57 protein-coding genes and 1 tRNA gene (2 of these 58 cut by a window edge) are annotated in these 55697 nt (G+C 62.4%); 20 read left to right on the forward strand and 38 right to left on the reverse strand.

Annotated features, from left to right (window positions below):
• The 4 genes from AC07SZ_RS27680 to AC07SZ_RS27695 all read right to left on the reverse strand — a co-directional run.
• Window positions 1–153 carry the beginning of a DUF2161 domain-containing phosphodiesterase gene (locus AC07SZ_RS27680; RefSeq protein WP_056577296.1) on the reverse strand. The gene continues 546 nt to the left of window position 1, outside the view, so the window shows 153 of its 699 coding nt (coding positions 1–153); it begins with the start codon at window positions 151–153; the stop codon falls past the left edge of the window.
• A 67-nt stretch (window positions 154–220) separates the two neighbouring features.
• On the reverse strand, window positions 221–1027 hold the full coding sequence (locus AC07SZ_RS27685) for an alpha/beta fold hydrolase (protein ID WP_494916836.1): 807 nt from the start codon (window positions 1025–1027) through the stop codon (window positions 221–223).
• 140 nt (window positions 1028–1167) lie between these two features.
• Window positions 1168–1965 (reverse strand): sterol desaturase family protein, encoded by a 798-nt coding sequence (locus AC07SZ_RS27690; RefSeq protein ID WP_494916744.1) that lies wholly within the window; start codon window positions 1963–1965, stop codon window positions 1168–1170.
• A gap of 592 nt (window positions 1966–2557) precedes the next feature.
• Window positions 2558–2647, reverse strand: a tRNA-Ser gene (locus AC07SZ_RS27695).
• A 376-nt stretch (window positions 2648–3023) separates the two neighbouring features.
• Here AC07SZ_RS27695 and AC07SZ_RS27700 point away from each other — a divergent pair.
• Window positions 3024–3266 (forward strand): hypothetical protein, encoded by a 243-nt coding sequence (locus AC07SZ_RS27700; RefSeq protein WP_056577303.1) that lies wholly within the window; start codon window positions 3024–3026, stop codon window positions 3264–3266.
• A 257-nt stretch (window positions 3267–3523) separates the two neighbouring features.
• Here the strand turns inward: AC07SZ_RS27700 and AC07SZ_RS27705 are convergent, their stop codons facing one another.
• Window positions 3524–3814, reverse strand: coding sequence for a hypothetical protein (locus AC07SZ_RS27705; protein ID WP_494916746.1), 291 nt, complete (start codon window positions 3812–3814; stop codon window positions 3524–3526).
• 427 nt (window positions 3815–4241) lie between these two features.
• Here AC07SZ_RS27705 and AC07SZ_RS27710 point away from each other — a divergent pair, with 427 nt between their 5' ends.
• The 7 genes from AC07SZ_RS27710 (at window position 4242) to AC07SZ_RS27740 (ending at window position 11910) form a co-directional block, all read left to right on the forward strand.
• Complete coding sequence (locus AC07SZ_RS27710; protein ID WP_494916748.1) at window positions 4242–5471, forward strand: septal ring lytic transglycosylase RlpA family protein; 1230 nt, start codon at window positions 4242–4244, stop codon at window positions 5469–5471.
• A gap of 98 nt (window positions 5472–5569) precedes the next feature.
• Entirely contained in the window at window positions 5570–6733 is a 1164-nt protein-coding gene (locus AC07SZ_RS27715; protein ID WP_056577312.1) for a D-alanyl-D-alanine carboxypeptidase family protein, read from the forward strand.
• Window positions 6734–6872: 139 nt separating this feature from the next.
• Window positions 6873–7547, forward strand: coding sequence for a dTMP kinase (gene tmk / locus AC07SZ_RS27720; protein ID WP_056577315.1), 675 nt, complete (start codon window positions 6873–6875; stop codon window positions 7545–7547).
• Window positions 7544–8599 carry a DNA polymerase III subunit delta' gene (locus tag AC07SZ_RS27725; RefSeq protein ID WP_056577317.1) on the forward strand — a complete coding sequence of 352 codons (1056 nt, stop codon included), beginning with the start codon at window positions 7544–7546 and terminating at the stop codon, window positions 8597–8599. Before tmk ends, AC07SZ_RS27725 begins: the two co-directional genes overlap by 4 nt.
• Window positions 8600–8737: 138 nt before the next feature.
• A complete protein-coding gene (metG, locus tag AC07SZ_RS27730) occupies window positions 8738–10291 on the forward strand; it encodes a methionine--tRNA ligase (RefSeq protein WP_056577320.1) in 1554 nt (517 codons plus the stop codon).
• Window positions 10291–11085, forward strand: a complete 795-nt coding sequence (locus AC07SZ_RS27735) for a TatD family hydrolase (RefSeq protein WP_494916751.1) — start codon at window positions 10291–10293, stop codon at window positions 11083–11085. The genes metG and AC07SZ_RS27735 overlap by 1 nt, the downstream gene beginning before the upstream one ends.
• Before the next feature lie 3 nt (window positions 11086–11088).
• Entirely contained in the window at window positions 11089–11910 is an 822-nt protein-coding gene (locus tag AC07SZ_RS27740; protein ID WP_494916752.1) for an MBL fold metallo-hydrolase, read from the forward strand.
• Between the two features lie 321 nt (window positions 11911–12231).
• Here the strand turns inward: AC07SZ_RS27740 and AC07SZ_RS27745 are convergent, their stop codons facing one another.
• Window positions 12232–15384, reverse strand: a complete 3153-nt coding sequence (locus AC07SZ_RS27745; protein WP_494916753.1) for an ATP-binding protein — start codon at window positions 15382–15384, stop codon at window positions 12232–12234.
• Between the two features lie 172 nt (window positions 15385–15556).
• Between AC07SZ_RS27745 and AC07SZ_RS27750 the strand changes: the two genes are divergently transcribed.
• From AC07SZ_RS27750 to AC07SZ_RS27760, 3 genes are read left to right on the forward strand one after another with little or no spacing between them, the layout of a single operon-like run.
• Complete coding sequence (locus tag AC07SZ_RS27750; RefSeq protein WP_056577332.1) at window positions 15557–15742, forward strand: hypothetical protein; 186 nt, start codon at window positions 15557–15559, stop codon at window positions 15740–15742.
• Window positions 15743–15789: 47 nt separating this feature from the next.
• Window positions 15790–16479: an iron-containing redox enzyme family protein gene (locus AC07SZ_RS27755; RefSeq protein WP_494916755.1), complete on the forward strand. Its 690-nt coding sequence runs from the start codon at window positions 15790–15792 to the stop codon at window positions 16477–16479.
• 24 nt (window positions 16480–16503) lie between these two features.
• Window positions 16504–17190 (forward strand): Crp/Fnr family transcriptional regulator, encoded by a 687-nt coding sequence (locus tag AC07SZ_RS27760; protein ID WP_056577338.1) that lies wholly within the window; start codon window positions 16504–16506, stop codon window positions 17188–17190.
• Between the two features lie 116 nt (window positions 17191–17306).
• Here AC07SZ_RS27760 and AC07SZ_RS27765 read toward each other — a convergent pair whose 3' ends face one another.
• Entirely contained in the window at window positions 17307–17588 is a 282-nt protein-coding gene (locus AC07SZ_RS27765; protein WP_056577341.1) for a hypothetical protein, read from the reverse strand.
• Window positions 17589–17988: 400 nt separating this feature from the next.
• On the opposite strand from AC07SZ_RS27765, the gene AC07SZ_RS27770 reads away from it, so the two are divergent.
• The gene (locus tag AC07SZ_RS27770) at window positions 17989–18894 is read left to right on the forward strand and encodes an agmatinase (protein WP_494916756.1); all 906 of its coding nucleotides are present in this window, start codon (window positions 17989–17991) and stop codon (window positions 18892–18894) included.
• A gap of 18 nt (window positions 18895–18912) precedes the next feature.
• Here the strand turns inward: AC07SZ_RS27770 and AC07SZ_RS27775 are convergent, their stop codons facing one another.
• The 5 genes from AC07SZ_RS27775 to AC07SZ_RS27795 form a co-directional block, all read right to left on the reverse strand.
• Window positions 18913–19797, reverse strand: a complete 885-nt coding sequence (locus tag AC07SZ_RS27775) for an aldose 1-epimerase family protein (protein ID WP_494916758.1) — start codon at window positions 19795–19797, stop codon at window positions 18913–18915.
• Window positions 19798–19989: 192 nt separating this feature from the next.
• Window positions 19990–20706 (reverse strand): Bax inhibitor-1/YccA family protein, encoded by a 717-nt coding sequence (locus AC07SZ_RS27780; protein ID WP_056577346.1) that lies wholly within the window; start codon window positions 20704–20706, stop codon window positions 19990–19992.
• A 21-nt stretch (window positions 20707–20727) separates the two neighbouring features.
• Complete coding sequence (locus AC07SZ_RS27785) at window positions 20728–21501, reverse strand: anti-sigma factor family protein (protein WP_056577349.1); 774 nt, start codon at window positions 21499–21501, stop codon at window positions 20728–20730.
• Entirely contained in the window at window positions 21498–22049 is a 552-nt protein-coding gene (locus AC07SZ_RS27790) for a sigma-70 family RNA polymerase sigma factor (protein ID WP_172373897.1), read from the reverse strand. Before AC07SZ_RS27790 ends, AC07SZ_RS27785 begins: the two co-directional genes overlap by 4 nt.
• Window positions 22050–22134: 85 nt before the next feature.
• The gene (locus AC07SZ_RS27795) at window positions 22135–22728 is read right to left on the reverse strand and encodes a histidine phosphatase family protein (RefSeq protein ID WP_494916761.1); all 594 of its coding nucleotides are present in this window, start codon (window positions 22726–22728) and stop codon (window positions 22135–22137) included.
• Window positions 22729–22908: 180 nt separating this feature from the next.
• On the opposite strand from AC07SZ_RS27795, the gene AC07SZ_RS27800 reads away from it, so the two are divergent.
• Window positions 22909–24093 carry an amino acid aminotransferase gene (locus AC07SZ_RS27800; protein ID WP_494916763.1) on the forward strand — a complete coding sequence of 395 codons (1185 nt, stop codon included), beginning with the start codon at window positions 22909–22911 and terminating at the stop codon, window positions 24091–24093.
• Between the two features lie 79 nt (window positions 24094–24172).
• Window positions 24173–24997 (forward strand): nucleoside triphosphate pyrophosphohydrolase, encoded by an 825-nt coding sequence (mazG, locus tag AC07SZ_RS27805; protein WP_056577361.1) that lies wholly within the window; start codon window positions 24173–24175, stop codon window positions 24995–24997.
• Between the two features lie 60 nt (window positions 24998–25057).
• Here mazG and hflX read toward each other — a convergent pair whose 3' ends face one another.
• From hflX to dusB, 8 genes are all read right to left on the reverse strand, one after another.
• A complete protein-coding gene (hflX, locus tag AC07SZ_RS27810; protein WP_056577365.1) occupies window positions 25058–26449 on the reverse strand; it encodes a GTPase HflX in 1392 nt (463 codons plus the stop codon).
• Window positions 26450–26695 (reverse strand): RNA chaperone Hfq, encoded by a 246-nt coding sequence (gene hfq / locus AC07SZ_RS27815; RefSeq protein ID WP_006202172.1) that lies wholly within the window; start codon window positions 26693–26695, stop codon window positions 26450–26452.
• Window positions 26696–26840: 145 nt separating this feature from the next.
• The gene (locus AC07SZ_RS27820; protein ID WP_494916766.1) at window positions 26841–27704 is read right to left on the reverse strand and encodes a D-amino-acid transaminase; all 864 of its coding nucleotides are present in this window, start codon (window positions 27702–27704) and stop codon (window positions 26841–26843) included.
• A 101-nt stretch (window positions 27705–27805) separates the two neighbouring features.
• On the reverse strand, window positions 27806–29167 hold the full coding sequence (gene ntrX, locus AC07SZ_RS27825; RefSeq protein ID WP_010909346.1) for a nitrogen assimilation response regulator NtrX: 1362 nt from the start codon (window positions 29165–29167) through the stop codon (window positions 27806–27808).
• Window positions 29157–31442, reverse strand: a complete 2286-nt coding sequence (locus AC07SZ_RS27830; RefSeq protein ID WP_056577371.1) for a sensor histidine kinase NtrY-like — start codon at window positions 31440–31442, stop codon at window positions 29157–29159. The genes ntrX and AC07SZ_RS27830 overlap by 11 nt, the downstream gene beginning before the upstream one ends.
• A gap of 129 nt (window positions 31443–31571) precedes the next feature.
• On the reverse strand, window positions 31572–33032 hold the full coding sequence (ntrC, locus tag AC07SZ_RS27835; protein WP_172373901.1) for a nitrogen regulation protein NR(I): 1461 nt from the start codon (window positions 33030–33032) through the stop codon (window positions 31572–31574).
• Window positions 33029–34171 (reverse strand): two-component system sensor histidine kinase NtrB, encoded by a 1143-nt coding sequence (locus AC07SZ_RS27840; RefSeq protein WP_494916769.1) that lies wholly within the window; start codon window positions 34169–34171, stop codon window positions 33029–33031. The genes ntrC and AC07SZ_RS27840 overlap by 4 nt, the downstream gene beginning before the upstream one ends.
• A complete protein-coding gene (gene dusB, locus AC07SZ_RS27845; protein ID WP_494916771.1) occupies window positions 34168–35196 on the reverse strand; it encodes a tRNA dihydrouridine synthase DusB in 1029 nt (342 codons plus the stop codon). Before dusB ends, AC07SZ_RS27840 begins: the two co-directional genes overlap by 4 nt.
• Before the next feature lie 243 nt (window positions 35197–35439).
• Here dusB and AC07SZ_RS27850 point away from each other — a divergent pair, with 243 nt between their 5' ends.
• Complete coding sequence (locus AC07SZ_RS27850; protein ID WP_494916773.1) at window positions 35440–36663, forward strand: bifunctional 2-C-methyl-D-erythritol 4-phosphate cytidylyltransferase/2-C-methyl-D-erythritol 2,4-cyclodiphosphate synthase; 1224 nt, start codon at window positions 35440–35442, stop codon at window positions 36661–36663.
• The gene (locus tag AC07SZ_RS27855) at window positions 36660–37169 is read left to right on the forward strand and encodes a CinA family protein (RefSeq protein ID WP_056577384.1); all 510 of its coding nucleotides are present in this window, start codon (window positions 36660–36662) and stop codon (window positions 37167–37169) included. The genes AC07SZ_RS27850 and AC07SZ_RS27855 overlap by 4 nt, the downstream gene beginning before the upstream one ends.
• Here the strand turns inward: AC07SZ_RS27855 and AC07SZ_RS27860 are convergent.
• From AC07SZ_RS27860 to eno, 10 genes are all read right to left on the reverse strand, one after another.
• Entirely contained in the window at window positions 37145–37603 is a 459-nt protein-coding gene (locus AC07SZ_RS27860) for a type II toxin-antitoxin system RatA family toxin (RefSeq protein WP_056577387.1), read from the reverse strand. The two genes, AC07SZ_RS27855 and AC07SZ_RS27860, sit on opposite strands and share 25 nt — an antisense overlap.
• Window positions 37604–37713: 110 nt before the next feature.
• Window positions 37714–38679: a lipoyl synthase gene (gene lipA, locus AC07SZ_RS27865; RefSeq protein WP_056577389.1), complete on the reverse strand. Its 966-nt coding sequence runs from the start codon at window positions 38677–38679 to the stop codon at window positions 37714–37716.
• Window positions 38680–38816: 137 nt separating this feature from the next.
• Window positions 38817–39074, reverse strand: coding sequence for a GlsB/YeaQ/YmgE family stress response membrane protein (locus AC07SZ_RS27870; RefSeq protein WP_027142753.1), 258 nt, complete (start codon window positions 39072–39074; stop codon window positions 38817–38819).
• A gap of 99 nt (window positions 39075–39173) precedes the next feature.
• Window positions 39174–40619, reverse strand: coding sequence for a dihydrolipoyl dehydrogenase (lpdA, locus tag AC07SZ_RS27875; RefSeq protein ID WP_494916776.1), 1446 nt, complete (start codon window positions 40617–40619; stop codon window positions 39174–39176).
• Between the two features lie 16 nt (window positions 40620–40635).
• Window positions 40636–41271 (reverse strand): SGNH/GDSL hydrolase family protein, encoded by a 636-nt coding sequence (locus AC07SZ_RS27880; RefSeq protein WP_494916778.1) that lies wholly within the window; start codon window positions 41269–41271, stop codon window positions 40636–40638.
• A gap of 233 nt (window positions 41272–41504) precedes the next feature.
• A complete protein-coding gene (locus AC07SZ_RS27885; RefSeq protein ID WP_494916780.1) occupies window positions 41505–42899 on the reverse strand; it encodes a pyruvate dehydrogenase complex dihydrolipoamide acetyltransferase in 1395 nt (464 codons plus the stop codon).
• An 18-nt stretch (window positions 42900–42917) separates the two neighbouring features.
• On the reverse strand, window positions 42918–44303 hold the full coding sequence (locus AC07SZ_RS27890; RefSeq protein WP_494916782.1) for a pyruvate dehydrogenase complex E1 component subunit beta: 1386 nt from the start codon (window positions 44301–44303) through the stop codon (window positions 42918–42920).
• Between the two features lie 14 nt (window positions 44304–44317).
• Window positions 44318–45355 (reverse strand): pyruvate dehydrogenase (acetyl-transferring) E1 component subunit alpha, encoded by a 1038-nt coding sequence (gene pdhA / locus AC07SZ_RS27895; protein WP_494916784.1) that lies wholly within the window; start codon window positions 45353–45355, stop codon window positions 44318–44320.
• Between the two features lie 193 nt (window positions 45356–45548).
• Window positions 45549–45872 carry an FtsB family cell division protein gene (locus AC07SZ_RS27900; protein ID WP_019858020.1) on the reverse strand — a complete coding sequence of 108 codons (324 nt, stop codon included), beginning with the start codon at window positions 45870–45872 and terminating at the stop codon, window positions 45549–45551.
• A 159-nt stretch (window positions 45873–46031) separates the two neighbouring features.
• Entirely contained in the window at window positions 46032–47306 is a 1275-nt protein-coding gene (gene eno / locus AC07SZ_RS27905; protein ID WP_056567941.1) for a phosphopyruvate hydratase, read from the reverse strand.
• A 199-nt stretch (window positions 47307–47505) separates the two neighbouring features.
• Here eno and AC07SZ_RS27910 point away from each other — a divergent pair, with 199 nt between their 5' ends.
• Window positions 47506–47631, forward strand: a complete 126-nt coding sequence (locus AC07SZ_RS27910) for a hypothetical protein (RefSeq protein WP_281410909.1) — start codon at window positions 47506–47508, stop codon at window positions 47629–47631.
• Window positions 47632–47688: 57 nt separating this feature from the next.
• On the opposite strand, the gene AC07SZ_RS27915 is transcribed toward AC07SZ_RS27910, so the two are convergent.
• The 6 genes from AC07SZ_RS27915 to AC07SZ_RS27940 all read right to left on the reverse strand — a co-directional run bounded on the left by AC07SZ_RS27915 (window position 47689) and on the right by AC07SZ_RS27940 (window position 51000).
• The gene (locus tag AC07SZ_RS27915) at window positions 47689–48054 is read right to left on the reverse strand and encodes a PRC-barrel domain-containing protein (protein ID WP_056568065.1); all 366 of its coding nucleotides are present in this window, start codon (window positions 48052–48054) and stop codon (window positions 47689–47691) included.
• Window positions 48055–48137: 83 nt separating this feature from the next.
• On the reverse strand, window positions 48138–48341 hold the full coding sequence (locus AC07SZ_RS27920) for a dodecin family protein (RefSeq protein ID WP_056567944.1): 204 nt from the start codon (window positions 48339–48341) through the stop codon (window positions 48138–48140).
• Window positions 48342–48428: 87 nt separating this feature from the next.
• On the reverse strand, window positions 48429–49289 hold the full coding sequence (gene kdsA, locus AC07SZ_RS27925; RefSeq protein ID WP_056567947.1) for a 3-deoxy-8-phosphooctulonate synthase: 861 nt from the start codon (window positions 49287–49289) through the stop codon (window positions 48429–48431).
• Window positions 49286–50173 (reverse strand): VOC family protein, encoded by an 888-nt coding sequence (locus AC07SZ_RS27930; RefSeq protein WP_494916788.1) that lies wholly within the window; start codon window positions 50171–50173, stop codon window positions 49286–49288. The genes kdsA and AC07SZ_RS27930 overlap by 4 nt, the downstream gene beginning before the upstream one ends.
• Before the next feature lie 232 nt (window positions 50174–50405).
• Window positions 50406–50696: a Dabb family protein gene (locus AC07SZ_RS27935; RefSeq protein ID WP_056567950.1), complete on the reverse strand. Its 291-nt coding sequence runs from the start codon at window positions 50694–50696 to the stop codon at window positions 50406–50408.
• 169 nt (window positions 50697–50865) lie between these two features.
• A complete protein-coding gene (locus tag AC07SZ_RS27940; protein WP_274534552.1) occupies window positions 50866–51000 on the reverse strand; it encodes a hypothetical protein in 135 nt (44 codons plus the stop codon).
• Between the two features lie 136 nt (window positions 51001–51136).
• Between AC07SZ_RS27940 and AC07SZ_RS27945 the strand changes: the two genes are divergently transcribed.
• From AC07SZ_RS27945 to AC07SZ_RS27955, 3 genes are all read left to right on the forward strand, one after another.
• Complete coding sequence (locus AC07SZ_RS27945) at window positions 51137–51277, forward strand: DUF1365 domain-containing protein (RefSeq protein WP_244493995.1); 141 nt, start codon at window positions 51137–51139, stop codon at window positions 51275–51277.
• Between the two features lie 59 nt (window positions 51278–51336).
• Window positions 51337–52593 (forward strand): SAM-dependent methyltransferase, encoded by a 1257-nt coding sequence (locus tag AC07SZ_RS27950; RefSeq protein WP_056567957.1) that lies wholly within the window; start codon window positions 51337–51339, stop codon window positions 52591–52593.
• Window positions 52594–52777: 184 nt separating this feature from the next.
• Window positions 52778–53083 (forward strand): hypothetical protein, encoded by a 306-nt coding sequence (locus tag AC07SZ_RS27955; RefSeq protein ID WP_494916791.1) that lies wholly within the window; start codon window positions 52778–52780, stop codon window positions 53081–53083.
• A gap of 144 nt (window positions 53084–53227) precedes the next feature.
• Here AC07SZ_RS27955 and AC07SZ_RS27960 read toward each other — a convergent pair whose 3' ends face one another.
• Together AC07SZ_RS27960 and AC07SZ_RS27965 are read right to left on the reverse strand one after the other, a co-directional pair.
• Entirely contained in the window at window positions 53228–55207 is a 1980-nt protein-coding gene (locus AC07SZ_RS27960) for a bifunctional 2',3'-cyclic-nucleotide 2'-phosphodiesterase/3'-nucleotidase (protein ID WP_056567963.1), read from the reverse strand.
• A 148-nt stretch (window positions 55208–55355) separates the two neighbouring features.
• Window positions 55356–55697: the final stretch of an NAD(P)/FAD-dependent oxidoreductase gene (locus tag AC07SZ_RS27965; RefSeq protein WP_494916793.1), read on the reverse strand. The gene runs 924 nt beyond the window's last position; 342 of the gene's 1266 nt are visible here — the last part of the coding sequence; its start codon lies off the right edge, out of view — the gene reads right to left on this strand; it ends in the stop codon at window positions 55356–55358.

Raw genomic sequence — 55697 nt, forward strand, 5'->3', positions numbered from 1 at the left:
GTTGAACTGCAGTTTCAGTTCGCAGATGACGACAATCGGCGGCTCGCCCTCGCGCAACGCGACGATGTCGCAGCCGCCAATCTCCCCCTTCACCAGGAAGTCGAGACTTTCGAGGAACCGCTTCACCGGCGCATAAAGGGAGGTTTCGTTCATGTCCCAAGGCTTAGCCGATTCGAGGCAAAAAGCCTTCCTGCTTCAGGGAGCGCAGTGCGCCGGATGCTCAGGAATGGATATTGCCCAGGAAAGCCAAGAGCACGCTGTTGAACTGCCCTGGGCGTTGCAGCGGTGCGAAATGGCTGACGTCAGGCAGGATGATCAATTCCGATGCCGGGACGTTTTGGGACAGATAGTTCGCGTGCTCCCGCTTGATGAATTCGTCATGTTCACTTTGAGCGATCGCCACGGGCACGCTCGTCCGTGCCAGGTCGGCGGCGGAATAATTGGGCTCGGTCTTCATCATCAGGCCGACGGCTTTGACGAATGCATCGAACTGGCCCGGCGTTGCCGATAGTTCGGCATAGTCCTTGGCGTGCCGGCCCAAACATCGATCGATGACCGGGCCGGGCTCGAATTCCCTGGTGCCGCTCGGGTCCATGTTGCAGCCGAAGAAGAACACACCAGTGATCCGATCGGCGGCCTTCATGCCAAGGATGAGCGCAACGCACGCGCCATCGCTCCAACCCACCACAGCCGCCTTTTCCAATTGCAGCGTGTCCATCACGGCCAGGACGTCGGACGCCATCAGCTCGTATTTGTACGGTCGCCCGTCACGGGTGCTGCGCCCGTGGCCACGGCTGTCGATCACCACGACCCGATAGCCGGCCTTGACCAGCTCGGGAACCTGAAATCCCCAATTTCCGCTGTGACCAAGGCCGCCATGCAACAAGATTACGGGAAGGCCGGCCCCAAACGTGGCGTACCAGATTTTCGCGCCCTCGTTTTCCACCCGGCCTTCGTGCCTGGCGGCCGGCAGGGGCGCGGCGCCATGCGCTTCGAATCTGCTGAGGTCGTCGTCTTGATAATCCATGCCGAGAGCGCTCCGAGGCCAACGCGCAGCACCTATAATTATTGCTGGTGCCCGCCAAAACCAACCCACGACGCAATCTCCTCTGCCGGGCGACACCGCCATTTCGAGCAGCAGATGGCGGTTCCCATTGATGTGAGCCGTCAGGTTTCCGTGCTCGGCACTGCCGGTTTCGATAGCTTGCCGCGAGGCATAAGCGGATAGCCGACCTGACCGAAGTAGCTGGACGGGATCGGATCATCGACACCGTATTTTTCCGGCACCTTGTTGCCGGTGGCATTGTAGGTGCCGAACACCATGTCGAGGAGGGGGAGTTGGCCGGCGAAGTTCTTGTCATAAGCCTCGCGCTGGTTGGCATGGTGCCAGCGATGGAATTGCGGGCTGGCGATCAGCCACTTCAAGGGACCAAACGGAATCCGCAGGTTCGAATGCACAAGCAGCGTGTGCCAAAAATATATGACCGAGAAGGCGGCGATCGAGGCATCGGAGAATCCGAGGAAAAAGATCGGCGTCAGCGATATCGCCTTTGTGGCAATCGCGTCGACCGGATGGGAGTGGAAAGCCCCGAGCCAGTCCAGTTCCTCAATGCCGTGATGTACCGCGTGGAACCTCCAAAGCGCAGGGATTTTGTGGAAGGCCCGGTGCGCCCAATAGACGCCGATGTCGGTGATCAAGATGATTTCGGCGACCTGCAACCAGACGGGCTGACCGCCGACGGCGCGCATCATCGATTGCGGGACCACGATTGCGGCGGCGTCAAGCGTGTAGGCCGCTATCAGGACGACGGCCACTTTTATGATGAAGCCGTTAAACAGCACATAGATCAGATCCACACCCAAGCCCTTGCGGAAGGTCTTCTGGGGCCGCTCGTGGAACAGATGTTCGAACGGAATGAATATCAACGCGGAGATCAACAGCGCCTTGATGCCAAAAATATCCATTCGCCCGCCTCTATGGCCCGGCCTTTGGCCAGCACCCGCTCGCACTTCAGCTTCTGGACAGAACCATATTTCTCCTTTCCAAAGGCTTGATGCCGACTTTCGTCTTTGCGGCCGGGCAGGTGACGGAGGCGCCCGCCGGCATGTCACACCTGTGTCGCACCCGGGCGATATCGGTGTAGCGCGCGGTGGCGAACGCAGCGCGTCGCGCGTCCTCCCAGGACTAACCCCTCCGGTTCCCTGCCGGCGGGGTTTTCTATTTCAAGTCTTGGCCGTCGTCCTTGCCATTGCGACCCCACGGTCAGCACAGGACCTCTATCATGAAATGGGTGCGATCGGCGACACCCTCATGAGGATCGGAGACTGGTGCCCTGGATTTGAATCTGCGTCATGTCACGCCAGGCAGTTGAGCTAGGCATTGAGGCTCTTCCTTCCGAAAATACCCGGTTTTCGGAAGGACGATACCCGGTTTTGTGCCCGGCTTTCAATGCGATCAACTGGTATTGAAATCGACCGAATTTGGACTCTGGAATTGGACGAATGGTAGCGTTTTCAGTGCCTTATGGTATCAATTTCAATCAAAAGGATGGGCATCTGGCGGAGGGAGTGGGATTCGAACCCACGGTGAACTTGCGCCCACGCCGGTTTTCAAGACCGGTGCCTTAAACCGCTCGGCCATCCCTCCAAGCAGCTGCAATCATTGCCCTTTGACAATTTGCGTGGGGTCATGGATTGCCCGTTGATACGCAGTTTGCAGCTGTTTTGCCTTTTCGCTCGCTGCTTATAGCGGCCTGAAGCGCAACGTCAACTTGCTCCGCTCCATCAGCCTGCATGCCTGGCATATCGTGGGAGCAAAGGTCTGGAGTCATCCCGATGTTCGGATGGCCCGCTCGTTCGCCTAGGGGACCGTAGGCTGAAAACATCTGTGTGCGTGGGGGCGTCGAAGGGCGTGGAAGCGTGGCAGCGGCGGGCCGAGGATTAAATATTCTCTTGCGCTAATATAAAAGTGACGTAACGTCACTCCCCAGCATCTTGGGGATGCGCAACCGTGGGGAAGTACGATGAGAGTGGTCATATTTTGCGCGGCACTCGTGATCGCTGCGACCGGTGTCGCCGTTGCCAAGGAGAAGAAGGTCGCGGTCAGCGATGCCGCGGCCCTGTGCTCCACGAAACATTCGAGCAAGAAGCCGAAGCCGGAGCTGGACTGCAACTTGACCGGAACAACTAAATTGCCTGATGGAACGACACCGGGAAGGCCGCGTCTGGGATACGACGCCAATCCGTGGGTCATGACTGGCTTTTAAAGCCGGGTTCAGGCGAACAGCAGAGTAGCGGCCCTTACCTTTGAGGGCCGTCCAGGATATCGCCGGGAGGGAAGTCGCGCTCATCCAGTGGAGCACTCCAGGACCGGGGCGGGCGGCTGGACGAAACGGTTCAAGCCGTACGTCCCTCACGCGCACCCTTACGAATCCGTAAGTCGCGCATATGGGCATTGTCTCGTAGGCTGCATGGTCGGAGCGGCGATGCCCATCGATGCTCCACGGGGTGTGCACAGACCACCCTACAGCCCGTTGCCTTTGCCTGCCCCCCAAGCTTGGCAACGGGCTGATCCCATCACCATCAGAGGCTCCCGATTCTTATCGTCGGCCATCATGCTGCGCCGGGCGATTGTGTAGGCGAACATTCGCCCGCCGTCCGCGTCGATCACGCGGATCCATTCCTTGCCCCATTTCTGGGAGGCACATCCCCGGCCAGTCATTGCCTCGGCAGCCGCGGCTGGATTGCTTGCTTCGACGGCCTTGGATCTCATTACCCGGTCGTAGCGCATTTCCGCGACATCGTAGACTGGCATCGTACGCACCCCAACAAACCCACACAAAGGCTAGAATAGGCGCATCAATCTGCACAGTCGTCATTTGACGACTGTGCAGAACGGCCGATGGCGGCGGTTTTGTCTGGTACCACCCTACAATCCGGGCCGTAGTTGCTCCCCGATGCGACGGCTAAGAAGTCCACACACGCAAGCCCGCTCATCACTGCCCCGTTCGCGCAGTTGGATTGGGGACGTTTTGAGCCCGGAAAGAAGCGGTTGCTCACGCAGCAAGTACTGCCACAATCTTGCCCGGTTCCGGCCACAATCGGTTAATACCGTGATAAGCAATTCCTGTGCACAAAGGATCGGGGTTCAGGGCGTCGTTGATATCGTCGAGTGAGTGCTTTGGCTCCTCTGTTGTTCGAACAACGGCGTCTTGATTGAGACTGTAGGGGATTTCAGGAAAATGCAGGCTACGACGCGCCCGCGTCTTCGTCGCGCTTCAACGCTTACGCTGCTTGCTGCGTCGGCTGCCTTGCTGGCAGCCTGCGCGTCGCAGCCCGAGCCGAAATCGATGGTGAATCCCAAGCCTCGTTCCAAGGAATATTTCGCCGAGACCGAATATGGCGTGAAGGCGAGCCCGCGCGCCAATTTCATGCGGCGCGGAGGCGGTCGCGACCAGCTCGGCAAGCCCTACCAGGTTCGTGGCAAGTGGTACTATCCCAAGGAAGATCGGCATTACGCCAAGGTCGGCCTGGCTTCGTGGTACGGCGACGCCTTCCATGGCCGGCTGACCGCCAATGGCGAAGTCTACGACATGACGCATCTGACGGCCGCGCATCCGACCATGCCGCTGCCAAGCTATGCCCGCGTCACCAATCTCAAGACCGGCAGCTCCGTCATCGTGCGCGTCAACGACCGTGGGCCGTATCACGAGGGCCGCATCATCGATGTCTCGGAGCGCGCGGCGCAAATGCTCGATTACGCCAATGTCGGCACCGCCGAGGTGAAGGTGGAGTATGTCGGCCGCGCGCCGCTTGATGGCAACGACGACCAGTATCTGATGGCATCCTACCATCCAGGCAACCGGATTCCGGATCCGTCGGATGGCCTGCCAACCGGCGTCATGGTGGCCATGAACGGACCGTCGCCAAGCCTGCCCGTGGGTGCGGCAGCCGTACCGTTTCCGGGTCAGTTGACGACTTCCGGCGGGGCGTTCGCCACGCAGCAGGCTCTGTCTGCGCAGGCGCCGGCCCTGGGCGACCTGGCGCTGCCCGATTTCGGACCGATCGTTCCCGAGCGCCCGGAGATCGGCCTGCCGCCGCAGTCGCCATTCGCGATTGCCTCGCTGTCCTACGCGGATGAACGCGTGCGGCGCGCGGATGTCTTTGCCGCACTCGACGACAACGGCATGTCGCCCGCAGACATTCTGCGGTCGTGGAACAAGTCCAATCCGCAAGTAACGCCGTCCAGCGCCGACTATGTCGCCGCCGGCACGTTTGACGATGCCGCCGAAGCCAAGCGCGTGGCAGCGGCACTTCAACCCTTCGGCAGAACGGAGATCCAGCGTTCCGATCTCGACGGCAATGATTGGTATGCGGTCAATCTCTATCCGAACGGCCATGGCGGCCTGGACGAGTTGCTGGAGGCGGCATGGTCGCATGGCGCGCCCGATGCACTGGCCGTGCGCAACTGATTCACGAGCCGGTTTTCCGCTGAACAGTTGATCCGTCCCGGAAAAAGCCCGATAGTTTCGCGGGCTTGCCGGAGGGACCGGCCAACGGGTCGAATTTCATGCAGTTTCGCTTGCTTCAGCCTTTTGCCGGGTTTTTTCTTCTCGGTCTCCTGATTTCCCTTGCCCCGGCCCACGCGCAGCTGTTCGAGACCAAGGCCACACAGGCCTTCATGATCGATGCCGATACCGGCACGGTGCTGTTCTCCAAAAACGCCGACACGCCCATCCCACCGGCCTCGATGGCCAAGCTGATGACCATGGAAGTGGTTTTCAACGCCATCAAATCCGGGCGGCTCAAGCTCGACGACACGTTCGTGGTGAGCGAAAACGCCTGGCGCAAGGGCGGCGCGCCGTCGGGAACATCGACGATGTTTGCCAAGCTCAAATCGGCGATCCGGCTCGAGGACCTGATCCAGGGCGTGACCGTGCAGGCCGCCAATGACGGCTGCATCGTCATCGCCGAAGGCATGGCCGGGTCAGAGGATAATTTTGCCGCGCAGATGACCGAGCGTGCCCGCCAGATCGGTCTCAAGACATCGACCTTCGTCAATTCGACCGGCCTGCCGGCCGACGGCCAGCAGACGACCGTGCGCGAACTGGCGCAGCTGGCCCTGCATTTGTGGCGCGATTACCCGGATTTCTATCGCTACTATGGCCTGAAGGATTTCACCTGGAACAAGATCTCGCAGAGGAACCGCAATCCGCTGCTGGCCATGGATATCGGTGCCGATGGCCTGGCGGTCGGTGCGAGCGAGGCGTCCGGCTTCGGCATCGTCGCTTCGGCCAGCCACAATGGCGCCCGGGTGGTCGCGGCGATGAGCGGGTTCGCCAATGACAAGGAACGCGCCGAGGAGGCGCGAAAGCTGCTCGACTGGGGCGCGCGCTCCTTCGAGAAGACCGAGATCTTCGCCAAGGACGAGGTGGTTGGCGAGGCCCAGGTTTTTGGCGGCGCGAAATCCGGCGTGACGTTGAAGGCAAAAGGGCCGATCGCCATCTTCCTGCCGATCACCAACCGCGACAAGCTGACGGCCAGGATCGTCTATAATGGCCCGGTCGCCGCACCGGTGGAGGAGGGCCAGCCGGTGGGTGCGCTGCGCGTCTGGATCGGCGACACGCTGAGCCAGGAGACACCGCTTTTCGCCGCCGAATCGATCGGCGTCGGCACGCTGCCACAGCGCGCGCTCGATGCCGTCAAGGAACTGGCGATCGGCTGGCTGCGCTGATGCATGTCGCTCAAAAGTGGCCACGGTTTTGAGACAAAGACATGCATGAAAGCAAAAATCTGACGGCATGGACGTTTCGCCGAACGCGGACTATCTAGAGCGCAACAATCCACTCCAACATGGACAAAGGCCGTTTCGATTGGCGCGCGGATTTTTCATCACCTTCGAAGGCGGCGAGGGCGCAGGCAAGTCGACGCAGATCGAGCGGCTGGCAAGGAAGATGCGCGCCAAGAAGTACGATGTCCTCGTCACCCGCGAACCGGGCGGTTCGCCAGGCGCGGAAGCGGTCAGGCATGTGCTGCTTTCGGGCGCCGCGGAGCCATTCGGGCCGAAGATGGAAGCACTGCTCTTCGCAGCCGCCCGTTCCGACCATGTCGAACAGGTCATCAGGCCCGCGGTCGAGCATGGCTCCATCGTTCTTTGCGACCGCTTCCTGGATTCTTCGCGCGTCTACCAGGGCGTCACCGGCGGAATCGACCCGGCATTCATGGCTACGCTCGAACAGGTCGCCATCAACGGCATGATGCCCGACATCACGCTGGTCTTCGATATCGATCCGGCCGAGGGCCTCCGGCGCGCGACCCTGCGGCGCGGCAGCGACGCCGGCGCCGACCGCTTCGAAAAGGAGACGCTGGCCATCCATCAGGCCCGGCGCGAAGCCTTCCTGGCGATCGCCGCGGCCGAGCCGGAGCGCTGCATCGTCGTCGACGCATCCGCCGATCCCGATACGGTGGAGCATGTCGTCACCGCCGCCGTGTTCGCGGCACTGGAGGCGAGGGCGCCCGCGCGCAACAGGCAGGCCGCACCGGTATGATCTTCGAACGCATCGCGCCGGAACAGCATGATACGCTGGACGGCGTGCCCGAGCCGGCCGAAACGCCTCGCCTGGTCGGGCACGGACAGGCCGCCGAGATGCTTGCCGCCGCCTATCGATCCGGAAAGCTGCCACATGCGCTGATCTTCGCGGGGCCGGTCGGCATCGGCAAGGCGACGCTGGCCTTCCATCTTGCGCATCACCTGTTGAAGCACCCAGACTTCGCACAGGCGCCGGAAAGCCTTGCCGTTCCCGATCCGGCCTCGTCGCTGTTTCGCCAGATCGCGACCGGAGCGCATCCGGGCGTACTGCATCTGACCCGGCCGCTGAACGACAAGACCAAGAGCTTCAAGACCGTCGTCACGGTCGACGAAATCCGCCGGGTCAGCCGCTTCCTGTCGATGACCTCGCATGACGGCAGCTACCGGGTGGTAATCGTCGATCCAGCCGACGACATGAATGCCAACGCCGCCAATGCCTTGCTCAAAAATCTTGAGGAGCCGCCGGCCCGAACGCTGTTCATTCTCATCGTTCATGCGCCGGGCAGCCTGCTGCCGACGATCCGCTCGCGCTGCCAAGTGGTGCGCCTGACACCGCTCGGCGCCGACGAGTTGCTGGCGGTGCTGGAGACCGCGGAGCCGCCGCCACCGGACGATCCGGCCGCCCGGGCAGCGCTGGTCGAACGGGCAGGGGGCAGTGTGCGCAATGCAATCCTGCTGACGCAATATGGCGGGCTGGAAATCGCCCAGACACTCGATGCGCTGGTGGCGGCCGGAAGGACCGATATCGGCGGAGCCTACAGGTTAGCGGAAGCCGTCGCCGGCCGCGACCAGGCGATTCAGTTCGATATCTTCAACCGCCGCGCGCTCGACCTGTTGTCGGATGCCGCAAGCCAGGCAGCGCTGTCAGGCGACCTCGCACGGGCGAAAACGCTGTCGGACACTTGGCATGAGGCGCTGGACGCGATATCTGAGACCGACACCTACAATCTCGACAAGAAGCAGCACGCCTTGACCATGATCGACCGCCTGAATTCTGCGATGCGAATGTGACGGCCTTTTGGTGCATGCCGTTGGCCCAAAACCGGGGCCACTTTTGGGCGGCATGCATCGGCACCGGGATGGCAATCGCCATTCCGATGCGATATCCACCGCCACGGCTTCCATTCAGACATTCATGACGGTTCATTCATGTCACGCGACACATTCTACATCACGACCGCGATTTCCTATCCGAACGGCAAGCCGCATATCGGCCATGCCTACGAACTGATCGCCACCGACGCGCTGGCGCGCTTCCAGCGGCTCGACGGCAAGCAGGTCTTCTTCCTCACCGGGACTGACGAGCACGGCATCAAGATGCTGCAGACGGCGAAGCGCGAAGGCATTTCGGCGCGCGAACTGGCCGATCGCAACGCGGCCGATTTCAAGCGCATGGCGATCGCGCTCAACGCCTCTAATGACGATTTCATCCGCACCACGGAAGAACGGCACTACGCGTCCTCGCAGGCGATCTGGAAGGCGATGGATGCCAATGGCGATATCTACAAGGGCGGCTATGCCGGCTGGTACTCGGTGCGCGACGAAGCCTATTACGGCGAGGAGGAGACGGAGGTCCGTCCCGACAATGTCCGGTACGGGCCGCAAGGAACGCCGGTCGAATGGGTCGAGGAAGAGAGTTACTTCTTCCGTCTTTCGGCCTACCAGGACAAGCTCATTGCCCTTTACGAAACTCAGCCCGATTTCATCGGCCCGGCGGAGCGACGTAACGAGGTGATGAGCTTCGTCAAGTCGGGGCTGAAGGACCTGTCGATCTCGCGCACCACCTTTGACTGGGGCGTGCCGGTTCCGGGCGACGAGAAGCACGTCATGTATGTCTGGGTCGACGCCCTGACAAACTACATCACCGGCGTCGGTTATCCCGATGAAAATGATGGGAAATGGCGTTTCTGGCCGGCCGACGCCCACATCATCGGCAAGGACATTGTGCGCTTCCATGCGGTTTACTGGCCGGCCTTTCTGATGTCGGCCGGCATCCCGCTGCCGAAGCGCGTCTTCGGCCATGGCTTCCTGTTCAACCGCGGCGAGAAGATGTCGAAATCAGTCGGCAACGTCATCGACCCGTTCACCATGGTCGAGCATTACGGTCTCGACCAGGTGCGCTATTTCTTCCTGCGCGAAGTGCCGTTCGGCCAGGACGGCAGCTACAGCCATGAAGCGATCGTCAACCGCACCAACGCCGACCTCGCCAACGGCCTCGGCAATCTGGCGCAGCGCTCGCTGTCGATGATCGCCAAGAACTGTGGCGGCGTGGTGCCGAAGCGCGGAGACCTGACCGATGCCGATAGCACGATCCTGGATCAGGCGGTGGCCGCTCTGGCCACCGCGCGCAAGGCCATGGCCGAGCAAGGCATCCATCTGGCGCTGGCGGCGATCTTCGCCGTGGTGTCGGAAGCTGATCGCTATTTCGCCGGGCAGGAGCCATGGGCCCTGAAGAAGACCAATCCGGAACGTATGGAAACGGTGCTGTGGACGACAGCCGAAGTGGTGCGGCGCGTGGCGGTGATGTGCCAGCCCTACATTCCAGGTTCGGCGACGAAGCTGCTCGACCTGCTGGCGGTGCCGGCGGACCAGCGTAACTTCGAGCATGTCCACGCCGACTATGCGCTTGTGCCCAGCACGGCACTACCCATGCCGGAAGGCGTATTTCCGCGTTACGTCGAACAGCCAGGCGCGAACGCCTGATGCTCGTTGACAGCCATTGCCACCTGGACTTTCCAGATTTCGCCGAGGAGCGGGCGGCCATTGTCGCCCGCGCCAAAGCGGCCGGTATCGGCCGCATGGTGACGATCTCGACGCGCGTAAAGCGGTTTCAGCAAATCCTTGAAATCGCTGAAACTTTTGATGAGGTTTACTGCTCGGTCGGCACCCATCCGCATAATGCCGCCGAAGAACTCGATGTCACCGCATCGGACCTTGTTCGTCTTGCCGATCACCCGAAGGTGGTGGCGATCGGCGAGGCGGGGCTCGATTACTTCTACGACAAGGCGCCGCGCGATGCGCAGGCGCAGGGCTTTCGCAATCACATCGCGGCGGCTCGCGAGACCGGGCTGCCGCTGGTCATCCATTCGCGCGATGCCGATGACGACATGGCGGCCATTCTCGAGGACGAAACAGGGAAGGGCGTCTTCCCCTTCATCCTGCACTGTTTTTCCTCCGGACGCCGGCTGGCCGAGGTGGGCGTCTCGCTCGGCGGCTATGTGTCGTTCTCGGGCATCCTGACCTTCAAGAACTCTGCCGAATTGCGCGCCGTCGCCGCCGACGTGCCGCATGACCGGCTGCTCGTCGAAACCGACGCGCCATACCTGGCGCCGATCCCATTCCGCGGCAAGCGTAATGAGCCGGCCTATGTCGCGCACACCGCCAAGGTGCTGGCGGAGACGATTGGTGTCAGCGAAGCTGAAATCGCCGATCTGACGACGAACAATTTCTTCCGGCTGTTCGGCAAGATGCCGCGACCTGCCGATCTGAGCGCCTGATCGATGACTGACCGGCTGCGCCTGACCATCCTTGGCTGCGGCTCGTCGCCAGGTACGCCGCGCATCACCGGCGACTGGGGCAATTGCGACCCGGACAACCCGAAGAACCGGCGCATGCGTACGGCCGTTCTGGTTGAACGGATCGCATCGAATGGCAACCGCACGACCGTCGTCATCGACACTGGGCCCGACTTCCGCCAGCAGATGCTGATGGCCTCTGTCAGGCGCATTAGCGCGGCCGTCTACACGCATCCGCACGCCGATCACATCCACGGCATCGACGACCTGCGCGGCTTCGTCCTCGATCAGCGCCAGCGGATCGATATTCACGCCGACGAGCCGACAATGCTGCGGCTGCGCCAGGCGTTCGGCTACTGCTTCGAGACACCACCCGGCAGTTCCTATCCGCCGATCGTCAATGCCCATATCATCGACCACGCAAAGCCTGTGGTGATCGAAGGAGAGGGGGGTGCCCTCACCCTTGAACCATTGCCGCAGGTCCATGGCGACATCATCTCGCTCGGGTTTCGCATTGGAGCCCTGGCCTATTGCCCTGACATCAGCGACTTTCCCGACGCCACCGCCGAGCGGCTGTGCGGCCTGGAGATGCTGGTCATCGACGCGTTGCAGTACAAAACCCACCCCAGCCATCTGTCACTCGGCCAGGCGCTCGGCTGGATCGAGAAGCTGGCGCCGAGGAATGCCGTGCTGACCCACATGCACGTGCCGCTCGACTATGCCACCGTAATGGCCGAGACGCCGGCCAACGTAGCGCCTGCCTATGACGGCATGATGATCGAAATCCCTTATGAATCAGCACGATAGATCGGTTCTCTCGCGAACCGCAAGTCATGAAATCGTTCAAGCTGGGTAGAAGCCGGAAAGCCTGGACCTTTCGGGCATGGAGGTTCCGTGGCCGCGCTGATTTCCTGCGGCAAACCGACCTGGCGCCATCAGCGTCGTATCCAGCCGGATTCCGGCCTGCGGTCCTCATTGTCGCGCTGCTCACGTCCGTAAGTTCCATAATCTATCTTATGCGACTTTTGTACGCGCACGCTTCGCCCCTGAGCGGCCTCGGACAGCGTGTAAGTTTCAGCCGAATATGGAGTCTGTTGCGGCGGAGACGAAGCGAGAAAATTGCGGCCGCTATGGTGCGGGCTTCCTTTGTCGCCCCCGAGCCTGTCGTACACCGACGACGAAGCCCTTCTGTGCGCACAGGCGAACTGCTGCCGCAAGCGCCGCATCGGCTTCTTCCGGGAGACCGGCGATGTGGAGAACCTCTCCAAGACCGTCGAGAACAAACGACTGGAGGAACAGAAAGTCCGTCGGCTCGGCGATCGCGACAGCCTTCCGTGCCATGCGGAGAGCTCCCTCCACATCGCCCAGACGGACCGAGATCTTTGACCGAACACATCGCAGCAGGCCTTGCGAATACGTGTCGTCACTGCCGGCGATCCCCTCGCCCAACCGAACGAACGCTTCGGCCTCCTCGTACCGGCCTTGGACATAGATGGCTTGGGCGAGGATGCCGGCAATCGTAGGCAGCCATGCGAACTCGCCCGTGCGTTGAAGTGTCTTTACACCCCAGCGAAGCTCCCGCTCGGCGGCTGCCGCGTCGCCCGCCCAGAGCTCGGCCAAGGCACTCATTTCTGTAAGAGGTCCCGCGCTCCACACGGTCAGTGCGACTTCCTCGACCGTTGACCTGGCCTGCGCTATCAACTGCCGCGCCTCGCCAAATCGGCCGCGCATCGCCTCGAGATTCCCCCAGCTGAAGAGCGCCGCCGACATCGCCTTGCGATCACCCTGCGCCCTGGCGAGCACGTCCTTGCACCGGCCGATCGCCGCCTTGACCGGCATACGGCCAGCCCACACGACAAGCGGCACCCATGAGAGCGACTCTAGCCATTCTCTGTCGTTGCCCGCTGCAAACGCATGCGCCGCCGCGCTCTCCCACGCCTCTTCAGAGGCGCCGAAATTACACTTTGTCAGGTGAAACAGGCCAAGCAAGGACCAACCCTTGGCCAAGCCGTGCTCGTCGTTCTCCTGCTCGAACATCGATATGGCCTGCCGTGCCTCTCGGTACGCCTCGTCCGCCCACCCCTCCGGCTCCGACAGGAAGCGCACCCACAGATCGAGAATGAGCGCATGCGCTTGCAGTCGACGATCGGCGGAGGCGGTCGCTGCCTCACGCATCTGGGCGATCGCGCCACGCGTGCGCTCGAGGTCGCCGGTCTCCAGCAGTGCAAATGCGAGCTCTGGCAAGAGTGCCAGTCGCCCAGGATCGTCGCGAGGGCCGAGCGAGATGGCGCGCGACAGCATGTTGACCGCGGCGGGCATGTCGCCCCGCGCGAAGGCGCGCTGCCCGGCAGAAGCCAGCGGCACGCTCGCACGTCGCGCCAGCGACTCGACGCGCTCGTTCGATAGACCGAGCTCCGCGAGAGACTTGTAGGCCCGCTCGAGGTGGTAGCCGACGATCTCTTCGTACTCCCGGGCCCGCTCACGCATCCTTGCCTCCAGCCATGAGGCGAAGCGCTCATGCATGTGTGCTCGCACGCCCTTCGGGATGCCATTGTAGGCCGCGTCCCCGACGAGGCTGTGAGTGAAGCGAAAAGCATCCTCCTCCTCCAGGTCCGAACGATCCGGGCGGATCAGCTGCTTTCTCGCCAGCGACTGAAGCTGGCCGCCCACGCGGGGCCGCTGCTCTTCCGGCGACATCTCCTCGACGGCCCCCCACCAGAAAATGCGCCCGATCACGGATGCTCGCTCGATCACAGAGCGCTCCTCACCGCCGAGCCGATCCAGGCGTGCGTTGATAAGGGCGTTGATCGTGGGTGGAATCGTGAGCCTCGACAGGTGGTCAGCCGCCGTCCACGTGCCGTCGACGGCTATAAGCAAACCGTCGTCGATCAGCATCCGCAGCGTCTCCTCCACGAAGAGAGGGTTTCCCTCGGCGGCATCGGCGATCCGCGCGCGGGCCTCGTTCGCGAGCTCCGCGCCTCTGAGCAAGTTCCGGATCAAGCCATCTGTATGAGCGTCGCTCAGCGAGCGCAGGGTGATGACGGACGCGTTCGCCTTCGACGTCATCCAGCCGGCGCGGACCTCGAGCAGCTCAGGGCGAGCCAGGCAGAGGAACAAGGCCGGGACGCCGTCCAGCGAATCGACGAGATACTCGAGGAGATCGAGGAACGTCGGCTCGGCCCAGTGGATGTCGTCGAACACGACGACCAATGGCTGATGCGTTGCCAGCTTGCCGAACAGCTTGCGCACGGCCCAGAACGTCTCTTGAACGCCGGGTGTCGCGCGGGTGAGGCCCATGAGTGCGGACAGGCGTTCGACGACCAGCGCGGCATCGGGGCCTTCCAGCAACATGCCAATCTTTGCGCGAGCATCGTCGGGCGAGTGACTGTCCGTTATGCCCGCCGCGGCCTTGAGCACCTCGATGATGGGCCAAAACGTAATCCCCTCGCCGTATGGCAGGCATCGCCCCGCCAAGACCGTCGTTATCCTTTCAAGTCGGGGAAGAAATTCACGCGTCAGCCGGGACTTGCCGATTCCCGCCGGGCCCATCACCGTTACGATCTCGCATGATCGAGACTTGACCGTCCTTTCGAACATCTCTCCGATTGCGGCGACTTCCTTGTCGCGACCGATCAGAGGGGATTCAAGACCACGGGCAGCGGGGGCCGCGGGTGCGACATCCATGAGGTTCCACGCGGCGACGAGCTCTGACTTCCCCTTCACGCGAAGCGGCTCTATCGGCGACGTCATCGCGACATCGCGGACCAGCCGATACGTCGCGTCCCCAATCAGGACCTGCCCTGGCTCGGCAGCCTGTTCGAGCCGGGCAGCAATGTTGACCGCGTCTCCGACCGCGAAAGTTTCGCCCTGGCCCGGATCCCCGGCGAGCACCTCACCAGTGGTTATACCTATCCGGATCACGATCCTGGTGCCCCAACGCGCCTCGAACTCATCGTTCAGCCGATGAAGCGCATGAAGCATTGCAACCGCGGCTCGAACCGCACGCACCGCGTCGTCCTCATGGAGGAGCGGGATGCCGAACACCGCCATGATCGCATCCCCGATGAACTTCTCGGTTGTCCCCCCGTGGCCACGAATTACTGCGGCCATCTCCCGAAAGTACTGGGTCATGAGATTACGAAGCGACTCGGGATCGAGCTCATCTCCCAACGCTGTCGAGCCGACAATATCAGCAAAGAGGACCGTGACCACCTTGCGCGTATCGGCGGCACCGGAAGCTCGTTGGGTCAGCGGCGATTCACAGGACGCACAGAACTGCAATTCGGCTGCATTGGCAGATCCGCATGTCGAACAGATCGAGCTCCCAGGAGCATATCTCATTGTGCTCATGGACTGTACGGCCAGGCCTTGCGGAGGGCAAGTCCGCCCTCTTGACAGGCCCATATTAGTCTAAGATAGTTTAGGGTGGCCTAAGATAACTGGAGGGTGGGCTATGGCAGTAGAATTGCCAGCACACGTCAAAAAGTATCTCGACGACATGGAGGTCTCGGCGGATGCCCTCCCAGAGGACGCGTGGGAGACGTTTGCCAGTCTCTCAGGGGGCGAGATAGCCCTTCTGAGGAAGCTGGGGAAGGACCTGGAGAAAGCAGATACCGGCATCGTCATCAAGGTTCACTAGCCAAGCTTCTTAATCACCGGGCTACTTCTTAACCACCGGGATACCGCATGAACGGGATCGAGGTTGGGGCCGTTGCCACGCCGAGCGTTCGTCTCCGGCGGAAGATCGATCTTGTGGTCCAACCATACGCAAAGTCATGTCGCACCCTTGTGACGCACCCGAGGCTTGCTGACTTCTGGCCGCAGTTCCTGCTCACCCAGCACCAAATCATCCGTGCAACGGTGCCCTTGACGGAAGCAGCAGCGGAGCGAGCCGAGAAAATGGTGGCTGTTGACCCTATCGCGCCCGGTCTGGCCCGATATCTGGAGGAGCACATCAAGGAGGAGTTGGGGCATGATGACTTGCTGCTCGACGACCTTGAACTGCTGGGTGTGAAGCGGGCGGCGGCGCTGAGCCGCATACCATCTCCCTCGGTCGCGAGCCTGGTGGGAGCGCAGTATTACTGGATCCATCACCATCACCCTGTCGCGTTCCTTGGTTTCGTCGCGTTGATGGAGGGACACCCGCCGACACCGACGTTGATCCAGACGCTGATCTCCGCGACGGGGTTTCCGCATGCGGCTTTCCAGACGCTCGCCGAGCACGGCGAGCTTGATCCCGGACACCGCGACCGGCTCTACCGCACGATCGACGCCCTGCCCCTGACAGCCGAGCACGAAACCCTCATGGGCATCTCCGCAATGCATGGCGCCACGCTTCTTCCACCCACGATCGAGGAGATCCTCGAACAGGGGTAGCGAGGCGGTAATCGGGAAATCAACATGGCCTCCGGCAGCGCGAACGATGGAAATGATCTGCCGCGCCTTGCACGGATTGACCCACGCCTGTTCGATCTTCTCTTCAGCGGCTGCAAAGTCGAACGCTACGCGGCCGGCCAGCATCTCTTCGTTCAGGAAGATCCATCCGATCGCATTTACGGGGTGATGAGCGGGACGGTGGAGATCTCGATCTATTCGCAGGGAGGCCAGAGGCTGGTGGCCAATATCGAGCTTGCGCACAGCTTGGTCGGAGAGGTTGGCGCGCTCGACGGGCGCCCGCGCACCGCAACTGCCATCTGCCTCACCGCTTGCGATCTGGCCTCGCTCGGTCGGACGCAACTCTTCGATCGCATTGAAAGAAACCCATCGCTGGCTCGTGCCATGATTGAGCTGTTGTGCGCACGGCTGCGTTGGATCAGCAGCGAACTTGGGGATCATGCCTTCTTCGGCATTGAGGCGAGGCTGGCAAAGCGATTGGTCTTCCTGGCTGGCGTAATGGCGGATGGGGCAGGCTGGATACCGATTTCCCAGTCCGAACTGGCGGAATTCCTCGGCGCCACGCGCGAGTCCGTCAACAAGACGCTCAACAATTGGCGCGCCCGCTCGATCATCGCAATCAAGCGTGGTGGCCTGCGAGTAACCAATTTTGGCGCTCTTCGTCATCTGGCCGAGACACAGAACGACAACTGAAGCCGCCAGTTCACAAGGGTTGTAATGAGTGCCGCCAAATCGGATCCTGACAGTCCGTGGAAATGCCGCCTGAGGCGGGAGAGCGGTGGCGCTGACCACCGCTCTCCACTTGTATCTCAGTTGCGGCAATTGGGGCCGACAGGGTCATACTGGTGCGGGCTGACCCCCATGCAACTGGAGTTCGAAACGCCACCAGCCAACCCGATCGATCCGGTCGATCCTGTCTGGAACCCATACACCGCCTCTTCCGAAGCCAATGGATGTTGGCCCTTGACCTCTCCCGGGGCCTCGAAGTCGCCATTGTCGGCACGAAGGCTGTGGACGAAGGTCGAGTCGATCGCGAATGAAGGCGCCGTGAGCATAAGCAACGCTGATGCAGCTGTAATGATCTTGTACATTTTGATCTCCTTTGTTTGGTTCCACCACAATTATTTTTACTAGAACGAAAACTCATCCTATTTGCAAAAGACCATATCTCTCGTTTGATCTAATCTTTTTGTTCTGAGTTCTATTTGCAAAGGCGGATAAATTTCTGTTCTGGCATATCCTGTACGCCGCGCACGAATTTGTATGTGAAGGAGTTCACAACAGGCCGACAATATGACGTAGGTCGCCTTTCGAGAGGCGTCTGGAGCAGATCCGTCGCGAGATCGACGACACGACAATCGACCGCAATCGCAAAATCTCATGGGGGTGATCGAAGGCGTCGAGCCTCCCGATCCACAAAGACGGCCTACTTTGCCGCAACCGCTGTTCCGCGATACCCTCACAGTCCGTGCCATCAGGACCATCAAGAAAATGTCGCCATCATTCCTCGGCCTTGCCGATCGTCTCGCCGATGGCCGCACGCCCCGTGCGGTGGTCTTCGGAGCTGGTCATGGCAGCACCTATCCCGGCAAGGACAGCAGCGGCCATGCCTTGGCCGCCGACGCCATACGCGTGGCCAGCCAGGGTGATGCTCCGCTCATCGAGCACTGGGATTTCGATCTCGGCGGTCCGTTGTTCGACGGCAAGCCGGTCTGCTGCGTCGACGCCGGCGACATCTCGACCATCCTGCACGACAATGCCGAAAACAGGGTCCGGATCGAAGCCAAGACGCGTGAGGTCCTGGCCTTGCCGGCCGTTCCAATCCTGCTTGGCGGTGACGATTCCGTCGTCACGCCGTTCCTTGCCGGTTTTGCCGATCACGGACCGGTCTGGATCCTGCAGATCGATGCCCATATCGACTGGCGCGACGAGGTGCATGGCGAACGCTACGGTTATTCGAGCCCGATGCGGCGGGCGAGCGAGATGGCGCATGTCGCGGGCATGGTGCAGGTCGGCCTGCGCAGCGTCGGCAGTGCGCGCCTCGCTGAAATCGAAGCGGCGCGACACTATGGCAGCCGTTTCGTGACCGCCCGCGAAATTCATGCTCAAGGCGTGGAAGCAGCGCTCAGGCATATTCCGGAAGGCGCGAGAGTCGTCGTCACCTTCGACTGCGATAGCCTTGATCCCGGCATCATGCCGGGCGTGGCGGCGCGTACGCCGGGCGGCCTCACCTACACGCAGGCGATCGACCTGATCGCGGACCTCGGCAAGCGGGCCAGGATCGCGGGATTCGACCTTGTCGAACTCTATCCGCCCGCCGATGTCGACGGAATGTCGGCCCTGACCGCCGCGCGCCTTCTCGTCAATGTGATCGGCGCAATCGTCCGGCAGGTTTGAGAACCGGCTTTCCTCTGATCACCGCCGCCCCTGCTCCAGGCTGATCCGGTAGCCCAGAGAACGCTTCGCTCCCGGCTCGATCAGCATCACGCCAGGTTTCTCGCTGAACTCGCCGTCGAAATCGGCCGGGCTTGCAATGCCGTGCCAAGGTTCGATGCACAGGAACGGCGCGCCGCCCGGCTTGGACCAGATTCCCAGTTCCTCTGCACCCTGCCATGACATTTCGATCGCAGGACCATGGTCGGCGGCGTAGCGCACCCTGGTGCTGGCGGGGCTGTCCAGAATGACGGCGTCGTCATCGAACAGGCGTTCGGACAGCGGAAGCGTCTTGCCTTCGATGGGTGTCGGCCGCGCTACCGGGAGCAAAAGGCCATCCTTCAGCCGACGGATCGGCGCTGGCTCGGCCTCCGCAAAGGTCAGCCGATAGGCCTCCTTGGGCAAATCCGGCAGCAATGGCCAGTTGAATGCCGGATGCGCGCCGATCGAAGCCGGCAATGGCTCGTCGCCGGTGTTGGTGATCTCGAAGGTCACGCCAAGCTGCTGGCGGTCGAGCGTGTAGGTCACGGCGAGGCGGAAGGCGAAAGGGTAGCGCGCGCGCGTGTCGGCGTCGTCGGTGAGGACCAGCGTGCAGGACCGAGGCCCCCTCTCCTCCCAGGTGAACGGCTTGTCGCGGGCGAAGCCGTGCTGCGTCATCGGATAGGTGCGGCCGCGATGGCGCAGTTGGTCGCCCTTCAGGCGCCCGACGATCGGGAACAGCACCGGCGAATGGCGCCGCCACTCTGGTCCGGCCTGCCACAGGAACTCAAACCCTTGCGCATCCCGCAGCGAAACCAGTTCGGCGCCCTGCCCGACTATGACAGCCGAGATGCCGTCGCCACGAAGCGTTTGGCTGTCCTGTGCCATATGTCCTCGCGGGCCGGCGTTGAAGCTGGCGGCAGACTAGCAAAAGCTCCCGGGGACTCAAGGCGGGTCTTGCCGGAGCGGATTGGGCCGGAGCGGATTGGGCCGGAATGAATTGTGGCCGGAGGATCTCTCCTCCGGCCACCTCTCCGCATCAAGGGCGAGAACCCCACCCTTGCCCACAGCGGACAGTCGTTACTCCCGTTCGCCGGTGAAATTCAGCAGCAGCTGGAAGATGTTGATGAAGTTCAGGTAGAGCGAGAAGGCGCCGAAGACGGCGAGCTTCTGGCGCGATTCCGCGTCGAAATTCTCGGCATACTGCTCCTTGATCGTCTGCGTGTCCCAGGCGGTCAGGCCGATGAAGACGGCGATGCCGATCACCGAGATGGCAAACTGCAGCGCGGTCGAGCCAAGGAAGATGTTGACGATGCTGGCGATCACCACGCCGATAAGGCCCATGATCAGGAACGACGAGAACTGCGTCAGGTCGCGCCTGGTCGTGTAGCCATAGAGGCTGGTGGCGCCGAACATGGTGGCGGCGATGAAGAAGGTGCGCGCGATACTGGTTCCAGTGAAGACCAAGAACACGGAGGCGAGCGACAGGCCCATCACCGCGCAGAAGGCCCAGAACATCATCTGGGCGCTGGCCGCCGACATGGTCTGCATCTTGAACGAAAACAGCATGACGAAGGCGAGCGGCGCCAGCATCACCACCCACTTCAGCGGGCTGGAGAAGATCGGCACGTAGAGTGCCGGCGTCGACGACACCAGGAAGGCGACAAGGCCGGTGACCACAAGGCCAAGGCCCATATAATTGTAGACGCGCAGCATGTGCTGGCGCAGGCCCTCGTCAAAGACAGCACCGGTTTGGGCGCCGGTGCCAACGCGATATCCCAGATTGGGCGTGTTCATCTGCAGTCTCCTTTGGATCGGTCAGTAAAGTGTTCTGGCGAGCGTCTCGGCGGCGCGGTCGAGGTCATGAACTCCACTCTTCGCGACCACCGCGTAGGCAACCTCGCCGATCTGAAAATAGGCCGAGGAAATATCGCCCGAGGGCGCGACGGTCGGCTTGACCACGTCGAAGGTTCCCGGCCGGATGGCAAACAGCGACACCAGGCCCATATCCTTGGTGTCGACAGCCATCTCGACGCTCGGGCCGAAGCGCGACGGATAGATCTGCACGTCGCGCACCTTCCAGTCCTTTGGCAGCGACGGCATGACGATCGCCGTGGCGGCGCGGATCTCTCCGGCGTTGTAATTGGGCGCTTCCGGCTGCGAGGGCATGGCTTCGCGCACCAGCGTCGTCCTGTGCGCCCGCACCGCCTCGTCGACATAAGCGGGCGGCTGCGGCGAAGCGACGACCTTGGTCACGGACATCGGGCCAATGATACCGTTCGCCAGCCAGCCGGCGGCAACGAAGGCGGCAACGGCGGCAGCGCGCTGCAACACGCCGAAGATGCGGCCGCGGGCAAGCCCCCTCTCCAGACGCCGCGCCGCGTCAGCGGTCGCCGGCCGCGCCATGCCCTTGGAGCCGGCGAGCGCCACGCGCAGTTCGTCGCGGGTCCGCAGATCCGACATCACGCGTGCGGCAGCCTCCGGACGCGTGGACAGGAAGGCTTCCACCTCGATGCGGCGGGCGACGTCCAGCTGCTCGTCGACATAGGCGTCGAGGTCGGTGTCCGTAACGGGGTCGACAAGAGCGGTCATTGCTCACCTCCCACGATCCTGAGATGATTCTTGCCGCGCCCCGGGGCGGCATCTTCCATCTGGCGCAAGGCGGCGCGCGCCCTGCCGATGCGCGACATCAGTGTGCCCAGCGGCACGCCCGTGGCATTGGCCGCCTGCTGATAGGAAAGCCCTTCGATGGCGACCAGATGCAGCGCCGAACGCTGCTCTTCCGGCAGGTTGAAAAAGGCTTCCCGCACCTGCGCCAGGCGTACCGAATGCTCCTGCGGCGCTGGCGTGGCGGCGTCGGCGAGGTATCCTGCCTGTTCGATGCGCGCCGCTTCCGAGCGGCGCGAGCGCATGCGGTCGACAAAGGCGTTGTGGACGATCGAGAGCAGCCACGCCCGCAGGTTTCCGCCGGAGCGGAAAGTGCCGCGTCGCTCATAGGCGCGCACCAGCGCATCATGCACAAGATCCTCGGCATCCACACTGTCGCGCGTCAGCGACTGCGCGTAGCGCCGCAGTGATCCGAGCTGTCCTATGATGTCAAAGCGTGGCATCGACCGTTTCATGCCCTGTTTACGGAGCATGTGGGGATTTTAATCCCGACCTGGCCATTTTTCTTCGATGGGCTCTTCGGAGGTCCGCATTTGCGCCCCTTCGCCCGCCCGGCTCTCAGGGGCGAAGTGGTTTTGCCGGTTTGGGCATGGTCACGCCGCAGGCGCGCAACACCCATCTGCGGCCGTCGCTGCGAAAATCGGTGATGCTCAGCGGCTCGATGTCGATCTTCCAGCTGGCGGCAAGCGGGGCACCAAGAACATGCAGGATCGCTGTGCGAATGACGCTGGCATGGGTCAGCGCGATCGTATGGCCACGCTCGGCGATTAGCCGGTTCATCAAGTCGGAGGCCCGATGGGCAACGTCGGCCAGCGACTCGCCGCCGTGCGGCGCTGCATTTGGGTCTGCGAGCCAAGCAGCGATATCCTCTGGCTGCTCCGCCTGCACCTCCTCAAATCTCTTGCCGGCCCAGCTTCCATGATCCTGGTCCGCCAAAAGCGGTTCGGCCGATACCTCCAACCCCAGCGCCTCGGCGGTCTGCCGAGCGCGAAGCGCGGGCGCCGTCCACACGCGGTCGGCACGGCGCAAGGTCCCGCGCATGGCCTTCGCCAGCGTCAGCGATCGCGGCTCCAGCGGCTCGTCCGATGGGAACGCCCCCAGGCGTGTCGCGGCCGTGGCGCCGTTGCAGATCATCGTCAGCCTTACGAGCATGAAACCAGTCATCCCTAAGCCGCTTTCGAAGCGGCGCATACGCAGCGATTAGAATAGCGGCTATCGTTTCGATCGAAAGGCCACACTCTTGGGTGCCTCCCTCTGTTTCGCATAACTAAAACCGCTGGTGCATCACGCTCGATTTGCGTATCACTCCGCCGCGCCAACGGAACCATAGTGATGTTTGAAGACCTGCAGCCAGCTCCCGCCGACAAGATCCTGGCCCTGATCGGCCTTTATCGCGCCGACCCACGCCCCAACAAGGTCGACCTCGGCGTTGGCGTCTACAAGGATCGCGACGGCAAGACGTCGGTGATGCGCGCCGTGCGCGAGGCCGAAAAGCGGCTGCTGAACAGCCAGGACACCAAGACCTATCTTGGGTTGGCCGGTGATGTCGGCTTCAACGCGGTGATGGCGAAGCTCGCCTTCGGCCAAGGCGCGGACATGACGCGCATCCGGGCGGCACAGGCGCCTGGTGGCTCCGGCGCCCTGCGCCTGGTGGCGGAGTTGCTGAAGCGGACGCGTTCGGATGCCACCGTCTGGCTGTCGGACCCGACCTGGCCGAACCACATGCCGGTGATGCGTGCCGCCGGCCTGCAGATCCGTGAATACCCCTATTTCGATGCGGCCTCGGGCGCGGTTCGTTTCGACGACATGCTGGCGGCGTTGCGCACGGCCAAGAGCGGCGACGTGGTGCTGCTGCATGGCTGCTGCCACAACCCGACCGGCGCCAACCTCGATGCGTCGCAGTGGGAGGCCGTCACCGCTCTCGTCGTCGAGCGCGGTCTGCTGCCGTTCGTCGACATCGCCTATCAGGGCTTTGGCGACGGCCTCGAGGCCGATGCCCTCGGCTTGCGCCTGCTGGCGGCGAAAGTGCCGGAAATGGTCGTCGCCTCCAGCTGCTCGAAGAATTTCGCCGTCTACCGCGACCGTGTCGGCGCGGCGATGGTCTTGGCCAGGGATGGCGCGCAGGCCGATGTGGCGATGAGCCAGATGCTGTCGGCGGCGCGCGCCATGTATTCGATGCCGCCGGACCATGGTGCGGCGGCCGTGCGTATCGTCCTGGAAGACGCCACCTTGCGTGCCGACTGGGAAGCCGAGCTGGAAGAGATGCGCCTGCGCATGCTTCGGCTTCGCGTGCAGTTCGCCGAGGCATTGCGCCGGCAATCCAACTCCGACCGCTTCGACTTCGTTGCCAGCCATCGCGGCATGTTCTCGCGACTTGGCCTCACGGAGGAGCAGGTCGAGCGGCTGCGCACCGAACATGGCGTCTACATGGTCGGCGACAGCCGCATCAATGTCGCGGGTTTACCCGAGGACGGCATGGATGACCTAGCCAAGGCCATCGTCTCCGTACTCGACTGAAGCGGCTCAGCTGTGGACAAGGCGCTCTCGCCGGCTGACAACATTGGCCGCGCGTCGGGCCGCAGGATAGCATCGCGGCATGACGCCATCGAAAGACATTTCGCGCCTGATCGAGATCATGGCGGCGCTGCGCGCGCCGAAGACAGGCTGTCCATGGGACATCGAGCAGGATTTCTCGACTATCGCCCCCTACACGATCGAGGAAGCCTATGAGGTGGCGGATGCCATCGCCCGTGGTGATCTCGATGACCTGCGCGACGAGCTCGGCGATCTCCTGCTGCAGGTCGTTTATCATGCGCAAATGGCCGAGGAAGCCGGTGAATTCGCCTTCCCGGATGTGGTCCAGGCGATCACGACGAAAATGATCCGTCGCCACCCGCATGTCTTCGGCGACGAGAAGGCCCGCAGCGCCGGCATGGCCAAGGGCATGTGGGAAAAGATCAAGGCACAGGAGAAGGCGGAGAAGCGACAAGCACGCCTCGCGCGCGGCCTCGACCCGGAGGACAATGGCAAGGGGTTCCTGGACAGCGTTCCGGTCGCCCTGCCCGCTTTGACGCGGGCGTTGAAACTCCAGGAGAAAGCTGCCCGTGTCGGCTTCGACTGGAGCGAGGCGGCACCCATCCTAGACAAGATCGAGGAAGAGATCGGCGAGTTGCGCGAGGCGCTGGCCAAGGGCGAGGTGGCCGCGATCCAGGACGAGTTCGGCGACATGCTGTTCGCCGTCGTCAATCTCGGACGGCATCTCAAGCTCGATTCGGAAGCGGCGCTGAGCGGCACGAATGAAAAATTCCGCTCACGCTTCCATTATGTCGAGCAGGCCCTGGAAAAGTCGGGCAATACGCTTGAAAGGGCCACCCTGGCCGAGATGGAAGCGCTCTGGCAGGAAGCGAAGCGCGCGAAGTAGGCCTGTCAACCGGCAACCCCGGACGGAAAGCGCTGCATGCTTTCCTGGAATTTCTCTGGGCTACCCGTTGTTTTTACGACGCAATCGGCTCTCGATCTCTTCGCGCGCGCTTTGGGTGGCCTTGAGCGAGATGGTGGCGCTCCCGTCGTCATTGTCGGTACGCGAAACGACATCGCCATTGCGGTAAAGCCAATCGACAAGACCGAACTGCGCCGGCTCGATCGTCACCGTCAGGTCTTCGAGCTCTCCCGCCATTCGCGTCTCGATGAGCGCCTTCAGCGCGTCGATGCCCTCGCCGGTCACCGCTGACACGGCGATTGGCGGCCCCTTGCCGCCGCCGGCGGCATCGGCGAGCAGCCGGCTCCTGTTGCCTTCGTCCAGCAGATCGACCTTGTTCCAGACCTCGATCACACGCTTGGTATCACTGGCGTCGACGCCGAGGTCGGCCAGGATGCGCTCTACATCCTCTGCCTGTGCGGCCGTGTCGGGATCGGAGATATCGCGCAGATGGATGACGAGATCGGCCTCGACCACCTCTTCCAGCGTCGCGCGAAAAGCCGCGATCAGATGCGTCGGCAGGTCCGAGATGAAACCGACCGTGTCCGACAGGATAATCGGCGTGCCATGCGGCAGGCGAACGCGGCGCAGCGTCGGGTCGAGCGTGGCGAACAGCATGTCCTGCGCCAGTACATCCGCTCCGGTCAGCCTGTTGAACAGTGTCGACTTGCCGGCATTGGTGTAGCCGACGATCGCCACCACCGGGAAAGGCACCTTCTTGCGCTTGGCGCGGTGCAGGTCGCGGGTACGACGAACCGTTTCCAGCTCGTGCTTCAGCTTGATGATCTTTTCCTGCAACTGCCGCCGGTCTGATTCGATCTGGGTTTCGCCGGGGCCGCCGAGGAAGCCGGCACCGCCGCGCTGACGTTCAAGGTGGGTCCAGCTGCGGACAAGGCGGCCTTTCTGGTAGTTGAGATGGGCAAGTTCGACCTGCAGCGTGCCTTCCTTGGTGCGGGCGCGCTCGCCGAAGATCTCGAGGATCAACCCGGTGCGGTCGAGCACCTTGGCATGCAGCTCTTTCTCAAGATTGCGCTGCTGCACCGGGGTCAGGGGATGGTCGACGATGACCAGCTCCGCGTCCTTCTCCTTGACGATCTCGGCGAACTCTTCGACCTTGCCGCTGCCGAGCAAGGTCGCGGGGCGTGGGTCGTTGACGGTCACGACAGCCGTATGGACGGGGTCGAGATTGATGGCCCGGGCAAGGCCGACCGCCTCGTCGTGGCGGGCTTCAGCCGACCGCGTCAACCGAGGACGGTTGGTATCGTCGTCGCCGCGCGGCTGGCGGGTAAGCACAGGTACAATGACGACAGCCCGGGTCGGCCCCTTGGCTTCCGTCCCGGGATGATGCGCTGGTTTTCCGCGAACCGTAGCGTCCGCGTCTTTCTCACGTGCCAATCAGGCGCCCTGGCTTTCCTCGCCATCGAACATCTGAACCGGCTGGCTCGGCATGATCGTGGAAATAGCGTGCTTGTAGACGAGCTGGGAGTGACCGTCGCGGCGCAGCAGCACACAAAAATTGTCGAACGAAGTGACCACGCCGGTCAGCTTCACGCCGTTGATGAGGAAGATGGTGAGCGGGTTCTTGCTCTTGCGAACTGAATTCAGGAACAGGTCCTGAAGGTTTTGCGATCGTTCCGCCATTGTTCTTGTCTTTCGCCGATCCCCTTCGGTTTGCTAGCCAATGCGCCAAATTGTCGGGCACATGTCAAGCGCGCAAACACCGTCTTGTCGTCAGTAACGACAAGCAGAACGAGATATATTGATGTTCATTCCACCTGTGCGGTTATCAGGCTGGACTTTTTTCCGCAACGTCAAAAAAGGCTTGCCGCAACGAAAGTGTTATTGAGCCGGGATGTCCATTGGCGACCGGATCGCCGTCGATCGATACGACCGGCATGGCAATCGTGGTCGCGGAACTGATGAAAGCCTCGCGCGCCGTCTTGGCCTCGGCAACGGAAAAACCGCGCTCCTCGATCTTCAGGCCGAGCTTTGCCGCCACCTCAAGCATGGTCGTGCGGGTGATGCCGCGCAGGATGCCATGATCGGCCGGCCTGGTGACCAGGACGCCGTCCCTGGTCACGATCCAGGCATTCGACGACCCGCCTTCCTTGACGTTGCCGTCGGTGTCGACGAACCATGCCTCCTGGGCCCCCGCTTCCTTGGCCTTCTGCTTGGCCAATACGTTGGGCAGCAGTCCGACGCTCTTGATGTCAACCCGGTCCCAGCGGTTCTCGGGCACGGTGATGACCGCGATACCTGTTTCGGCTCGCTTTGTGCCGGCGGCGGGGTCGGCCTTCTTGGCTGTCACGACCAGGGACGGCTTGGTGTCCGCCGACGGGAAGACAAAGTCACGGCTTGCGACACCGCGCGTCACCTGGACATAGACCAGACCGTTGGCGACATGGTTGCGGTTGACCACTTCGCGCAGGATGAGCGGCAGCACGTTGCGCGCGACCGGCCAGGCGATCGAGAGTTCGGTCAGCGAGCGGTTCAGCCGAGCGAGGTGGCGCGGCATGTCGACGATGAAGCCGCGCGCCACTTCGCAGACCTCATAGACACCGTCGGCGAATTGATAGCCGCGATCCTCGATATGCACGGAAGCATCCGCGTGAGCGACGTAGCGCCCGTTGACATAGGCAATGCGCGGCATTGGCGACCCCTGGAGAACTCTCGGGCTTTCTTATGCGATTCCGCCTTGACCGTAACCGGCAAATGCTTGGCCCAGGCGTGGCTGAACAGACATCGCGCCTGTCAGACGCCCAGCGACTTCAGCTTGCGGTGCAGGGCCGAGCGTTCCATGCCGATGAACTCGGCCGTCTTCGAGATGTTGCCGCCAAAGCGGTTGATCTGGGCGATGAGATAGTCCTTCTCGAACTGTTCACGCGCCTCGCGCAGCGGCAGCGCCATGATGTGCTGGTCGGACTGATTCGGCGTGCGCGGCATGACATCGCCGATCTCGGACGGCAGAAGATCCGCGGTGATCGGCGCATCGACGTCGTCGCCCCGCGCCAGGATCATCAGGCGCTCGACATTGTTGCGCAGCTGGCGCACGTTCCCCGGCCAGTTGTGCGCCTGCAGCACGGCCAGCGCGTCGTCGCCGATGCGACGCGGCTTGATACCGGCCTGGCGGGCGATCTGCTTCATGAAATTGTCGACGAGATAGGGAATATCCTCGCGCCGCTCGGCCAGTCCCGGCACCATCACGGGAACCACCGCCAGGCGATGATAGAGATCCTCGCGGAAACGGCCGTCGGCGATCATGGCTTCCAGGTTCTGCGAGGTCGAGGAGATAATGCGGACGTCGACCTTGACCCGTTTGGTGCCCCCAACCCGCTCGAACTGCTGCTCGACCAGAACGCGCAGGATCTTGTTCTGCGTCTCGCGCGGCATGTCGGCCACTTCATCGATGTAGAGGATGCCGCGATGGGCCTCCTCCAGCGCGCCGACCTTACGCTCGACACCGTTCGATTCGGTGCCGAACAGTTCGATCTCCATGCGCTCCGGCGTTATGTTGGCGGCGCTCAGCGTCACGAACGGCGCGCCCTTGCGCGCCGACAGCGTGTGGATGGCGCGCGCCGCCAGTTCCTTGCCCGAGCCGGACGGACCGATGATCATGACACGGCTGTTGGTCGGCGCGACGCGCTCGATGGTCTGGCGCAGCTGGCTCATCGCCGACGACATGCCGATCAGGTCGAAGGTCTCGCCGCTGCGCTGCTTGAGGTCGGAGACCTCGCGCCGCAGTTTCGAGGTTTCCAGCGCCCGCTCGGCAATGAGGATCAGCCTGTCGGCCTTGAAAGGCTTCTCGATGAAATCGTAGGCGCCGCGACGGATGGCGGAGACCGCCGTTTCGATGTTTCCGTGGCCGGAGATCATCACCACCGGCAAGGTGGGGTGCATGGTCTTGATCTCGTCCAGCAGCGCCAACCCGTCCAGACGCGAGCCCTGCAGCCAGATGTCGAGGAAAATCAACCTCGGCGCACGATCGGCTATGGCAGCCAGCGCGCTGTCGGCGTCGAACGCCGTGCGGGTTTCGTGACCTTCGTCGCTCAGGATGCCTGCGACGAGCTCGCGGATGTCTTCCTCGTCATCGACGATGAGAATATCAGACGCCATTACCGACCTTTTCAGTTTCTCTTTCGTGTTCCGTTTTGGCCTCACCGCGCGGCGGCGTGGCGGCCGCGGGCGGCAGAATGATGCTGATCATCGCGCCGCGCCCGCCATGGAAGTCCGCAGGTGCATCATGAAGTTCCAGCCTGCCGCCATGGTCCTCCACGATCTTCTTGACGATAGCGAGACCAAGCCCGGTGCCCTTCTCTCGTGTGGTCATATAGGGCTCGAGCAGCCGTTGGCGATTCTCCCGCGGCAGGCCTTTGCCATTGTCGATGACGTCGATTCGAATCGCGCCATTCTGACGTCCGGCTTGAATCCGGATTATGCCGTGCGAACCATCCTTCTGTTCCAGTCCATCGATCGCTTCGGCGGCGTTCTTGATCACATTGCCGAAAGCCTGCGCCAGAAGGCGGCTGTCGAACGTACCCTTGAGCGGTTCGTTGCCAAATATCCGCTCGAAGGTGATGTCGGCGCGGCTGACTTCGACCAGGAACGAAGCCTCGCGCAGCGATTCGCGCAGATCGATGGCCTTCATCTCCGGCTTGGGCATGCGCGCGAAGGCGGAGAATTCGTCGACCATGCGGCCAATATCCTCGACCTGCCGTATGATGGTGTCGGTGCATTGGTCGAAAACCTCGCGGTCCTCGGTGATGACCTTGCCGTAACGGCGCTTGATGCGTTCGGCCGAAAGCTGGATCGGCGTCAGCGGGTTCTTGATCTCGTGGGCGATGCGGCGCGCCACGTCGGCCCAGGCGGAAGAACGCTGTGCCTGGACCAGATCGGTAATATCGTCGACCGTCACGACGTAGGATTTCTCCTCCGAGCCGTCGTCACCGGCCTCGATGGTGATCTGCACGTTGAAGGTGCGCTCGGTGCCGGCGCGGAAGAACGTCACCTGCTCGCGGTAGACAGGCTTGCCCGACTGGCGGCCGATCTCGAAGACGCGGCCGACATGCGGCAGGATGGCGGAAAGGTTCTGCCCGAGCGCGGCATTGGCGGAAATGGCCAGCATCGATTCGGCCGAACGGTTGACGATGGTGATGATGCCATAGGGATCGACGCCGATGACGCCGGCGGTGACACCGGCAAGCACGGCTTCGGAAAAGCGCCGCCGCTCGTCGATCAGGTCCTTTGCCGACAGGATCTCGTTGCGTTGCGATTTGAGCTCGAGCAGCATCTTGTTGAAGGTGTCGCCGAGCGAGGCGACATCGCCATCGGAAGGCCTGACGGGGACAGCGACGTCGAGATTGCCTGTGGCTACCTCGTCGGCGGCACCGATGAGCTGGCGAATCGGCCGCACAAGACGGTCGGCGACGGCAATGCCGGTCCAGATCGCCGACAGGATGATGATCAGGGTCAGCGACAGATAGGGCAACGCGAAGGCCACTTGCGAGGTGCGCCTGTTGTCTTCGAGATTGCGGTACTCGTCCGTGTTGGACCTGACGATCTGCCGCGCCTTGATCACCTCGGGATCGACCAATCGGATGGTGTAGAGATAGAGGCCCTCGATCTCACGCAGCTTGACGATGGCGCCCATGATGTTGCGGGTGCGCGGTTCTATCAGCACCGGTCTGCCGTCGGTGGCGCTGCTGACTGAGCCTTCAGGCGGTTCCGGCATGGCGAAATCGGCATCGGTCTGGGCGCTCATGACGAATGAGCCGTCGGGCTTGATCAGCGCCGCGTGGGCCAGCGACCGGCCTACCGCCTCCTTGTTGAGGAGGTCGAGAAAGCCTGTCCGGTCAAGGCCGTAGAGCGTGCGCGACGCATCGAGATCATAGGCCATCGACAGCGTGGTGCCTTGCAGATTGCGGGCGTTTTCCTGGACATAGGCATCGGCGATCGACAGCGAGGAATTGACGATCGTCTTTGTGCGAATCTCGAACCAGCGGTCGAGGCCGATATCGAGCGTGATCGAGGCGATGATCGCCACCATGATGGCGGGAATGGCGGCAACCAGCGCGAACATCGCAACGATGCGCACATGCAGCCGCGAGGCCGCCTTGCCGTGCCGGCGCGCCATCACGATGCGATGCACCTCGCGTCCGACCAGGGCACTGAGGAAGAGCACGAAAGCGGCGTTGAGCGCGATCAGCGCCCAGGTCGTCCTGGCGTCAGGCGCGATCGGCGTCGCGCCGACCAGGATGGTGAAGGAGATGGCCGCCATGACCAGCGCGCCGACAACCGCCACCACGCCGGGCAGCGCCAGCAAGCGGCGCCTATCGCGCGCGCCGGGTTCGCTGAAGAGCGGTTGGTTGAGTACAGGTGCCTGCGGAGCCATGTCGCCGTCTTGGAGCCAATGATTGCGTCCGATCTATGCAACGCATTGTGGCGATTATGCAACAAGTGTGACAATGGCGGAAATCTTTCGCCTCGCGGTCCCCTGAAAAGAGCGGGATCGGATCAGCGCTCAGGCTGGCCGCGACGATTTATAGACATTGACGCCGAGTTCGCGAATCTTCTTGCGCAGCGTGTTACGGTTCAGGCCCAGCAGCTCCGCCGCCTTGATCTGGTTGCCGCGAGTCGCCGTCATCGAGGCCAGGACCAGCGGATATTCGACTTCGGACAGGATGCGCTGATAGAGCCCGGCAGGCGGCAATTCGCCGGCAAACGAGGCGAAATAGCGCTGCAGGAAATGCTCAACCGCCTGGCCGATGGAGAGGTCGTCGGGGATGAGGTTTCCACCGCCGGGGACCACGGGCCGTTCCCCGGTCTTGAGCTCCGCCTCGATGATCTCGGCGGAAATCTCGTCCTGCGAATAGAGGGCGGCCAGCCGGCGAACGAGGTTTTCCAGTTCGCGCACGTTGCCTGGCCATGGGTAACGCTTCATCAGTTCAATGCCGCCGGAGGAGATGCGCTTGGTCTGCAGCCCCTCCATCTCGCCAAGCTTGAAGAAGTGGCGCACGAGGTCTGGCACGTCCTCCGACCGCTCGCGCAATGCCGGCAGTCTCAGCGGCACGACGTTGAGGCGGTAGAACAGATCCTCGCGGAACAGTCCCTGGTTGATCAGGGTGCGCAGATCCTTGTTGGTGGCCGCGACAATGCGCACGTCGGTCTTGATCGGCGTACGGCCGCCGACCGTTGTGTATTCGCCCTGCTGGAGGACGCGCAGCAGGCGCGTCTGCGCCTCCATCGGCATGTCGCCGATCTCGTCGAGGAACAGCGTGCCGCCCTCGGCTTGCTCGAAACGGCCGGTGGAGCGGTTCTGGGCGCCGGTGAAAGCGCCCTTCTCGTGCCCGAACAGCTCCGATTCGATCAGGTCGCGCGGGATCGCCGCCATGTTGATGGCAACGAACGGGCCGCCGCGACGGCGGCCATACTCATGCAGCGCACGCGCCACCAGTTCCTTGCCGGTGCCGGACTCACCCGAGATCATCACCGTCAGGTCGGTCTGCATCATGCGCGCCAGCATGCGGTAGATGTCCTGCATGGCCGCCGAACGGCCGACCAGCGGCATCGTTTCAGGCTGCTCATCCGGCCGCGCATCGATCTTCGGCCGTCTTGGCTCCGACAGCGCCCGGTTGACGATGTTGAGGAGCTCGGTCAGGTCGAACGGCTTTGGCAGATATTCGTAGGCGCCGGTTTCGGATGCGCGAATCGCCGTCATGAACGTGTTCTGGGCGCTCATGACGATGACGGGCAGCTCCGGCCGCGCCTTCTTGATGCGCGGCAGCATGTCGAACGCGTTTTCGTCCGGCATCACCACGTCGGTGATGACGAGGTCGCCCTCACCCGCCGCCACCCAGCGCCACAAGGTCGAGGCGTTGGAGGTCACGCGCACCTCATGGCCGACGCGAGAGAGGGCCTGATTGAGCACGGTGCGGATCGCCGCATCGTCATCGGCGACGAGAATATTGCCGCGGGCGGTCATTTGCGGTCTCCTTCGCCGTCTTCATCGGCACCGAATGGCGTTTCCTTCCAGGCCGGCATCAGGATGCGGAAGGTGGTTCCGCGCGGGGTCGAGTCGCATTCGATGATGCCGCCATGCTCGCCGACGATCTTGGCGACGAGCGCCAGCCCCAGCCCCGAGCCGTTCGGCTTGGTGGTGATGAAGGGATCGAACAGGATCGGCAGGATGTCCTCCGATACGCCGGAGCCATTGTCGCGCACGCAGAATTCCAGCGGCAGCGATACGCGGTCCTGCGTGCCCGGAACCGAAACGCGGATGCCCGGCCGGAAGGCGGTGGACAGCACGATCTCCCCATGCGGGTCGCTGCCGATCGCCTCAGCGGCGTTCTTGACCAGGTTCAGGAACACCTGGATCAGCTGGTCGCGGTTGGCGAATACCGGAGGCAATGATGGATCATAGTCCTCCAATATCCTGATTTTCTTTGCAAAACCGTTCTTGGCGATCGCCTTGACGTGGTCGAGCACGACATGGATGTTGACGGGGTAACGGTCGATCGGCCGCTCGTCGGAAAACACCTCCATGCGATCGACCAGCGACACGATACGGTCCGTCTCGTCGGTGATCAGCCGGGTCAGCGCGCGATCTTCATCGGAGGCGGACAGTTCGAGTAACTGGGCGGCACCGCGGATGCCGGAGAGCGGGTTTTTGATCTCATGGGCAAGCATCGCCGCCAGGCCGGTCACCGAGCGCGCCGCACCACGATGCGTCATCTGCCGGTCGATCTTGTCGGCCATCGAGCGTTCCTGGAACATGACCACGACGGAGCCCGGGAATTCCGGCACCGGCGCGACATAGAGATCGACGACCTTCTCGATGCCGAGGCGTGGCGACGACACATCGACGCGATACTCGTTGACCGGAGCCCGGCGCTCGCGCACCTGATCGACAAGGGTCAGCAGCGGACTGCCGAAGGGGATCAGCTTGGACAGCGTGTTGCGCGACAGCATGGTCGCGCTGGAGCGAAAGAAGTCCTCGGCATCGGCGTTGGCGAAGGTGATAAACCCCTCCTCGCTGATCATGATCACCGGACGCCGGATGGTGTTGAGAACGATCTGGGCGGCATCCGCCATTTCAGCGACCTGGCCTGCGGTGGCGTTCATGCGGCGCTCCTCAGGATCAAGGGTTGCGGATCGCGCGAGAAGACATTTCGCAGCAAGGCAATGACGCGGGCCGGCTCGAACGTGGTCAGGATGGCTTTCCGGTCGTCGTCGGCAACGCCAACGGCATGGCGATCGAGATACCAGCCCAGATGCTTGCGCGCCTGCCGCAAGCCGCTCTCGACACCATAAAGCGTCAGCATGTCCTCGTAGTGGGCGACGATATAGTCGGCCAATGCCGCGGGGTCCTGCGGTACGTTGACCGCCGTTTCACCTGCCGCCGCGGCTGCGATGCCACCGGCGGTCCAGGGCGCGCCGTAATGCGCGCGGCCGACCATCACAGCATCGGCGCCGGATTGCTCGAGAATGGTGGCCGCTTCGGCCGGGGAGCAGACGTCACCGTTGGCAACCACGGGAATCGACACCGCTTCCTTGACGCGGGCGATGGCACGCCAGTCGGCCTTGCCCTGATAGAACTGGCAGCGCGTGCGACCGTGCACCGTCACCATGCTGACGCCCGCCTCCTCGGCACGGCGCGCAAGGACGGGCGCATTGAGCGCACCTTCGTCCCAGCCCAGCCGCATCTTGACGGTCACCGGCACCTTGACCGCGCCGACCACGGCCTCGATCAGCGACAGCGCATGATCAAGGTCGAGCATCAATGCCGAACCGGCATAGCCGCCGGTAACCTTCTTGGCCGGGCAGCCCATGTTGATGTCGATGATGTCGGCGCCCTCGCCGGCGGCGATCCGCGCGCCTTCGGCCATATGGACCGCCTCGCGGCCCGCAAGCTGCACCATATGGACGGGCAGGCCGGAATGTCGTATGCGCAGGTCGAAGCCGGCCCTGCCCTTGGCAAGTTCGCCACTTGCCACCATTTCGGACACGACAAGGCCGGCGCCATGGCCATGGGCGCGCTGCCGGAAAGGCTCGTCTGTAATGCCCGACATCGGCGCGAGGAACACGCGATTGCGGATTTCCACGCCGCCGACGTCGAGAGGCGCGGCCAATTTGGTCAGGTTAACCATGCACAAAAACCAAGCACATCCATTCGTTGCACATTCTCTAGCCAGAACCGCCGCAATGTGCAACGCGGAATGACGCCACATTAAGGCGCAATTGGGAAAATGCCGGCCTTCGGTTTTGTCGCTACCCCAGGCGCCCTGCGTCCTTGAGGATGCGTCGGGGGACACTTTGGAATTCATATTTGACGCACGATCTTTTCGGAAAACCAATTACACTTTTGGGGATCGTGCGCTAAGCCAATCGCCATGACTGACGGAAGTGAGAACTCGGGCGCGACAGGTGGGGTTGCGGTGGTGATCGTCGCCGCCGGCCGCGGCGCTCGTGCCGGGCAGGCCAACGGACCCAAGCAGTACCAGAACATCGGCGACCGCGCCGTCATTGCGCATACGCTGGAGATGTTTCTTGCCCATCCACGAACCGGTCAGATCGTCGTCGCCATCCACGCCGACGATCACGAACTGTTCCGGCAAGCGGCGGGCGCCCAGGCCCAGCGTGTCATCGCCGTCATTGGCGGGCCGACCAGGCAGGAGTCCGTTCGGCTCGGGCTGCTGGCGCTGAAGGGCCACGCGCCGGACCATGTCCTGATTCACGATGCGGTCCGCCCTTTCGTCGACGCGGACTTGATCGACCGCACCATCGCCGCCATCGGCGAATACGAGGGGGCGTTGCCTGCCCTGCCCGTCGCCGACACGCTGAAGCGCGAGTCGACATCCGGCGTCGTCGCGGAAACCGTTTCCCGCAGCGGGCTGCACGCGGCGCAAACACCGCAAGGTTTTCCCTACGGGCCGATCCTTGCCGCGCACGACAAGGCCCATCAGCTGGGCAAGCTCGATTTCACCGATGACGCGGCCATCGCCGAATGGGCGCATATTCCGGTCAAGCTCGTTCCGGGCTCGCCGGACAATGTCAAACTCACCTGGGCACGGGACATCGCCATGGCGCACCAGCGACTTTCCAGCGAACGAACGCACTTCCCCGACATCCGCACCGGCAACGGCTATGATGTCCATGCCTTCGAGCCTGGCGATCACGTGACCCTGTGCGGCGTCGCCATTCCGCACGACAAGAAATTGTCCGGCCATTCCGACGCCGATGTCGGCCTGCACGCCTTGACCGATGCGCTGCTGGCGACCTGCGGCGCCGGCGACATCGGCACGCATTTTCCGCCGTCCGATCCTCAGTGGAAGGGTGCCGCGTCCCGGATATTCGTCGAACATGCGGCGAAAGTGGTGCGCGAGCGCGGCGGACGCATCGCCAATGCCGATATCACGCTGATCTGCGAAGCGCCGCGCGTTGGCCCGCACCGCGAGACGATGACATCGGCCCTTTCGCGGATGCTGGGGATTTCCGCCGACCGCATCTCGATCAAGGCGACGACCAACGAAAAACTCGGCTTCGTCGGCCGCGAGGAAGGCATTGCGGCGATTGCCACCGCCAGCGTGGTCTTTCCCGGCGAGGTGCCGGAATGAACAACGGTGAGCTGGCAATTGCCCTGTTCGAGGCCTGCCGCGAGCGCGGCATCATGGTGGCGACGGCGGAAAGCTGCACCGGCGGCATGATCATTGCCGCGCTGACCGACATTGCAGGCTCCTCCGCCGTGGTCGATCGCGGCTTCATCACCTATTCCAACGAAGCCAAGATGGACATGCTTGGCGTTTCCGCCGCCACGCTCGACGCGCATGGCGCGGTTTCCCGCGAGACAGCGATCGAGATGGCGGCCGGTGCGCTTTCCCGCTCGCGCGCAGGGTTGACCCTGGCGGTTACCGGGATCGCCGGGCCCGGCGGCGGTTCGGCGGAAAAACCCGTCGGCCTGGTCTGGTTTAGCGTCGGCCTTGCTGGCCAAACGGTGACCGCCGAACGCCAGCTGTTCGCCGACAAGGGCCGTGCTTTCATCCGCCGCGAAACGGTCAGGCACGCCTTGGAGTTGGGTCTGCGAGCGCTTGGCCAGCATCAGGCCGACGGCGCAACCCCATAGACGGCGTCGGCGCGCTTTTCGAAAGCCTCGGCGAACATGCGAAAGGCGCGGTCGAACATGGTGCCCATCACCGCGCCCAGGATGCGGCTCTTGAACTCATAGTCGATGAAGAAGCGGACGGCACAGCCGGCTCCATCGGGCTCGAAGCGCCAGACATTGCTCAGATATTTGAACGGGCCGTCGATGTACTTCACGTCGATGGCGTTCTCGTCGGGCTTCAGCAGCACCTGCGTCGTGAAGGTTTCGCGGATGGCCTTGTAGCCGATGCTCATGTCGGCGACGAGAACGGTACGCCCATCACGCTCCTTGCGCGAGCGCACCGTCAGCGCTTCGCAAAGCGGCAGGAATTGCGGATAGGCCTCGACATCGGCAACCAGCGCGAACATCTGCTGCGGCGTATGGGTAACGCGGCGGGTGGCTTCGAATTTCGGCATGAACGGCTCTAGAGCGGGTCGCGTCGAAACGGATTCATGCGACACGCTTCAGAATCTTCGTTTTTATGCATGTCGTTCTCCCAAACCGAGGTCACTTTGGGCGACATGCATCAGAGCGATTTCTGGAGCTGCGCTTCCCGCGCCGCGCGCAGCCGGGCGAAATCGTCGCCGGCGTGGTGCGATGAACGCGTCAGCGGGCTCGATGCCACCAGCAGAAAACCCTTGGTCCGGCCGATCGTCTCAAAGGATTTGAATTCCTCCGGGGTGACGAAGCGGATTACCGGGTGGTGCTTTTTCGACGGCTGCAGATATTGGCCGATGGTCATGAAGTCGACATTGGCCGAACGCAGATCGTCCATCAGCTGCAGGATTTCATTCCGCTCCTCGCCCAGCCCGACCATGATGCCGGACTTGGTGAAGATCGACGGATCGAGTTCCTTGACCCGCTGCAACAGCCTGATCGAGTGGAAATAGCGCGCGCCCGGCCGGACCTTCAGATAGTTGGACGGCACGGTTTCAAGATTGTGGTTGAAAACGTCGGGCCTGGCCGCCACGACGATCTCGAGCGCACCGTCCTTGCGCAGGAAATCGGGCGTCAGGATTTCGATCGTGGTCGACGGCGTCGCCGCGCGGATGGCCCGGATAACGTCGGCGAAGTGCTGCGCGCCGCCATCGGCGAGATCGTCACGGTCGACCGAGGTGATGACGACGTGGCTGAGCCCCATCTGCTTGACGGCATGCGCGACGCGGGCAGGCTCATCCGGGTCGAGCGCGGTTGGAATGCCGGTGGCGACATTGCAGAAGGCACAGGCGCGGGTGCAGATCTCGCCCATGATCATGAAGGTGGCGTGCTTCTTTTCCCAGCATTCGCCAATGTTGGGGCACCCAGCCTCTTCGCAGACCGTCACCAGCTTGTGGGATTTGACGATCTCGCGCGTCTCGGCATAGCCCTTCGAGACCGGCGCCTTGACGCGGATCCAATCCGGCTTGCGCAAAACTTCCTGGTCGGGCTTGTGCGCCTTCTCGGGGTGCCGCAACCGCGGCGCGTTGGCGATCGTGTCGAGGACAGTGACCATCTGAACCCTGGCTTTTCTCGCGATCGCCCGTCGGCGATCGTCACTTTTACGTCATCTAGGACTTTTCGGCACAAAGAAAAAGGCTGCAGCGGCGCATGCCGCTACAACCGTTTTCGCATAGCCGCAACGATATGCCTTTAACGGCGCACCAGGCGTCCGACCCAGATCAGCAGGCAGGCACCGATGAAGCCGGTGATCAGATAGGCGGTCCAGCCGACGCCGAACACGCCGATATTGAGAGCCTGCAGGATTGCGTTCAGCACCACCGCGCCGACGATGCCCATGATAATGTTCATGAAAATGCCGGTGTTGCTCTTCATGACCATTTCGGCGAGCCAGCCTGCCAGGCCGCCGATGATGATGGCTGCGATCCAACCCACGCCGTTCAAGTGCATTTGCCTTCTCCTTGCGCACGTAAAAATGCATCCGGAAACGAACTACGCTGCCGAAGAGATCCTGCGGCTTTCGCGGCTGAGTCTCTTGTGGCGAATCTATCATGCGTTCAATGCGCGGCCATAGGCGTCGAGCACGCTTTCCTTCATCATCTCCGACAGCGTCGGATGCGGGAAGATGGTGTGCATCAGTTCTTCCTCGGTCGTTTCGAGGTTCATAGCCACGACAAACCCCTGGATCAGTTCGGTCACTTCGGCGCCGACCATATGGGCGCCGAGCAGCTGACCGGTCTTCTTGTCGAAGATGGTCTTGATGAAGCCCTGGTCCTCGCCCAGCGCGATCGCCTTGCCGTTGGCGGCGAACTGGAAGCGGCCGACGCGGATATCCTTGCCTTCGGCCTTGGCCTTGGCTTCCGTCAATCCGACGGAAGCGACCTGCGGATTGCAGTAGGTGCAGCCGGGGATCTTGAGCTTGTCGATGGCATGCACGCCAGGGAAATTGGCGATCTTCTCGACACATACGACGCCTTCATGCTCGGCCTTGTGGGCAAGCATGGGCGGGCCGGCGACATCGCCGATGGCGTAGATGCCGGGTACATTGGTCTTGCCGTAGCCGTCGACGACGACGCAGCCGCGATCGGTCTTCACCCCAAGGGCTTCAAGGCCGAGATTCTCGATGTTGCCTTGCACGCCGACGGCCGAAATCATGCGGTCGGCGGTGATCTTCTCGACCTTGCCGTCCTTCATCTCGACATGCGCGGTGACCGAGTTGGCACCCTTCTCGACCTTGGTCACCTTGGCCTCGAGGATGATCTTCATGCCTTGCTTCTCGAACTGCTTTTGCGCGAATTTCGAGACTTCGGCATCCTCGACCGGCATCACCGCCGGCAACAATTCGACGACCGTCACGTCGGCACCCATGGTGCGGTAGAAGGAAGCGAATTCGATGCCGATGGCGCCCGAGCCCATCACCAGCAGCGATTTCGGCATCTCCTTCGGCACCATGGCTTCAAAATAGGTCCAGATCAGCTTGCCGTCCGGCTCGATGCCAGGCAGTGCGCGCGGCCGCGCACCGGTCGCCAGGATGATGTGCTTGGCGGTGTAGGTGCCCTCGCCCTTGACGCCCTTCGGCACAGGCGGCTGCGGCTCCATCGGCTTCTTGGCGGTCTTGGAGACGACGACCTCACCGGGCTTCGACAGCTTGGCTTCGCCCCAGATGACGTCGACCTTGTTCTTCTTCATCAGGAAGGCAACGCCGCCATTGAGCCGCAGCGAGACTTTGCGCGACCGGTCGACAACGGCCGATGTGTCGACGCTGACCTTGCCGTCGAGCTTCAGGCCGTAATCCTTCAGATGATCGGAATAGTGCATGATCTCGGCCGAGCGCAGCAGCGCCTTGGTCGGAATGCAGCCCCAGTTGAGGCAGATGCCGCCGAGATGCTCGCGCTCGACGATCGCCGTCTTGAAACCAAGCTGGGCGGAACGCACCGCCGTGACATAGCCGCCCGGGCCGGAGCCGATGATGATGACGTCGTAGTTCTCAGCCACGATTTTTCTCCTTCAATCACAATTCCAGCATGACGCGCACGACCGGTGTCAGCGCCTTGCCGATGTTTCGCGTGTTTTCGGCGTCGAGATGGACGCCATCGAGCGGTGTGGTTTGCGCCACCGTGCCGGCATCGAAGAAGCCGCAGCCAACCTCGTCGGCGAGCGCCCCATATTGTGGGGCGAGCTGCTTCGATGCCTCATCGCCGCCGGCAAACATTTCCTTGAAGTCGGCATTTTCGGTGCGGCTTACAACGGGTGGCGACATAATGAGTATCTGCGGCGCCGGCCAATCGAACGGATAGTCATGGCCGCGCACGATGTCGATCAGCCGCTGGATGCCTTGCTTGGCCGCGACCGGATTGCCGTGGATCCACGGCTTCATGTCGTTGGCACCGAGCATGATGACGATCAGGTCGATCGGCGCGTGTGTCGTCAGCACCGTCGGCAGCAGCCGCGCGCCGTTGCGATCGGCTCCAGCCAGATGATCGTCGAAGGCCGTGGTGCGGCCATTGAGGCCATCGGCGATGACCTGGACGCCACCGCCAAGCCCGGCCTGCAGCACGCTTGGCCAGCGATCCTGCAGCGCATGGCGGCCACCCTCGGCATCGTAACCCCAGGTCAGCGAATCGCCGTAGCAAAGCACCGTCTTCATCCGTTCACCCCGTCCTTGCTTCAATCAAACCGTGCCCTGCTCGCCAGTGCACAACGAAAAGACGAGGGTGAAGACAACCGTTGCCAACGCTGAGAGCAAGAACACCAGGATGTATTCTCCCTGTGCGTTGGCGAGGATAGCCGGTTGCCGTCCCCGCCAACGCCGCCGGCGAATCCGGAATGGATGAAGACGAAAAGGCTGGTGAAGAATTTCCGCACCGCCTCTCCCCTTGCCTAGACCAACAGCCCCATCGGATTCTCGATCAGCCGCTTGAAGGCGACGAGCAGTTCGGCGCCAAGTGCCCCGTCGACGGCACGATGGTCCGTCGACAGCGTCACCGACATCACGGTGGCTATTTTGATCTCGCCGTTCTTGACCACGGCCCGCTCCTCGCCGGCCCCGACCGCCAGAATCGTCGCATGCGGCGGGTTGATGACGGCGGCGAAGTCCTTGATGCCGAACATGCCGAGGTTCGACACCGCCGTGGTGCCGCCCTGATACTCTTCCGGCTTCAGCTTGCGGCTGCGTGCACGGCTCGCCAGATCCTTCATCTCGTTGGAGATGGTGGACAGCGACTTTTCGTCGGCATGCCGGATGATCGGCGTGATCAGCCCACCGGGGATCGAGACGGCGACGCCGACATCGGCATGCTTGTGCTTGACCATGGCGCTTTCGGTCCATGAGGCATTGGCATCCGGCACCGCCTTCAGTGCCATGGCCATCGCCTTGATGACCATGTCGTTGACCGACAGCTTGTAGGCGGGAGCCTCGCCCTTGTCGGTCTTCTTTATCGGTGCGGCGGCATTGATCTGCGTGCGCAGCGCCAGCAGCGCATCGAGCTCGCAGTCGAGCGTCAGGTAGAAATGCGGAATGGTGGTCTTGGCCTCGACCAGGCGGCGCGCGATGGTCTTGCGCATATTGTCGTGCGGGACCAGCTCGTAGGAGCTTTCCTCGAACAGCTTCAGCACCTGGTCGTCCGACATCGCCTTCACGGCAGGAGCGGAAGCAGCAGCCGGTGCGCCGGCTGGAGCCTTCGCAGCGGGCGCTGCCTTGGCGCCGCCGCCGGCAATCGCCGCGTCGACGTCGGCCTTCACCACCCGCCCATGCGGGCCGGTGCCGGTCACGCCAGACACATCGACGCCGGCTTCCTTGGCGATGCGGCGCGCGAGCGGCGAGGCGAAAGTGCGTCCTTCACCCTCCCCCTTGTGGGGAGGGTCGGCCGGCCTTCCGGCCGGGGTGGGGGGCGCGGCGGTGGGTTCACCTCCACCCGCGCCTGCGGCGCGACCTCCCCCATCAGAGGGGGAGGTGGGAGCTTCCGCTTTCGGCGCCTCAATCTTTGCCGGCGCAGCACCACCACCGCTTTTCGCGGCGGTGCTTGCGTCCTCGCCTTCGGCGGCAAGCACCGCAATCAGCGCATTGACCTTGACGCCTTCGGTGCCGGCGGGAACGACGAGCTTGGCGACCGTGCCCTCATCGACGGCTTCGACTTCCATCGTCGCCTTGTCGGTCTCGATCTCGGCGATGACATCGCCCGGCGAAACCTTATCGCCTTCCTTGACCAGCCACTTCGACAGATTTCCCTCTTCCATCGTGGGGGAGAGCGCCGGCATGGTGATGTTGATTGGCATGTTGTCCTCCCGCCCGGTTCAGCGATACGTGACGGCTTTGACCGCCTCGATGACCTCGCCGACATTCGGCAATGCCAGTTTTTCGAGGTTGGCCGCATAAGGCATCGGCACATCCTTGCCGGCAATGGTGATGACCGGCGCGTCGAGGAAATCGAAGGCGCGCTGCGAGACCTGGTTGGCGATGTGGTCGCCGACCGAGTTCTGCGGGAAACCCTCTTCCACCACGACCAGCCGGTTGGTCTTCTTGACCGAGGCGATGATCGTGTCGAGGTCGAGCGGGCGGATGGTCCTGAGATCGATGATCTCGGCGTCGATGCCCATGCCGCGCAATTCCGCCTCCGCCTTCACCGCATAGGTCATGCCGATACCGAACGAGACGATGGTGACGTCCTTGCCTTGCTTGTGGATGCGCGCCTTGCCGATCGGCAGCACGAAATCATCGAGCTTCGGCACGTCGAAAGACTGGCCGTAGAGGATTTCGTTCTCAAGGAAGATGATCGGGTTGGGGTCGCGGATCGCAGCCTTCAGCAAGCCCTTGGCGTCGGCGGCCGTATACGGCATCACAACCTTCAGGCCCGGAATGTGGCTGTACCAGGCGGCGTAGCACTGCGAGTGCTGGGCAGCGACACGGGCGGCAGCGCCGTTCGGCCCGCGAAACACGATCGGCGCCCCCATCTGGCCGCCCGACATATAGAGCGTCTTGGCTGCCGAATTGATGATCTGGTCGATCGCCTGCATGGCGAAGTTGAAAGTCATGAACTCGACGATCGGCTTCAGCCCGGCCATCGCCGCACCGACGCCGACGCCGGCAAAACCGTGCTCGGTGATCGGCGTGTCGACGACGCGGCGCGGTCCGAACTCCTGCAGCAACCCTTGCGTGATCTTGTAGGCGCCCTGGTATTCGGCGACCTCCTCGCCCATGACGAAGACATCGCCGTCGCGGCGCATTTCCTCGGCCATGGCATCGCGCAGCGCTTCGCGCACCGTGGTCGAGACCATCTCGGTGCCGGCAGGGATATCCGGATCGGCGGCGATCTCGGTCTTCGGCGCCGCCGCGACCGGTGCCGCGGCCTCGCTCTTGGCCGCAACCGGTGCCGGTGCAGCCGCTTCAGCCTTGGCAGGCTCTTCGCCGATGCCTTCGCCGGCCTTGTCGGTGTCTTCGCCTTCAACCGCAAGCACGGCGATCACCGCGTTGACCTTGACGCCTTCGGTGCCGGCTGGAACCACGATCTTGGCCAGAGTGCCTTCATCGACGGCTTCGACTTCCATCGTCGCCTTGTCGGTTTCGATCTCGGCGATAACATCGCCGGCGACGACCTTGTCGCCCTCGTTCTTCAACCACTTGGAAAGATTGCCCTCTTCCATGGTCGGCGAGAGAGCGGGCATGAGAATTTCGATCGGCATGTCCTGGCCCTCCCTTACAATACGATATCGGTCCAGAGCTCGGACGGATCCGGCTCCGCATCGTTCTGGGCAAACTCGGCGGCGTCGGCGACGATGTCGCGAACTTCCTTGTCGATGGTCTTCAACTCGTCCTCGGTCGCCCACTTCTTCTCGATCAGCCGCGCCTTGACCTGCTCGATCGGATCATGCTCGGAGCGCATCTTCTGCACTTCTTCCTTCGAGCGGTATTTCGCCGGATCCGACATCGAGTGGCCGCGATAGCGATAGGTCTGCATTTCGAGGATCAGCGGGCCATTGCCGGCACGGCACCATTCGGTGGCGAGCTCGCCGGCGGCCTTGACCGCGCGCACATCCATGCCGTCGACCTGGATACCTGGAATTTTGAAGGACGCACCCCGGTGCGAGAAATCCGTCTCCGCGGAAGAGCGCGAAACCGACGTGCCCATGGCGTAGCGGTTGTTCTCGATGATGTAGATCACCGGCAGCTTCCACAGCGAGGCCATGTTGAAGCTTTCATAGACCTGGCCCTGGTTGGCGGCGCCATCGCCAAAATAGGTTAGCGAGACATTGTTGTTGTCGCGGTAGCGGTTGGCGAAGGCCAGCCCGGTGCCGAGCGACACCTGCGCGCCGACAATGCCATGGCCACCGTAAAAATGCTTCTCCTTGGAGAACATATGCATGGAGCCGCCCTTGCCCCGTGACAGGCCGCCACGGCGCCCGGTCAGCTCGGCCATGACGCCGCGCGGAGAAAGCTCCATCGCCAGCATGTGGCCGTGGTCGCGATAGGCTGTGATCATCTGATCGCCGTCGATCAGCGCCATCTTCATGCCGGTGACGACCGCTTCCTGGCCGATATAGAGATGGCAGAAGCCGCCGATGAAGCCCATGCCGTAGAGCTGGCCGGCTTTTTCCTCGAAGCGGCGGATGAGCAGCATATGCCGGTAGGCGGCAAGCTCTTCGTCCTTGGTGAATTCCGCGGGCTTGGGCGCGGAAAGACCCGATTTGCCGTCGGATTTCGATTTGGCAGGCGCTTTTCTGGCTGCGGTGGCCATGCATCACTCCCTGTTGGCGTCTCTTTGCGGACATTAGGGCAGGATGAAATCCGCCCTGGGAAGATCAGCTCTCCCCACCGATTTATGCAAGGCTAACACGCGTTAAAGCGTTGCGCCATGACGAATTTGCATAGCTGGCATGCGCCTAAGCGATTAAAATCATTGAAAATATTGGTGATTAACTGAAATACAGTTATTTCGACGAAGCCGGCAACATGATGGTGATCTCATCAGCCTGGGAAAGATTAAGCGCCCTGCGCGCCTGCTCGTCGAGCATGTCCTTCTCCAGCGTGCCGTCATGCATGAGCCGAACGCGCCGCTCAAGTTCCATCCGGCGTGCCTTGACGGCATCGAGCTGCGCTTGCAGCGCGACAGTCTGGGCTTCCAGCTGATACTTCGAATTGATGCCGAATTCGCCGTGATAGGCATGGAAGCCGAAATAGGCCAGGAACACGACGCAAAGCGAAGGGATGATCAGCCGGCCGGTATTTCTCTGCTTGTGCTGACGCGTCCACATCGCCCGTTCCCTCGCGGCCGCGAACTCAGGCGGCTCACGATCTTTTTCACCCGATTGTGCTTAACGGACGGTTACGGAGCCCTGCCCGGTGACAGCGAAATGAAAAAGGGCGGGAATGACCCCGCCCTTCGTTCAACATCCGCGTTCAATGGCTTCGGATCAGCCCTTGATCACCGACTTGCCGGCGTAGCGCGCCTGCTTGCCGAGTTCTTCCTCGATACGGATCAACTGGTTGTACTTGGCCATGCGGTCGGAGCGCGACAGCGAACCGGTCTTGATCTGCCCGCAATTGGTGGCGACGGCGAGATCAGCGATGGTCGAATCCTCGGTCTCGCCGGAACGATGCGACATGACGGCGGTGTAGCCAGCCTTGTGGGCGGTCTCGACCGCGTCGAGCGTTTCGGTCAGCGAGCCGATCTGGTTGACCTTGACCAGTATCGAATTGGCAACGCCCATGCGGATGCCGTCGCGCAGGCGCGCCGTGTTGGTGACGAAAAGGTCGTCGCCGACCAGCTGCGTTTTCTTGCCGATCAGGTCGGTCAGGTACTTCCAGCCTTCCCAATCATCCTCGGCCAAGCCGTCCTCGATCGAGATGATCGGATAGTCAGCGGCAAGCTTGGCGAGATACTTGGCCTGCGCCTTGGGGTCACGCGTCTTCTTCTCGCCCTCATAGACGTAGTTGCCGTCCTTGAAGAATTCGGTGGCGGCGCAATCGAGGCCGAGCGCGATCTCCTCGCCCGGCTTGAAGCCGGCCTTCTCGATCGACTCCATGATGAAATCGAGCGCCACCGGCGCGCTCTTCAGGTTCGGGGCAAAGCCGCCCTCGTCGCCGACATTTGTATTGTGGCCGGCATCCTTCAGCTTCTTTCGCAGCGTGTGGAAGATTTCAGAGCCCCAGCGCACGCCTTCGCGCAGCGTCGGCGCGCCGACCGGCAGGATCATGAATTCCTGGAAATCGATCGGGTTGTCGGCATGCGCGCCGCCATTGATGATGTTCATCATCGGCACAGGCAGGATGTGCGCCTTGGTGCCGCCGACATAACGGTAGAGCGGCAGGCCGGCGGCATCGGCCGCGGCCTTGGCCACCGCCAGCGAAACGCCCAGAATGGCGTTGGCGCCGAGCCGGCTCTTGTTGGGCGTGCCGTCGAGTTCGATCATCGTCTGGTCGATGTGGATCTGGTTTTCGGCTTCCATGCCGCCGATCGCCTCGAACAGTTCGCCGTTGACCGCCTCCACGGCCTTCAGCACGCCCTTGCCGAGATAGCGGGCCCCGCCGTCGCGAAGCTCGACGGCCTCATGGGCTCCGGTCGAGGCGCCTGACGGCACCGCGGCGCGGCCCATCGAACCGTCTTCGAGTACGACATCGACCTCGACGGTCGGGTTTCCACGGCTGTCCAGGATTTCACGTCCGACAATGTCGATGATGGCGGTCATTGCGATGTCCCCGATTGATCTGACGAAAGGTCGCGCCCGTCTTAGCCAAAGCGACGCAAAAGGCAATCCAGCCATGGCCGAATAGTGCCGCCAGCCCGATTCACGAAGCGCAAATTTCTGTCATCATAAGTCATGCGCCCAGACATCAATTTCGGGTTATGGCTATTGTCGCGCGGGGCGAAACAGGAGGAGTTTCGCCATGTCCGAGTTGAGCGGTATTGTCAGTCTGTTTCTGATCGCGGCCGCGTTGCTGACATCATGCGATAATCAGCAGTCGCCGCCAAAGGCCATCGTTACCTTGCCGGCCTTGAGCATCAGTGAGTGACGTTGGTGCGGAATCAAAAAGGGCCCCGTCGAAACGGGGCCCTTTTTGCATGTGGGGTCAATGCCAGTAGGGCGTGACCTTGTAATACTCATAGGACGCATCGCGCGCCCTCTCACCGTCCGCGCCGGCCAGTTCATTGATCGAATAGGCGGGCGCCGCCTTCAACTGCTCCTTCGAGAACGGCACGACGTAGCCGCCCTTGTCTTCATCATAGTCGAGAGTCGCCCAAGGAATGGCGTGGTACTTCTCGCCGATGCCGAGAAAGCCGCCAAACCCGATCACCGCGAACATGATGCCGTTCGACGTCTTGTCGAGCATGATGTCCTCGATGCTGCCGATGCTCTTGCCCTCGGTGTTGTAGACGGATGTGCCGATGACTCGCGAAGCGGCAATGGCTTCGGTGTGGCCTGTCTGTGTTGTCATGATCTGCTCCTCGTTGTCGTTGAACACTGCTTTGACAATGAGGCGGACGGGCGAAGGTTCCCGACTTTTTAAGCGTCGGACGGTCACTCAGCGAGAATGAAAGTCACCTTCATGTTGACGCGGTAGGCTGAAATCTTGCCGTCCTCGACGACGATTTTCTGATCCTGGATCCAGGCGCCTTCCACGTTCTTCAGGGTTTTCGACGCGCGGGCAATTCCCTTCTCGATGGCGTCCTGAAAACTCTTCTTCGACGACGAGGTAATTTCGGTGACGCGGGCAACAGACATGGCTTTCCTCCTGCCAAGACGCTCATTTGCCGGCCAAGCGTACAACCGGCCCCTGTCCACCACAAGCGGAGGCAGGGGAGCGCCCGCTCAGAGGCCCTTGGCTATCCGGTCGAAGGCCATCAGCCTTTCGAGAAGCGCCGGCATGTCCTTCAGCGGCACCATGTTCGGTCCGTCGGAAGAGGTCGAATTGTCGGGATCCTGATGGGTCTCGATGAAGACGCCGGCAACGCCGACGGCTACGGCCGCGCGAGCCAAGGTTTCGACAAATCGACGCTCGCCGCCTGACGAACCGCCCTGCCCGCCCGGCTGCTGGACCGAATGCGTAGCGTCGAAAATCACCGGAGCGCCGATTTCGGCCATGATCGGCAAGGCCCGCATGTCGGATACCAGCGTGTTGTAGCCGAAGGACGCGCCGCGCTCGGTGGTCAGGACATTGGCATTGCCGGAACCCGTGATCTTGGCGACCACGTTCTTCATGTCCCAGGGCGCAAGGAATTGCCCCTTCTTGACATTGATGACCTTGCCGGTCCTTGCCGCTGCGACCAGCATGTCGGTCTGGCGCGACAGGAAGGCAGGTATCTGCAGCACATCGACATGCGGAGCGACGATCGCGCACTGCTCCTCGGTGTGGACATCGGTCAGCACGGGAAGCGAAAACGCCTTGCGCAGTTCGTCGAAGACGGGAAGCGCGGCATCCATGCCCGCGCCGCGTGTTGCCGACAGCGAGGTGCGGTTGGCCTTGTCGTAACTCGTCTTGTAGACGAGGCCGATGCCGAGCCTGCCGGTCAGTTCCTTCAGCGCGCCGGCCATGTCGAAGGCGTGCTGGCGCGATTCGAACTGACACGGGCCGGCGATCAGCGCCAAGGCCGCATTGTTGTCGAAGACGACATTGCCGACCGTTACCGACGAATTGGGCGTCGTCGAAGTGGACGCTTGGGGCTTGCTCATGGGATCTCCCGGAAGATGAAAGCCGCGCCCTGTCCGGATGCGGGCTGCACGACAATGTCAGTGCCCGCTATATCGTGCTGGATGGCATTGGCTGCAAGCAGGCTTGATGTGGCATCGGCGCTGCGGACCCCGAAGACGACCGCCGCGAAGCGGAGCTTCGTCGGTGAACCGGCCGAAACACCAAAGCGCGCGGTGAAAGACACGGGATCGAGCACGCTCAGCGTTGCATTTGGCAAATGAAACGCTGAGCCCACGCCGGCAGCGGGATTCCCCAACGCCACGGAAATCAGCCGCGACTGTTCGGCAGGGTGGTCGCTGATCGCCACCACTTCCATGATGCCTGTGGCGCCATTGGCGTGGGCCTGCAAAGCCGCGCGGTCCACATCAGGCGCATTGATGCGCTGGCAGGCAAAAAGAAACGCATCGGTTGTGTCATTGGCCGAGGCGAAGGCCAGCTTGAATGACGCCTCGTCGCTTTTGCCCGATGTATCGGTGAAAGCGCGTGAAAAGCTCAGCGTGCCTCCCGCCGACAGGCCGGCCTCGACATAGCGCGCATGGTCGGCATCGGCGTTATCGGTTCCCAGCACCACCGCGGAAAATCCCTCATCGCCGCGGCTTTCGCGGTAGAGGCGGTCGCGCGCGACGAAGACATTGCCCTCGACAGCGGCCTTGATCGTGGCCTGTTCGCTGCCAATCGCGAGCGGCTCCAGATAGGTGCCGTCGGCGAGGAAAACGCAGCAGTTTTCCGTTCCAAAGGGATGGATGCCGGTCGGGGCGACGACGAAGCCGAGCGAAGTGAGCCGGGAACGCGCCACATCGAGGTTCTGCGTCGGCAGCACCAGATGATCGAGCGGATGAATGCCGGCTGCTGTTGTTCGGGTCATGCAGGCGGGCATGTGCATCATTCCGCAAAACGGTTCAAGGTCTTCTTCTCATCCGCCGCCGCGGGATCTGACGCAGCGGCATCCCCCGCGCGGGGACATAACCCGCTGGCTTGAGTGCATGGCGTTGAGGTCGGCAAATCAAGTCGTCGTCCTGACCGAGACATTTGGCAGGGACGTGTACGGCTATCTGATAGGGCATCGACAACGGCGCCCCGCTGGAGCAGGCGCTGGATCAGCTGCCGGCCACGACATCGGCGGAATAGCGCAGCTCGCGCAAGGGTTTGACCTTGCTGGTGGTCCGCGCATAGAGCGGATGCGCCTTGTAAGCGGCCAGCGCCGCGTCATTGGCGAACTCGGCGTAGACGACGACATCGACTTCATCCGACAACGGGTCGACCTTGGTGTTCAAAGTGACCTCGAAGAGGCTGGAATGAGGAATGTCGCCAAGCGCCAAAAGCCCGCTGCGCACAGCCTCCACATCCTCCTTGCGCCTGGCGCTGAAGAAAACGATATGCCGGATCAATTCCGCCTCCTCGATCTGAATGCCGGGTCTTTAGTGACGGCGGTCCCCTCGCGTCAACCGTTCATGACGCCACGCGTCCTTGCGACGCGCCCGCTCGGCGCCGTACCGCATCTCGCGATGACCAACGCCTAGGATCTTCGGAAGGGACGTCCAGGTCGGGAGGGGCTGCTCAGGCCTTGCCGGTGACGTAACGAACGATATGGGAGAGTTCCCTGACCGACATGTCGAGATACCGGCCCTGATTGTACAGGCCATCCCAGATCAGGAAGAATGCGACGGCGGCAATGACGATTACATAGCGCATGGCTAAAGCTATCGCACAGGCATGGCGGCGGCCATAGCCGTTTTTGAATTCGGGCAGCAACTCGACGCGAGGGAGCAGATACCAAGCGCCACGTGGCACAGCCCAGCCAATGGCCTGCCTCTTGAAGTTCCCCCTCATGACGTGGAAGATTGTGACAGGCATTCGCTGGGAAGCGCTGAAGCTTTGGCTAACAGGCGCGCGCTTTCGTTCGAGCCCGCCTCGCGCCGAACCCATGAGATACCGGGACCAGGCAAGGGCGTTCGAACCTGGCGAATGATCCAAGAGAATCGTGGCCCGGCAATTTGCGCCAGAACCACGGAAATCCAGGGGTGTGAAATGGCACATGGGGAACATCACAGCGCAGCGCTGAGCGAAGCGGTCAGGCTCGACGAATTCAATTTCGCCGAGATCGTCAAGGGCCTGCCGGCCAAGGCGCGCATGGTGCTGTCGGCGGCGATGAACCTGCCGCGCGGTTCCCTCAAGGTCAGGATGCCGGACGGCCGCGCCGTTCTGGTCGGCGGCAAGGCGCCCGGCCCCGACGCCGAGCTGGTGCTGAAGAATTGGCGGCTGCCAGGCCGCGCCTTTTCCGGCGGCACGATCGGTGTTGCCGAATCCTATATGGACGGCGATTGGGAAAGCCCGGACGTGACCAGCTTCCTGGAATTGTTCGTGGTCAATTCGGTGATCGGCGAACGCGTCGCCGGCGGCGCCAGCTGGCTCATCAACACCGTCCAGCGCATCCGCCACTGGTTCAACGAGAACACGCACACCGGTTCTAAGCGCAATATCTCGGCGCATTATGATCTCGGCAACGCCTTCTACAAGGAGTGGCTCGATCCGAGCATGACCTATTCCTCGGCGCTCTACGCCAACGGTGCCAATGATCTGGAAAGCGCCCAGGCCGCCAAATACCGGGCACTGGCCAGGGATACGGGTATCGGCGGAAAGGATCATGTGCTGGAGATCGGCTGCGGCTGGGGCGGCTTTGCCGAATTCGCGGCACGCGAAATCGGCTGCCGCGTTACGGGACTGACGATCAGCCGCGAACAGCACGACTTCGCCAAGGCACGCATCGCCAAGGCCGGGCTCGCCGACAAGGTCGACATCAAGCTGCAGGATTACCGGGACGAAACGGGAACTTACGACCGCATCGCGTCTATCGAGATGTTCGAGGCGGTCGGCGAAAAATACTGGCCGGTGTTCTTCTCGAAGATGAAAGCTTGCCTGAAGCCCGGCGGCACCGCGGGTCTGCAGATCATCACCATCAACGAAGCCGCCTACGACACCTATCGCGCCAGGCCGGATTTCATCCAGCGCTACGTATTTCCCGGCGGCATGCTGCCGACACCGTCGATCCTGAAGGCGCTCGGCAAGGATCATGGCCTTGCGCATCTGCGTGAGCGCGTTTTCCCAGACGACTATGCGCGCACGCTCGCCGAATGGCGACATCGTTTCTGGGCGTCGTGGGAGAAGATCGTACCGCTCGGCTTCGACGATCGCTTCAAGAAGCTTTGGGAGTTCTACCTGCACTATTGCGAAGCCGGCTTCCGCGCCAGCTACATCGACGTGCGCCAGGTGGTCTACAAGGCCTAGGTCGATCTGCCTGTGGGCCGCCTTTGGTGAGCGTCCCCGCGTCGAACTCGCGGGTTAAGCCAAAGCGCCAATCGCGGCGTCTTGATGCGACGTGATGAAACCGCGATCGCGCGTCGGCCGTTCTCACTCATCCGACGCCCCGCGCCAAGATTACGCCGAGCGCCTCTGACCATTGGAGGCTTCCATGAAGCGAACACTTACCGCCATTGCCATCCTGCTTGCCCCAATGTCCGCTGCCGATGCACGGCGCATAACCCCACCGACTGTCATGAACGATCCGCTGGGTGTCAGCATCAGCCCGACCATAACGCCTGGTGCCGGCGATCTCATCGACAACACACCAACCTCGACTATCCACGAGGTGCATGCTCCGGCCGGGATGACGCCCTTGACCGTGCCCAGTGATCCGACCGGCACGTCGCTCGAGCCGACGCAGCCAGTCAGCCCGCAAGCCCCCGCGACGGCACTGCCGCTGACGCCCGAAAACTGAGGGCCGCGCTATGCGCACCAGCCGGGGCAATCGCAGGAAACGAGGCAAATCCGGAACCGATGAAAAAGATCCGGAATTGCCTTCAATCGAGGAGATGGAGCGGTTCGGCTTTTCCGTGAACCGAACCGCTCTGGACGACCCGGATCATAGCAGGATGCGGTATTTCGCAAAACCGGCTTCGCCCTCGCCCGCCGGTTCGATCTTCAGCGCCTTCACTTGGGCGATGAAGTCCTTTGCCTTGACGCCCGTCTCGAACACGACGCTGGTTCCCGGCAGCGGCGCGAACGACCAGTTGCCGTCGGCCGACGGGTTGATCGTGCCCTGGCTCACAATGTAGCGAACGATGACATCGCGGTTGGTGTCCGGCGCCTCGTAGATGATCTTCGAGGCATTGATGTCGGGAAAATTACCACCGCCGCCGGCGCGGTAATTGTTGGTCGCGACGACGAATTTCTGATTGGGATCAATCGGTTTTCCGTCGAACATCAAGTCGACGATGCGATTGGCGCCGGCATTCGCCACGCCGCCCTTGACATCATATTTCGGCGGCCGCGACAGATCGATCTTGTAGGAGACGCCATCGATGACGTCGAAATTGTAGGACGGGAAATCGGTGTTGATGAGCGTCTGGTCGGGCTTCCCTGCCTCGATCCTGTTGAAGATGCCGGCCGACATTTCCAGCCATTCCTTGACCTGCGCGCCGGTGATTTGGACGGCGCGCACGGTGTTGGGATAGAGATAAAGGTCGGCGACGTTCTTGATGGCGATATCGCCGGCAGGCACGTCGGTGTAGTAGTCGGCGCCATTGCGCCCGCCCGCCTTGAAGGGAGCGGCGGCCGACAGCAGCGGCACATCCTTCCACTGCGTGCTCTTGAGTATGTCCTTCAAGTACCAGGTCTGCGCCTGGCTGACGACCTGCACCGACGGATCGTCGGCGACCAGCGCGAAATAGGAATAGAGCGGCGCTGAGGTCTTGCCGACCGGACGGCGCACATAGGCCAGGGTCGCCTGGTGGTCCTGCTCGAGCGCGGCGATGATGCGCTTGTCGTCGGGGACAGTCGGCTTGTTCTTGTTGTCGACACGCTCGAAGATCGGCCGCGCCTCGGAGGTCGCGGACACGACCTTCCATTTCGATCCGTCACGCTCCAGCATGAGGTCGATCAGACCCATATGCGAGCCCCAGAAACCGCCCATCACGGCCGGCTTGCCCCGCAGGGTGCCTTTTTGCGTATCGACGCCTTCGAGCGACTGGAAATCCTTCTTGCCGGGGAACACCAGATGCTGGTGACCGGTGAACACGGCATCGACGCCATCGACGCCGGCGACGAAGAAGGAGGCGTTCTCCATCATGTCGCCCTGCTTCACATCGATGCCGGAATGCGAGAGCGCGATGACGATGTCGGCGCCCTCTTCCTTCATCTGCGGCACCCAGGCCATGGCTGCCTCGACGATGTCGCGCGTCTTGACGTTGCCTTCGAGATTCTTGAGGTCCCAGACCATGATCTGCGGCGGCACGAAACCGATAATGCCGATCCTGATCGGCTGTTCGGCGCCCGACCCGTCCCTGATCTTCTTGTCGAGGATCACATAGGGCTTGAGGTAGAGCTTGTCGTCACGCGGGTTGGCCGCAAGCTCGGTGCCGCGGATCAGATTGGCGCAGACGAAGGGAAAATTGGCGCCGGCCAGCACCTTGTCCAGGAAAGACAGGCCGTAGTTGAACTCGTGGTTGCCGAGCGTCGAGCATTCGTAGCCGAGCAGGTTCATGCCTTTCATGATCGGATGCAGGTCGCCGTCCTTGAGGCCCTTCTCGTAGGCGATGTAGTCGCCCATCGGGTTGCCCTGCAGCAGGTCGCCATTGTCGATCAGCATCGAGTTGACGGCCTCCTTGCGCACCGCGTCGATCAGGGATGCCGTACGCGACAGGCCCATCGTGTCGTTGGCTTTGTCGGCGTAGTAATCATAGGGCAGCACGTTCACATGGATGTCGGTGGTTTCCATGATCCGAAGATGCGCCTGGTTACCTTGAGCGCGGGCGGAGAAGGGATGAAGCACGATCAGCGCCCCTGTGGCTGCGGCGCCAGCGAGAAAACCGCGGCGGGAGACGGGATGGAGCAGTTGCGACATGTCTTCTCCTGTTCGACTAACTGACGCCCTGCCCCGGAGCGAACTTCGCGCCGAAATAGGCTCAAGTCCACTCAAGAAGTCGCGTGCGTCCGGACATCAGTCCATCAGCTGGAGATGACGCGCGGATGAAAGGAACCTTGAAGAAAAGTCAGGTCTTGTCGTCGTCGCCCTGGGTGATCAGCCGGGCGCTGCGCTGGCCCGTGACGTAGATCCATAGCCAGCTCAGGGAAACCGCAAGCCGGTTGCGGAAACCGATCAGGAAATAGATGTGCGCGATGCCCCACAGCCACCAGGCGAGCCAGCCCGTGAGCTTGATCCAGCCGAAATCGATCGCGGCGGCGCGTTTGCCGATCGTCGCTAGGTCGCCGGCGTGCTTGTAATGGAAGGGACGTGCCGTCGTATCGCCGGCAAGCCTGGCCTTGACGGTGGCCGCGACATGTCGGCCCTCCTGCTTGGCGGAAGGCGCCACGCCAGGCACCGGCCGTCCATC

The sequence above is a fragment of the Mesorhizobium sp. GW821-FHT07A06 genome (assembly GCF_059419085.1).

Bases quoted from the DNA above. Each gene is read 5' to 3' on its own strand.
- AC07SZ_RS27685 (WP_494916836.1), bottom strand. From the start codon at position 1,027: ATGGATTATCAAGACGACGACCTCAGCAGATTCGAAGCGCATGGCGCC.
- AC07SZ_RS27690 (WP_494916744.1), bottom strand. From the start codon at position 1,965: ATGGATATTTTTGGCATCAAGGCGCTGTTGATCTCCGCGTTGATATTC.
- AC07SZ_RS27700 (WP_056577303.1), top strand. From the start codon at position 3,024: ATGAGAGTGGTCATATTTTGCGCGGCACTCGTGATCGCTGCGACCGGT.
- AC07SZ_RS27705 (WP_494916746.1), bottom strand. From the start codon at position 3,814: ATGCCAGTCTACGATGTCGCGGAAATGCGCTACGACCGGGTAATGAGA.
- AC07SZ_RS27710 (WP_494916748.1), top strand. From the start codon at position 4,242: ATGCAGGCTACGACGCGCCCGCGTCTTCGTCGCGCTTCAACGCTTACG.
- AC07SZ_RS27715 (WP_056577312.1), top strand. From the start codon at position 5,570: ATGCAGTTTCGCTTGCTTCAGCCTTTTGCCGGGTTTTTTCTTCTCGGT.
- AC07SZ_RS27725 (WP_056577317.1), top strand. From the start codon at position 7,544: ATGATCTTCGAACGCATCGCGCCGGAACAGCATGATACGCTGGACGGC.
- metG (WP_056577320.1), top strand. From the start codon at position 8,738: ATGTCACGCGACACATTCTACATCACGACCGCGATTTCCTATCCGAAC.
- AC07SZ_RS27735 (WP_494916751.1), top strand. From the start codon at position 10,291: ATGCTCGTTGACAGCCATTGCCACCTGGACTTTCCAGATTTCGCCGAG.
- AC07SZ_RS27740 (WP_494916752.1), top strand. From the start codon at position 11,089: ATGACTGACCGGCTGCGCCTGACCATCCTTGGCTGCGGCTCGTCGCCA.
- AC07SZ_RS27750 (WP_056577332.1), top strand. From the start codon at position 15,557: ATGGCAGTAGAATTGCCAGCACACGTCAAAAAGTATCTCGACGACATG.
- AC07SZ_RS27755 (WP_494916755.1), top strand. From the start codon at position 15,790: ATGAACGGGATCGAGGTTGGGGCCGTTGCCACGCCGAGCGTTCGTCTC.
- AC07SZ_RS27760 (WP_056577338.1), top strand. From the start codon at position 16,504: ATGGCCTCCGGCAGCGCGAACGATGGAAATGATCTGCCGCGCCTTGCA.
- AC07SZ_RS27765 (WP_056577341.1), bottom strand. From the start codon at position 17,588: ATGTACAAGATCATTACAGCTGCATCAGCGTTGCTTATGCTCACGGCG.
- AC07SZ_RS27770 (WP_494916756.1), top strand. From the start codon at position 17,989: ATGTCGCCATCATTCCTCGGCCTTGCCGATCGTCTCGCCGATGGCCGC.
- AC07SZ_RS27775 (WP_494916758.1), bottom strand. From the start codon at position 19,797: ATGGCACAGGACAGCCAAACGCTTCGTGGCGACGGCATCTCGGCTGTC.
- AC07SZ_RS27780 (WP_056577346.1), bottom strand. From the start codon at position 20,706: ATGAACACGCCCAATCTGGGATATCGCGTTGGCACCGGCGCCCAAACC.
- AC07SZ_RS27785 (WP_056577349.1), bottom strand. From the start codon at position 21,501: ATGACCGCTCTTGTCGACCCCGTTACGGACACCGACCTCGACGCCTAT.
- AC07SZ_RS27790 (WP_172373897.1), bottom strand. From the start codon at position 22,049: ATGCTCCGTAAACAGGGCATGAAACGGTCGATGCCACGCTTTGACATC.
- AC07SZ_RS27795 (WP_494916761.1), bottom strand. From the start codon at position 22,728: ATGCTCGTAAGGCTGACGATGATCTGCAACGGCGCCACGGCCGCGACA.
- AC07SZ_RS27800 (WP_494916763.1), top strand. From the start codon at position 22,909: ATGTTTGAAGACCTGCAGCCAGCTCCCGCCGACAAGATCCTGGCCCTG.
- mazG (WP_056577361.1), top strand. From the start codon at position 24,173: ATGACGCCATCGAAAGACATTTCGCGCCTGATCGAGATCATGGCGGCG.
- hfq (WP_006202172.1), bottom strand. From the start codon at position 26,695: ATGGCGGAACGATCGCAAAACCTTCAGGACCTGTTCCTGAATTCAGTT.
- AC07SZ_RS27820 (WP_494916766.1), bottom strand. From the start codon at position 27,704: ATGCCGCGCATTGCCTATGTCAACGGGCGCTACGTCGCTCACGCGGAT.
- ntrX (WP_010909346.1), bottom strand. From the start codon at position 29,167: ATGGCGTCTGATATTCTCATCGTCGATGACGAGGAAGACATCCGCGAG.
- AC07SZ_RS27830 (WP_056577371.1), bottom strand. From the start codon at position 31,442: ATGGCTCCGCAGGCACCTGTACTCAACCAACCGCTCTTCAGCGAACCC.
- ntrC (WP_172373901.1), bottom strand. From the start codon at position 33,032: ATGACCGCCCGCGGCAATATTCTCGTCGCCGATGACGATGCGGCGATC.
- AC07SZ_RS27840 (WP_494916769.1), bottom strand. From the start codon at position 34,171: ATGAACGCCACCGCAGGCCAGGTCGCTGAAATGGCGGATGCCGCCCAG.
- dusB (WP_494916771.1), bottom strand. From the start codon at position 35,196: ATGGTTAACCTGACCAAATTGGCCGCGCCTCTCGACGTCGGCGGCGTG.
- AC07SZ_RS27850 (WP_494916773.1), top strand. From the start codon at position 35,440: ATGACTGACGGAAGTGAGAACTCGGGCGCGACAGGTGGGGTTGCGGTG.
- AC07SZ_RS27855 (WP_056577384.1), top strand. From the start codon at position 36,660: ATGAACAACGGTGAGCTGGCAATTGCCCTGTTCGAGGCCTGCCGCGAG.
- AC07SZ_RS27860 (WP_056577387.1), bottom strand. From the start codon at position 37,603: ATGCCGAAATTCGAAGCCACCCGCCGCGTTACCCATACGCCGCAGCAG.
- lipA (WP_056577389.1), bottom strand. From the start codon at position 38,679: ATGGTCACTGTCCTCGACACGATCGCCAACGCGCCGCGGTTGCGGCAC.
- AC07SZ_RS27870 (WP_027142753.1), bottom strand. From the start codon at position 39,074: ATGCACTTGAACGGCGTGGGTTGGATCGCAGCCATCATCATCGGCGGC.
- AC07SZ_RS27880 (WP_494916778.1), bottom strand. From the start codon at position 41,271: ATGAAGACGGTGCTTTGCTACGGCGATTCGCTGACCTGGGGTTACGAT.
- AC07SZ_RS27885 (WP_494916780.1), bottom strand. From the start codon at position 42,899: ATGCCAATCAACATCACCATGCCGGCGCTCTCCCCCACGATGGAAGAG.
- AC07SZ_RS27890 (WP_494916782.1), bottom strand. From the start codon at position 44,303: ATGCCGATCGAAATTCTCATGCCCGCTCTCTCGCCGACCATGGAAGAG.
- pdhA (WP_494916784.1), bottom strand. From the start codon at position 45,355: ATGGCCACCGCAGCCAGAAAAGCGCCTGCCAAATCGAAATCCGACGGC.
- AC07SZ_RS27900 (WP_019858020.1), bottom strand. From the start codon at position 45,872: ATGTGGACGCGTCAGCACAAGCAGAGAAATACCGGCCGGCTGATCATC.
- eno (WP_056567941.1), bottom strand. From the start codon at position 47,306: ATGACCGCCATCATCGACATTGTCGGACGTGAAATCCTGGACAGCCGT.
- AC07SZ_RS27910 (WP_281410909.1), top strand. From the start codon at position 47,506: ATGTCCGAGTTGAGCGGTATTGTCAGTCTGTTTCTGATCGCGGCCGCG.
- AC07SZ_RS27915 (WP_056568065.1), bottom strand. From the start codon at position 48,054: ATGACAACACAGACAGGCCACACCGAAGCCATTGCCGCTTCGCGAGTC.
- AC07SZ_RS27920 (WP_056567944.1), bottom strand. From the start codon at position 48,341: ATGTCTGTTGCCCGCGTCACCGAAATTACCTCGTCGTCGAAGAAGAGT.
- kdsA (WP_056567947.1), bottom strand. From the start codon at position 49,289: ATGAGCAAGCCCCAAGCGTCCACTTCGACGACGCCCAATTCGTCGGTA.
- AC07SZ_RS27930 (WP_494916788.1), bottom strand. From the start codon at position 50,173: ATGACCCGAACAACAGCAGCCGGCATTCATCCGCTCGATCATCTGGTG.
- AC07SZ_RS27940 (WP_274534552.1), bottom strand. From the start codon at position 51,000: ATGCGCTATGTAATCGTCATTGCCGCCGTCGCATTCTTCCTGATCTGG.
- AC07SZ_RS27945 (WP_244493995.1), top strand. From the start codon at position 51,137: ATGACGTGGAAGATTGTGACAGGCATTCGCTGGGAAGCGCTGAAGCTT.
- AC07SZ_RS27950 (WP_056567957.1), top strand. From the start codon at position 51,337: ATGGCACATGGGGAACATCACAGCGCAGCGCTGAGCGAAGCGGTCAGG.
- AC07SZ_RS27955 (WP_494916791.1), top strand. From the start codon at position 52,778: ATGAAGCGAACACTTACCGCCATTGCCATCCTGCTTGCCCCAATGTCC.
- AC07SZ_RS27960 (WP_056567963.1), bottom strand. From the start codon at position 55,207: ATGTCGCAACTGCTCCATCCCGTCTCCCGCCGCGGTTTTCTCGCTGGC.